A 44,662-nucleotide genomic window follows, 5' to 3' on the forward strand; every position below is an offset into this window, starting at 1 on the left:
CGGTCGCGTTGATGATGGTCCAGCGGCCGGTGCCTTTCTGCCCAGCCCGGTCCAGGATCACGTCGACCAGGTCCTTGCCGGTTTCGGGGTCTGTCTGGCGCAGCGCCACCGCGGTGATCTGGATCAAGTAGCTCTGCAGGTCACCTCCGTTCCATTCGTCGAACACGTCGGCCATCTGCGCGTTCGACAAGCCTGCGGCCTTGAACATCGCATAGGCCTCGCAGATCAGCTGCATGTCGCCGTATTCGATGCCGTTGTGCACCATCTTCACGTAATGTCCCGCGCCGTCCGGGCCCATGTGGCGGCAGCAGGCCTCGCCCTCGGCAATCGCGGCGATCTTCGTGTAAATCGGGGCGAGCGCCTTCCAGCCCTCGGCGGAACCGCCGGGCATGATCGACGGGCCTTTCAACGCGCCTTCCTCTCCGCCGCTGACGCCGACTCCGAAGAAGTGAATGCCCTTTTCCTTGAGGTATTTCTCGCGGCGCTGGGTGTCGGTCCAAAGGGAATTGCCGCCGTCGATGATGATGTCGCCCGGCTCCATCAGCGGAATGAGTTGCTCGATGACCGCATCGACCGGCGCACCGGCCTTGACCATGATCTGCGCCTTGCGCGGACGCTCCAGAGCGGCCACAAAGTCGGGCAGGCTCTTGGCGAAGACGAAATTTTTACCCGCGCCACGTCCAGCTTCAAACGCCTCGACCACGCTGGTCGTCCGGTTGAAAACAGCGACGGTAAAGCCGCGGCTCTCCATGTTGAGCACGAGGTTCTCGCCCATCACGGCGAGGCCAATCAGTCCGATGTCACACTTTTTCATAAATTAATTTCAGGTTGCGGTTTGCCGCGGGTTCGAGTTGGTAGGGGAGTGAAAAACTAGCGGGCGGCAAACCCTTATGGCAATCGACTTTTCAAAAATTATCGTGACTCGCGACCCTCTCGCGCCGCCCGCGCCCGTGTGGTCGTCCACCGCGGGGGCGATTCTGGATTTTTATGGCGTCGTTCGCGGTCTGGAGGGAGAAAATGCCATCGCCGGACTCGAGTATGAGTCGTATCTGGCGATGGCCGAGTCGCAGTTGCGCAAGATCGCGGAGGAAACGCTGATCCATTTTGCCCTGGAGGACGTCACGTTGATTCATCGTGTCGGCTTCGTGGCCGCAGGCGAGCCGTCGCTTTTTCTGCGGGTGACCGCCGGGCATCGCGAGGAGGCGTTTGCGGGGAGTCGTGAAATCATCGAGCGCCTGAAACGGGAGGTTCCCATTTGGAAAAATCCCATCCAGAGTCAGGCATTATGAATTGGGCCAATCGCCTCACAGTCGCCCGGTTTTTCCTCACCATCGCGTTCGTCATGGCGATGACTTCGGGCTGGACTTACACACATACCTTGGCGCTGGCGATTTTCGTGGTGGCGAGTGTGACCGATTATCTCGACGGCTGGGTGGCCCGGAAATATTCTATGCAAACTCCATTTGGCGCATTGATGGACCCGCTCGTGGACAAGATCATGACGGCGGCTGCGTTCATTTGCCTGATTCCGCTCGGAGCCATCCCGGCGTGGGTCGCGGTGGTGATCATCAGCCGCGAATTTGTCATCACCGGGCTGCGCCTGCTGGCGAGCAGTCAGGGACGAGTGTTGGTCGCCGAATCCATCGGGAAACATAAGACGGGCTGGCAGATTGCGACGATTATTTTCTTTCTGCTCGAATATTCTGTGGCCGAGCTTTTTCCCAAGCTGGCGCAGAACGCCAGCGCACTTCGTCTCGCAGAGATCGGTGAATCCATCTCCCTGATCGCCGCTGTGGGACTGACGATTTACTCAGGAATCAGCTATCTTTGGCGTCACCGCGCCATCATTCAAGTCGAGTGACGAGCGGTTAGAAGAACGACTGCTCGACAAAAATCTGATCGCCGGGTTTGACCGGAATGTCGAGCGCGGGATTACTGAGAATTTTCTTGGTATCGACGACCATTAATTCCTTGCCACGGCTCAGGCGGACTTTCCGCATATTGGCAAATTCCGTGGGTCCACCAGCGGCGTTGATGGCGGACATGAGGGTCAGATCGGGAGTGTAAGCGACGCGGCTGGGAGCTTTGACTTCCCCACCGACGTTCACGAAACGCCCGAGTCCCTGAGTGCTGATGGTGATAGTGGGATTAGTAAAAATCTCCGCAGCTTTGTAGGCCGACTCGATGGCATCGGCGGCCTGGGCAGCGGTTTTTCCTCCAACCGACACCTTGTTGATGTAAGCGAGGTTCACAGAGCCCTGGTTGTCCACCACATACGACGCCGTGATCTGAGAAATCTCTGAGGCTGGAACGCCACCAATTCGGATTTCAATTGTGTCACCGGAACGCAACGGTGCGTCTTGGGCGAGCAAGGCACTCGTTCCGAAGAACAAGGCGGCAAAGAAACATCTAACTGCGCTGGGGATTTTCATTAGTAATCTTCTCCGTCGTTGCCAGAGGAAACGCTGGCGGAAGCCTTGGCCCGGCCTTTTTTGCGGGGCTTGGTTTGCACGGAATAATAGTCGTTGTAACTGGTGTAATACTGGTAGCCCTGATCGTGGCGGACATCGACGTTGTTCAAGACGACGCCGAGCAGGTTGCCGCCGACGTTGAGGACGGATTGTTTCACGCGCAGCAGCATGGAGCGCGGGAAACGGCGGTGTTGCACAACGATGACGGTCAAATCAACTTCGCTGGCGAGCACCGAGGCATCGCTGACGCCGAGGATTGGCGGCGCGTCAAAAAGCACAATGTCGTAGCGGGTTTTCACGTCGGCGATCAAATCCGACATGCGCTGGGAGTTCAAAATGCCGACCGCATCCGACGGGAGGATGCCGGAGGGCATGATGTGCAAATTCTCGATGTTCGAGGGAATGATGACGTCCTCGAGTTGCAGGTCGGTCGTCAGATAATTGCTCAAGCCGACCGCATTGCTCGTTCCGAAGACAGTGTGCTGGGTCGGGCGGCGCAAATCGGCGTCCACGATCAGGACGTTGTAACCGCCCTGCGCACAGGTGACGGCGAGGTTGGCCAATGTGGTGGATTTGCCCTCACCCGGACCGCCGCTGACGAAGGTAATGGAGTTGTAATCGGCGCTTTTGCGGTTGAATTCAATGTTCGTGCGCAAGATGCGATAGGCCTCCGCGTCCGCCGAATCGGTCGCCTCGCGGTGGAGGAGTTTGATATTTTTCGGGATGACCGCCAGCACGGGCAGGCCGAGGAAACTCTCGACGTCGTCCAAGGTTTTCACACTGGTGTCGAGGTATTCGATGAAGAAGGCGAGTCCGATGCCAACCACCAGACCGACGACGACTCCGAGGAGAATGTTGAGTGGAATATTGGGTTTGCTCGGCGCGGTGGCAGGCTCGGCTTTGGCCCAAATCTTGGCTGGATTGCGAGGCATGCCTTTCTCGATGGTCTCCGTCTGGAGCTTGGTGGAGGCTGCCTTGAGGAGTTCCTTGGCGTTGATGTAACGATACTTCGCCTCGGCGTACTCAGACATCTTGACCTTGTTGGATTCAACATTGTTTTGGCTACCCCGGAGTTGAGTGCGCAGGGACTCTAGGTTGGCCTCGGCGGTTCGCAGGTTAGCAACCAAAGTGCTGCGGATGCTGGACATCTGCTTTTTGATTTGCTCGCTGAAAACGGTCATCTGCGAATCGAGCGCCTGAATCTCGGGATGCTTTTTGGCCAGTCCAGAACTGAGCAGGCGCTCGCGCTCGGCGACGGCCGCTTGATAGCTCTGAAGTCGGGCAGAAACAATGCTGTCGGGGATATTTAACTGAGCCAGACCGCGCATGAGGTCCTCATCGGTGAGTTTGTCGATGCCGTCGATCTGGTTGCGCAGAGTATCGACGGTGCTTTCCAACTTCGTGACGTCATTGGTAATTACACCCACCGTTGTGACGTCGATGCTTCCCGGATCAGCCATGGAATCCGGTGCGGTGTCGATGATATGGTTCTCACTCCGGAGCTTGGCCACAAGTTCGTGGGCTTCGTCCACTTTGCGTTGCTGCTTGTCCACTTCGTCCTGCAACTTGGCCAATGACTTGATCGTGACCGTGTTTAGCTCATCCACACGGCGGCGCTGATACACTTCGGCGATCTTATTAGCAATGTCCGACGCCTCCTTGGGCTTGCCGCTGCTGACGATGATTTGAATCAAACTCGTATTGCGGACTTCCTGCATGTTGAGCATGCCCTTCAGCATAAAATAGAGCCGCTCGCGGGGAATCGGATCATTCGGCGACCAGGCCTTGCCCAAGTCCATTTCATCAATGACGGGATAGAGAATTTCCTTCTGCTGAATGATTTGGAACTGGGTCGCGATGAACTTCGGATCAGAGCCGGCGTAAGAGGAAGGATCGCCTGGACGAAACACGTTCATGTTCGCCGTGTCAGGCTGAATCTCCATCATCACAGCCGATTGGTACTCCTTCGGCATGAAATAAGTCGTCACCGAAGCGGTGATGACGACCAATAAAAACGCTAGTAAAATGATGCCGGAACGAACCCGGATGACCCTCCAATAGTCGAGAAAATGGAGCTTGATTTCGCTGTTGTCAGACATACGCGCTAAACTAGCTTGCGTCCGCTGACACGCAAGAGGGGTTCCTTACTAAAAAGTGAGAGTGGCTCCCAAATAGATGCGATTGCGGTCGTATTCGCGGAGACTGAAATCGGAGTAAACTTTCGTGTAAGTGTAACCCGTTTGCAGCGAGAGGAGGCGGTTCACGGAGTAAATTAGACCCGCATTTAAGTCCAGCGTCTGCTCACTGTCACCAAAGGCCCCGCTGTAGTCGCTCGTCGTGTAAAAGACGCCGCCGTTCGCGCTAATGCGTGAGCTAACCCGCTGATTGATTGTCAGTCCAGTGCGATAGGTTTTGCGGGTGCTGCCGAATCCGAATTCCGATTCCTCGAATCCGTAGCGGTTCAGCCACTGAATGGAGGAGCGGTCGCCGTATTTATAGGTCAGCGTGCTTTCCACAAAGGGCGAGGTCTCGTCACCCACGTCATCCGAGCTGCGGAACTGGGCACCGGCACGAATGCTGGCGGTCAGGCGGCGGTTCAAAGTGAAATCCACACCGACCAAGGCATAATTGGAAGTCGAATCACGGTTGGCGGCGTCATAAGTCACGATGCCGAAACGATATTCGCCGACCAGCGAAATGGTGGGTTGAATGAGGTAGCGAAGCTGGAGGCTGTAGGTTTGCTCGATGCGATTGCTGATGTCGGCGATGGAGCTTTCATCATAATAGACGCCGCCCACGGTGTAACCATAGACGACGCTGAAACGCCGGGTGAATGTCTGCGCGAGGCTGAATCCGATGTTGCCGTAGAAATAATTGCCGCTCCGGCGATTCTGGCCAAAGCCAATTTGGAAATCAGGTTCTGCCTGGTAGGCGAGATACGTGGTGATGTCGAGGCGCAGCTTGGGGCTGAAGACGTGGCTGAAATCCACATTCAGCGTGATGTCCGGGTCGAAGGAGTCGTCGCGGTCATAATAATAGGAGCCGCCAGCGCTCAAAGCTGCCTCCAAGGACGTGCGTCCGTCGCTAAATTTCACATTGGCCCCGATCGAGCCACTGGTGAAGAAGCTGCCCTGCTTGTTGTCGTGGGTGGTATAAATATTATCGTCGTAGCCTTGGTTGAGCGAGAACGTGAAATGATAGGGACGTCTCTCGAAAATACCCGAACCGGCATCCTGAGTTGGGATGAATTTATCATCCATCCCGTTGCTGACTCCTGCGGAACTCACCGCGACAGCCGAGCGGACTTCCACATCGCTGCCTGTGCGAAAACTGCTGGGTTTGGGAGCGGCGGCCACATCTGCCGGGCGATCCGTCGGCGCTTCCGCGCGAAAAAGGGAGGGCTTGACCTCGGCCACCGCGGCGTTGATCGCGAGAGTCGCCAGACCGGCGAAAAGAGTTTTGGATCGAATCAGGTGTTTCATACGTTTTGGGAAGGTCGGGAAATGCGGGGGAATCAGCCAGTTGCTTTGGCAGGTGCTTATAGAAGCACTTTTCCATAAACACGATATCGGCCCATCTGGCTAGGGAAAAATGCGGGTTAGGCCACTTTCAGAAACGATCACCGGCCACCGCCCTTCGTCCCGGCAGTTCATTTGCGAAAAGAGCGATGTCTGCTAAACCTCCAAGCGATGATTACTTTTATCGAGGGACGCCTCGCCGAGGCTTTGCCAACGCAGGTGACGGTCAACGTCGGCGGCGTCGGTTATCTGGCGTTGATCCCGTTTTCGACCTTCGATAAACTCCCCGCCATTGGCAGCGCGGTCCATCTCCTCACGCAACTCATCGTTCGCGAGGACGCCCATCTTCTCTACGGCTTTTATTCCTCCGCCGAGCGCGATCTTTTCCGACTCCTCATCGCCCATGTTTCCGGGGTCGGGCCCAAGATCGCCCTGGCCGTGCTCAGCGGCATGAGCATCGCGGATTTTCAAAACGCCGTCGTCCGCTCCGACATCGACTCCATTTCCCGCATCAAAGGCATTGGGAAAAAAACTGCCGAGCGCATCGTGCTCGAACTCAAGGACAAGGTCGGAGTCGCCGCCACCTGGGAAGCATCCAGCGGGGCCAACGCCTCCCTCGACCAGCGCGCCAATGACGCCATTCTCGCCCTCATTTCTCTGGGTTATAAACAGGCCGAGGCCCAGAAGGCGGTTCAAGCTGCGAGCAAGCAAATCGGCGTCGACGCTGCGTCCGAGGATCTTCTGCGACTCGCCTTGAAATTGCTCGCCTGAGCCGCTGATAACACTGCAACTCCCATGGCCACGCTTGCGCAAATCCACGACGCCCTCCCGGCGGAAGGGCTGTTTGCGGGCAAGGAATGGCTCGTCTCGCCTGAGCCGTTTCCGCTCACCGACCACGATCACGAGGAACTCGACAAGCTAGGCTACCGGCTGACGCTTTTTAACAAGGCCGCGAACCTTCTCTACCAGCAAAGCGTGAAGGCCAAGCAACCCGCCTGGATCGCCGATTACCTCGACCGCGGCAAACCAACTGAGCTGATCGAACTTGCCCGCGGCCTGCGCAGCCAGTTGCCTGCGGTCATTCGCCCGGACATCATTCTCACGGAAACGGGCTGGACCATCGCCGAGCTCGACACCGTGCCCGGCGGCATCGGGCTCACCGGCTGGCTGAATCAAACCTACGCCAGCGCCGGTCACAACGTTCTCGGCGGCGCGAATGACATGATCGAGGGTTTTCGTTCCATTCTGCCGGACGGCGGCGAGATTCTCGTCTCCGAGGAATCCGCCACTTACCGGCCCGAAATGCAATGGCTGGCGAATCAGCTCAATGCCGCAGATACGAATGCAACTCCGCTCTGGACCGTTGGGTCGGCGGAAAATCCGACACCGGCCAGCGCGTATTACCGTTTCTTTGAGCTCTTCGATTTGCCGAATCTCCCCCATATCGATCTGACTCGAATGGCCATGACGCCTCCGCCGAAGCCGTTCATGGAGGAAAAATTGTGGTTCGCCCTCTTCTGGATGCGGCCCTTGCGCGAATTTTGGCGTCGCGAACTTTCGGAGCGTCATTTTCTGAAGCTCCAGCAAGTCATCCCTTACACTTGGATCATGGACCCGGAGCCGCTGCCGCATTTCGCGACTTTGCCCGGACTCGACATCCAGAATTGGGGCGAACTGAAAACGCTCAGCCAGAAACAGCGCGAATTTGTCTGCAAGATCAGCGGTTTCTCCGATCTCGCCTGGGGCAGCCGGGGCGTTTACGTGGCGCAGGATTTGCCGCAAAAAGAGTGGGCCGCCGTCGTGGACGAGGCGATCGAGTCGTTTCCGCATCATCCCTACATTCTCCAGCGCTTCCACAAGGGCCGGCAGGTGGCGCACCCGTATTTCGACCGCGACACGGGTGAGGAAAAAATCATGCACGGGCGCGTCCGGCTCTGCCCGTATTATTTTGTGAGCCACGACAAAGCCCAGCTCAGCGGCGCGCTCGCGACGATCGTTCCGGCGGATAAAAAAATCCTCCATGGCATGACGGACGCGATCCTTTGCCCGGCGGCCGTGACTTCGATCTGACTTTCCCGCTTGCCGCCCACCGCAACCCTCTTCACATTTCCCTGAACATGCCTGACGAAATTTCCAAAAACGACATCCGCGCCATGCTCGTGAAGAGCCTTATGCTGAAAATGCCGCCCGAGGATATTAGCGACGACACGCCGCTTTTCAGCATCGACGGACTCGGACTGGACTCGATCGACGCGCTGGAACTCGTAGTCAGCATGGAGAAAAGTTTCGGCGTCGGCGTGGCCAACAGCGGCATCGCCCAAGTGGCCTTGCGCGATGTGAATTCGCTCCACGAATACATCAACGCCGAGCGCGCGAAGAAGGCTGAATAAGCCGCGTTCCTAACAAGAATCTAACCTGGCCCAATTCGGGCCTGTTAACATCCATTTTGCGGATTGCTCAATCGCAAAAAGGCAACCACCGCGTCGCGATGCTGCGATTCATTAATGCAACGCCCCCTCAACGGGGCACCACATTAAACGCAACCCAAAAAACACCCTATGAAGTCATCATTCGTCAAAATCGCCTGCGCCACCGCTCTCCTCGGCAGCGCCGCATTCGCGCAAGTTTCCACCTCGGAAACTAACTCCACCACCACCAGTTCTGCTGGCGGAACGGTGAGTCAATCCACCACCACCACGACCGAAGGCTCCGGCACGATCACCTCGTTTGAGCCCGGCACCTCCATCGTTCTGAAAGAAAGCTCCGGCCCTCGCACCTATCGTTACGGCAAGACTGTGACCTACGTGACCAAGAGCGGCAAAGCCATTTCGGATGACGAAGTGAAAACCCGCATCCGCGTGGGCATTCCAGTCCATGTTAGCTACGCCCAGGAAGGCGACTCCTACGTCGTCAACCGCGTCGTCGTGGACGAGTAAAACCAATCATTTCTAACATTATGAAAAGACTCTTACTCGCCCTGCTTTCCGTGTCCGTGATCGCGCTCGCCAGCGGTTGCTCCACCAGTGCCACTGTCGGTAATCACGACCAGCACGGTGCCGGCATGTCGGCCAAAACCGAGGGCAGCAAAAAAGGCGTTCACGCAGCGGTTTACTAATAGCAGTCTAACTCCCATGAAAAGCCGCCGGTTCACCCCAGCGGCTTTTTTATTGCCCGCAGGTTAGACAGCGTCTTCCCCCGACAAGGAAGACGGCTGCATCAAGGTCGTGCTGAAGCCCTAAACTGCAGAACGATCAAAGCTTATTTCCGCAGGAGAAATAGCCCCGCAATCGCCAGGGCCACGCCGAGCAGACGTTGCCAGGAGGCGGGTTCGTGAAAGAACACCACCCCGGCAATCGCCATGATCGCGGCCCCGCCCGCCAGAATCACTGGCACGGCGGAAAGCGGCCCACCTTTTTGGAAAAGAAGAAAGAACGCCACCGTGCCCGCACCCACGCAGAGTCCCGTGAGACTCGAATAGAAAAACCCCTCGCTGCTCCATTTCTGCTGCCAATGTTTTGTGAAATAGAGATACGCGAGATAGAGCAAAATCGTTAGCGCCGCCACCGTCTCCACCACCAAACCGCCGAGCCCGTCGCCGATTCGCGCCGAAGCCAGCCGGGTAAAAATCTGATGCGCGCCATAGAGAACTGCCGCGACGACTGCATACCAAAACCAGGGTGCCATGGGTTGTTTTGTAGCGAAGATAACTCTGGAACTCAAATGCCGTCTCTTTGCAGATCGGCTGCCGCGGCCACGGTGGCCTCGGTGCCGGGCGGGTTTTCATACCAGCCGGGATCATCATAGCTGGTGAGGTTTTCGCGCACTTTCAAAATGGTGAACATTCCACCCATCGTGATGTAGTCATGCGGACCTTCGCCGCCAACCATGGGCAGGCTGTTGTTGGGAACGGCCATGCCCATGTCTCCCATATCGCCCATGCCGTCGCTGCCCATTGTCATGTAACCCGGAAGTAATTTCTGGCGCAGTTTTTTGTCGAAAGCACCGGTGTCTTCCACGCCGATGAGGTTCGGGTTGCCGTGGCCCATTTGATTCATGACATGGTGCGTCATGTGACAATGCATCGCCCAATCGCCGGGGTTGTTGGCCACAAATTCAATCGTGCGTGTCTGGCCCACAGCGACCAAAACCGTGGTGTCGGGATGTTGCGCCGACTCGGGCACATCGCCGCCGTCCGTCGCGGTGATCCGAAAATAATAACCATGCAAGTGGATTGGGTGATGATCCATCGCGCTCAAGTTTCCGAGGCGAATGCGGACGTGGTCGCCCTTCTTGACCACGAGCGGAGCGGTGCCGGGGAAGACGCGGGCGTTCATCGTCAGGACATTGAAATCGGTCATCTCATTCGGATCGGGCCGCGTGGTGCCGGGGACGATTTTCCATTCGCTGAGCATGATGGCGAAGTCGCGGTCGGGCCGTTTTTCTTCCTTCGGGTGAATGACAAACATCCCCATGAGGCCGAGGCCCATCTGGGTCATTTCGTCGTGATGCGAGTGATACATCAGGGTTCCATGCTGAATCAAATCGAACTCGTATCGAAAAGTTTCCTGCGGCTGGATCGCTTTCTGGCTGAGTCCGCCCACGCCATCCATTCCGCTCGGGACGAGCACGCCATGCCAGTGAACCGTGGTCGCGGCGGGCAGTTTGTTCGTTACATAAATGCGCACGCGATCTCCCTCGACCGCCTCGATGGTCGGCCCGTGCACCATGCCATTGTAGCCCCAGCAATCGGCGACCAAACCCGGCGCAAACTCCCGGCGCACCGGCTCGGCGATGAGGTGGAAAACCTTCACGCCATCGACCATTTTCCAGGGGAGTGACATTCCATTGGGCGTGATGACGGGGCGATACCGATCGTCCGTGTCGCTCTGGGGCGTCGCCATTTGGGAATGATCCATCGCTTCTGCGCCGAAGACGCGTTGAGCCACGGCGATGCCTCCGGCGAGGGCGGCGGCTCCAGAGAAAAAACGGCGGCGGGTGAGTCGTGTGTCAGTCATAAAATGTCAGTCTTTGGAATGGTCGGTGGTGAGAACATCGAGGCTGCCACCGAGAGCGGCTTCCAGTTTGCAGCGGGAAATCCAGTAATCGCGCAGGGTTTCGACGCTGCCGCGCTCGGCTTCCAATTCATCCTGCCGCGCGCGAATGAGTTCATAGAACCCCGTCAGCATGCCGTTGTATTCGAGTTGCGTGCCCTTCACGATTTCCTGTTGCTGCGGAAGCAATTCGTCGCGGTAAAACTCCGCCAGATCGCGGGCGGCGATCAAGCCATCGCGTGCCTCCCGCGCCTCGGAACGCACGTCGATGGCGCGACCTTGCAACGCCCATTGCGCTTGCTTGAATTCAGCGCGACGACGAGCCAGTTCGGGGAGTCCATTGTTAAAAATCGGCAACTCGACTTCGATATTCGGGCCGGCCATTTGAGTTCCATCGATATCGCGCTCGTAATCCACTCCCAGCCGAATGCTCGACGGGAACATCCGCGTCTTGCCTTGAATCCCAAGACTCGTCGCGGCAAGCGTGAGTTGAGCCCGGCCAATTTCCAGATCGGTGCGACGGGAAACGGCGACGCTTTCCACGTTTTGCAAAGGGATTTCGCGCTTCGGCAAAAGCGGGAGCTTGGCGGCTATTTTCCAATTCGTCGCGGTGCCCCAGAGTCCGAGCAGGCGATTCAGCGCCTCGCGTTTCTGGCTGATTTCCGCCCGGCTTTGGGCCACTGCGAGACGCGATTTGGAGTGGATCGCCTGTTGCTGCACGAGGCGCAGGCGGGTGATGTTGCCCGCTTCGCGCTGTTTTTTGGCGAATTCGGCGGAAGCTTCGTTGGATTCCACGACCAGTTCTTCGTGAGCGAGGAGTTGCATCGCCGCCTGCAATTCGTAAAACGCCGTTTTCGTTTCCGAGACGAGTTTCAATACATCGTCGGCGAGGGCGAGTTGGGCTCCGTTGTAAGCGAGCGTCGCCAGTTTTTTGCGGAGAGGATTGAGAAATAAATCGGCGATGTCCTGAGAATAGGAAAACTCCAGATTGGTGTTTTTGGCCCCGCGATCGGCCCAGCGGCTTTGCGCGGTGAGCGATGGATTTTTTAAGAGCCCGGCGGCGGCAATGTCGGATTGGGAAATGCCGAGGGCTTCGTATTTTCCCTGCAACCCGGCGTTGTTCAGCAAAGCGATCTGGGCGGCGCTGTCGGGCGTGAGGGTCTCCTGCAAAAGTGAGTGGACTTTCAGTGCGATCTGCCCGTTTTCGCGGCTGGATTTGACCCAGGTGATGCGCTGGGAAAGTTTCCCCTGCAACGCCTCATCCACGACGTCGACTGCCTGCACGGAAGACACCGCCAGCAGTGCGAGAACGATGCGTTTCACATGCCCTCCATCTTCATTTTGGAATGATCCACGGCTTCCTCCTTCGGCGCACTGGCGCGATGCTGAGTGAGATAAGGCTGGAGCGATGGCGCACTGGCGCTGGCGCTATCCGACTGGGCCGGATGCCCCGGCGGGAGCGGCGGCACGGGGATGTTGGTGGCACAGCCAGCGAGTAAGAGGCTGCTGAACAGGAGAGTTTTCATAGGCGAGGCGGGCGGTTAGGGAAGTGTGGCAGACTTTCGGAATTCGGGGTGACGAATCTGCCCCCCGGCGTCGGCGATATAGGCCGCGAGCCCCAGACAAACGAGGGCCGCGAGCAACGTCACGACCAGCAACGGCACGGCGCTGGAGGGAAACTTGCGAGGCAGAAACATCGCCAGCAAAGCGAAGGCCGGCGGCACGGCGAAATACCAGATCGTCTCGTCCGCCCGATCTATGTGGGTGTCGAGCCAGTCGGAGCCTGCGTCGTCGGCGATGCCACGGATGCTTTTGTAGGCGTTTTCTCCCGTTACATAGACGGGCCAGGCGGCGGCGGAGGTAAGGATGATCAGGCAGAGGGAAATGATTTGCGCGCCTCGATTGCGAGCGAGCAGAGCGAGGAATAATCCCAGGGCAGCCACGGCCAAACCGGCGATGGGCAGATGGTTGAGGAGAAGATGCAGGTGGGCGGGGTTTTGCAGGATGGCAGGCATAAAGTGAGTGGGATGGAACTCCGATCACCGGCACGGTGGGGGTCCGTGCCGGTGTGGAGTGGGGGGTTACTTCTTGGCCTTGGCGGCGTTGGCAGCCTCTGCGTCCTTCACCATTTTCACGTATTTGGCCGGATCTTTATCGAAGTCTTTCTTGCACATTTTGCAGCAGAGATAGACGTCGGTGCCGTTGCTGGTGACTTTGATGGGTTTGCCCATTTTGCCGCCGAGTTCATCGCCGGAAATAGGGCAGGTCTTCAATGGATACGACTCAGGGATGACCACTTTATCAGCGGCCTGGATGGGCGCGATGGCCGTCAGGAGAACCAGACTGGCTAGGGCGAGGATGTGTTGATGGATGTTCATAGTTTGCTTTCTTTTGTTTGTTTTGGTTTGGGTTTATTGGGTTTCCCGACGGAAAAATACACCGTCGAGAAGGAGAGGCTCAGGCGCACGGAGACAACCGCCGCGAGCCAAATGCGGGAAAACTGGCGGAAGCAAGCGTCGCAGAAAGGACGCGTTCCGGCAGTTACGCGAAAGCAGGAGGAGCGTTGCCGGGGTGGCAACGTTCGAGGACGAGACTGGTAAACTGGCACCCACCAGGCGGCGCATTGGCGAGAGGCAACGAGGCCACATTGGCAAACGCCGTCACCGTCACCGGCAGCAACGCCAGATAATCCATCGTGCCTGATTCGAGTGGCGCTTTGATCACCAAGCCGTCGGTCGCAGCCACGCTTTTGAAAATCTTGCAGCAAGTCAGATTGGAATGTTCCGAATCCGAGGGATCACCGTGTTCATGCGATTCATGCGCACAGCTCTCGCAGGTCTCTTCCGTGTGACTCGCCAGCGCCGCCACCATGCCGATGGCGCAATGGTTCGCCGCCACCATCCAGGCAGCCGCCATCACCAAAACGGTGACCCAGCGAAAGGAATTGGAAAAGCGCCACATGCCAGAGCTTTGGAGGCGCACGGGCGCAGAATGTTCAATTTTTTCAGCGGCGATGCTCATGGCCGGGGTCAGGTGACCCAAGGGCTGAGTTTTTCGCGGAGAAACTGGCGGGCGCGGTAGAGTTTGCCTTCGATGGCTTTGGCGGAGCAGCCGAGGATGCGGGCGATCTCCAAGCTGGGGAGTGCCTCGTAGGTTTGCAAGAGGGCGGCGGTGCGCTGGTCGTCGGGCAGAGCAGCAAAGGCGGCGGCGATGGCATGGTCGAGTTCGCGATGGCCGGCTTGCTGGTCGGGCGTGGGGCCGGGGCTGGAAAGTGTGTCCTCCAGAGCGGCGCCGGGGCTGGATTCGAGTTCCAGGGATATGGCGGGGTGGCGCAGTTTCCAGCGGGCCTGGTTGCGGCAAAGGCGGGTGGCGATGGTGTAGAGCCAGGTGGAAAAGCGGGCGCGGGTATCGTATTTCGCCCGGTGCTGGTAGATGCGGACAAAAGTTTCCTGGGCGAGATCGAGAGCGTCGGCTTCATTCTGGGTGTAGCGAAAAATGTGGCGGACGAGGGGTTGCTGCCAGCGGGCCATGAGGTCGTTGAGGGCGAGATCGTCGCCGTCGCGCAGTCGTTGCATGGCGTCGCTGTCGGCTGCGGCCAGCGCATCGGGCTCATTCATGGCGGCTGGAGGTCCAGCGATGGGGCATGCCGGGTTCGAGAATCTGCCTCTTCATCAGGCCAATGTAGCGATCGGCTTCACCGGGAGGCATAACGGCGGCGACGGCGTAGATGTGGGCGAGCATTTCTTGATGGCAGGTCGTCTGGAGCGCTGCGCTAGTCTGGAGGAGGGACGCCAGCTCCGGTGTCACCTCGCGCTGGGCAGCGATCTGACGGCTGATCTGGCTCTGGTTTTCAGAAATCTGCTGGCAATGAATAGCGCAAACCGGTGCGTAGGCGGCTTCGAGCTGGCCGATGCGTTGCGCCTGATTGTCATTGAGATGGAACTCGGATGTGAGCCAGGCCAGGGTGGGTTGGCTGGATTGGGAAAGCTCCCGGGCGGGGCGGATCATCGTCCTGTAACAAATGAAATAGGCGGACAGCCCAGCGACGATGGCCAGCAGAAGGATGCAGAGGAGACGTTTCATTTCCGGTCCATGCTGGCGAGATGCAGATAAGGGTCGATGGATTGCACATATTCCAGAGCCAGCTCGGCGCGGGTGCGATCCAACTGCGAAGCGGCGGAAAGCGATCCGATGCCAGCTCCGAGTAGCATCATGACCAATGTGGCCGCGGTGGCCAGGGGCCAGACAGGAAAATCGGGAGTGAGCCAGCGCATCCAAATGGAACTCCAATGGCTGGCGCGGGCGTTTTCCCGTTGCTGAATCCGAGCCCAGACATCGGCTTGGAACCGCTGGGGAATGGCTGGCTCGACTTTCCATTCCTGAAGGGTGTGGTCGAGAAGATCGGGAGTTTGCATGGGATGAAAATGGGGAAGAGGCAAAACCGGTCTGGCGTTTACCAAACCGGTCTTTGCCAGGGTAAGCTTTACTTTTTCTCGCAGGCGGTGCGGCAGGCTGGAGTGTCGGCGAGGGCTTTACTGCAGGCAACATTGGTGAAGCTGCCTTGTTTAGGAGTCGTGGTTACCGTCATGGTGGGGCAGTTGGGCTGCGTCTGGCTGACGGAATGGGTGTGTCCGGCGACGGGACGCTGAGCCGGCGTGTAGTCGTTGAAACCTGGGCGGGCTTGCAAGCCACTGAGGCTGAGGAGTCCGGCGAGGAGAGTGACGAGGGATATTGGAGTTTTCATGGGTTTTGTTTTTGTTTGTTGTTTTTGTTTGCGCAGGTGGTTTTGGAGCCTGCATCTCTTAACACCCCGCTGCGGACGAAAACCCTCGGAATTTTTTGAAGTTATTTTTCTCCAGAGATCCCGGTGACGCGTGCCATTTCGATGCGACTCGAATGAAAAGGACGCGGGGGCGGTTCCGTGCGAGGTTGGGGCCTTGCGGTTTACGGGATGAAGCGCCTCCATGCGGAGGGGGACGAAGTCTGGATTGCTCGCCTCCCTCCATGACTGCACCTCAAATCAACCGTGTCGCGTTCCTCGGCGATTACATGCCCCGGCAATGCGGCATCGCCACTTTTACCCGCGACATTTGCGAGGCGGTGGCGGCGAAATTTCCCAAGTGCGATTGTCTCGTCGGCGCGGTGAATGACCGGCCCGAGGGTTACGATTACCCGGCGCGCATCCGGTTTGAGATCGATGAAAAGGAGTTGGATTCGTATCGGCGCGCAGCGGATTTCCTAAACATCAACAACGTCGAAGTCGTCTCGGTGCAGCACGAGTTTGGCATTTATGGCGGCGCGGCGGGCAGCCATTTGCTGGCGTTTCTGCGCGATGTCCACATGCCGGTCGTGACGACGTTGCACACGGTCTTGCGCGAGCCCAGTCTCGAACAGCGCGCCGTCATGAAGCAGATCGACGAGCTTTCCAACCGCTTCATCGTCATGGCCGAGCGCGGGCGCGATCTCCTCGAGAACGTCTATGGCGTCGCTCCCGGCAAGATCGACCTCATTCCCCACGGCGTGCCCGATGTGCAATTCATCGACCCGGCGTTTCACAAGGATCAATTCGGAGTCGAGGGCAAGACCGTCCTCCTCACGTTCGGCCTGCTTTCGCCCAACAAAGGCATCGAGCACGTCATCGAGGCGCTGCCGGCGATTCTCGCACGTAATCCCAACGTCGTTTACATCGTGCTCGGAGCGACGCATCCGAATCTCGTGGCGCACGAGGGCGAGACCTACCGCCTGAAACTGGAGCGTCTCGCCAAGGATCGCGGCGTCGGCAGAAACGTCATCTTCTACAACCGCTTCGTCACCCACGAGGAACTCTCCGATTTCATTGGCGCGGCCGACATTTACATCACGCCCTATCTCAACGAAGCCCAGATCACCTCGGGCACGCTCGCCTACGCTTTCGGCGCGGGAAAAGCCATCGTTTCCACGCCCTACTGGCACGCGCAGGAGTTGCTGGCGGATGAAAAAGGCATCCTCGTTCCCTTTGCCAATCCCGCTGCCATCGCCGACGGCGTGAACCGGTTTCTGTCGGATGCCTCGCTGATGATCGCCACCCGCAAACGCGCCTGGAAGATGGGTCGCGAAATGATCTGGCCCGTCGTGGCGCGGCGTTACATGGAGAGTTTTCAAAAAGCCCGCGCCAGCCTGAGCGTGCCCGCGCGCAAGGCCTTTGCCGTGCGCACGCTGGAAAACCGCCCCTACGAATTGCCCAAGCTGAAGCTGGATCACCTCTTTCGGATGAGCGACAACACGGGCATCTTCCAGCACGCGATTTTCAACGTCCCGAACTATCGCGAGGGCTATTGCACCGACGATAATGCCCGCGCTTACATCCTGACTTTGCTCCTGCCGGAAATGACGACCCAGGTCGCCCAGCGCGACGTCGAGCAACTCGCCAGCACCTACATCGCCTTCCTCTGGGACGCCTTCGATCACCAGAGCTGCCGCTTCCGAAACTTCATGAGCCACCGGCGCGAATGGCTCGAGGATTACGGCTCCGAGGACAGTCACGCCCGTGCTCTCTGGGCCGCCGGCATGGCGCTCGGCCGCTCGAAAAACGACGGCCATCGCAATCTCTGCGCTCTGCTTTTTCAAAAAGGCCTCCCGATTGTCGAGACCTTCACCTCGCCCCGTGCCTGGGCCTTTTGCCTGATCGCGATGCACGAATATCTCCGCGCCTTTTCTGGCGACCGGACTGTGAATCAACTCCGCGACGTGCTCACGAAACGTCTCCAGGACCACTTCCATCACAATGCCGACGCGCAATGGCAGTGGTTCGAGTCCATGGCCACTTACGACAACGCCAAAATCTCCCACGCCATGATTCTGAGCGGCTACTGGACTTCCAATGGCGAGGTCTTTGAGACGGGTTTGAAATCGCTCCGCTGGCTGGTCGAATCGCAGACCGCCGAGTCGGGCCATTTCTCCCCCATCGGCTGCAACGGCTTCTGGAACAAAGGCGAGCCGCGCGCCCGCTTCGACCAGCAACCGCTCGAAGCCTACGCCACGGTTTCCGCCTGTCTGGAGGCTTACGGCCTGACCCACGACGTCTATTGGCAGCAGGCCGCGCGACTTTGCTTCGAGTGGTTTCTCGGCCGCAACGACCTTGGGCAGCCGCTCTACGACTCCAGCACCGGCGGCTGCCGCGACGCGCTCCATCAGGATCGCCTGAGCCAAAACCAAGGCGCCGAATCCAGCCTCGCCTTCTATCTTTCCCTTGCCGAAATGCGCCATGCCGAGACCGTCGCGCCCATTCAGCAGATAGCACTCTAACTCGTATGAAAATCCATCCCACCGGAGTCGAATTTCGCCCCGACAGCAGACGCGTCGTCGTCCGTTCCTTCATCTCCAGCGACCCGGTCAAAGTCGAAAACATCATCCGCCGCGCCCTGTCTCTCACCGAGGCCGAGATCGAGGCGCAACTCGCCCTCGTCCGCGCCGACTTTGGCGACCGCCACATCGATCTCGACAAAAGCTGGCTGCGCCACTTCGAAAAAGTTCGTCCGCTCGTTCCCGCCGAAGTCTGGCTTTCCGGCGACCGCCAGCTCTTCATCGGCGCGCTCTGCTCCGGCGAATACGCCCTCGAATCCGCCGCGCTTTTCAATCCCTCCATCGTCCCGCATCCGGATCAAACTCGACTGGAAACGGGCGACCTCCGCTTTATTCTCAGCCTTCGCGCCACGGGAGAGGGCCACATTTCCTCCATCGAGTTTCGCACCGGTGTCATCCATGCCGATCACTCGGTGACGATGGAAAAAACCACCCCGTTCGTCACGCTGCCGGAGTTGGATACGAATCCGATCTTTCACAAGGCCACCTTCCTCCACAAACTCACCGAACTCGGCCTCGAAAATGACTGGGCCGCCGCCGTCATGGGTCCCTTGGAGGACGCCTTTACCCTCCAGGAACTCGAGCGCCAGCAATCGCTCGCCAGTGAAACACAACCCGACTCCCGCGATGTCGCCCGCACCATGGAGATCATGCACTGGCTCGCGGAATCGAATTACTCGATCCATTTCAACCCGACGACCACCGTCTCGGAGCGCATCATTTTTCCCGTGTCCTCCAATGAGAGCAACGGCATCGAGGACGCCCGGTTTGTGCGCTTCGTGGACGACAAAGATGGCAGCGTGACCTATTTCGCCACCTACACCGCCTACAACGGTCGCGCCATTCTCCCGCAACTCATCGAGACGACGGATTTTCTGCACTTCCGCATTCGCACCTTGAATGGACGCGCTGCGCAGAACAAAGGCATGGCGCTTTTCCCCCGGCGCATCGGCGGACGCTACGCCATGCTCTCGCGCCAGGACGACGAAAACCTCTTCCTCATGCTCTCCGACAACCGCCATTTCTGGAGCGACCCCCAGCTTATCCAGTGCCCGACCCAGCCTTGGGAAATGGTAAAGATCGGCAACTGCGGCTCGCCCATCGAGACCGAGGAAGGCTGGATCGTCATCACCCACGGCGTCGGTCCGATGCGCAAATACTGCATCGGCGCGATCCTCCTCGATCTCGACGACCCCACGAAAGTCATTGGACGCCTCGCCCAGCCGCTGCTCAAACCGGAGGGCATCGAGCGCGAGGGCTACGTGCCCAACGTCGTTTACACCTGCGGCGCACTGGCCCACGGCGGACGCATCATTCTCCCCTACGGCTTCAGCGACAGCGGCGCGACGATTGTTAGTTTCCAGATCTGTGAATTGCTCGACCAGATGCTCCCGGCGGTTTAGCAACCCGACCCATCGGACAGGGACTTGCCTGACACATCCCGCCCGGCCAAACGGTGGGCACGGGCGTTATTCGGGAATCATGCACTCACCCACTGCCGATGTCTCAACAGTGAACGTCATCCACGAAGCCCGCTACCTGCGGGAAAAACTCGCCGCCAAACTCGTCCTCCTCCGCAAATGCCGCGATAACCTCGTGGAAACGACCGCCGCCACCTGCGAACTCGCCCAACTAGCCCGCCGAGTCACCGCTGCCCGCCCCGAGGTCGTGGCTCTGCGGCACGCGGCTGCATTGACCGTTGGGAACTAACAGAAAAGGCGGGCAGCCTTTGCAGACTGCCCGCCTTTCTGATTTGAATGAAACTCGACTCTGTCGCTTACGGCATGAGCACGGTGTCGATGACGTGGATGACTCCGTTGGATTGGATCACGTCGGCGATGGTCACTTTCGATTTGCCGCCTTTGGCGTCGGTCAGGATGACGTCTTTGTCATCGAGGCTGGCGGTGAGTTTTTCGCCATTGACGGTCTTGAGTGTGGCTTTGCCGTCTTCCTTTTTAATGAGGGCGACCAGCTCGGAGGCGGTGACTTTACCCGCGACGACGTGGTAGGTGAGAATGCCGGTGAGGGTCTTTTTGTTCTCGGGTTTTACGAGGGTATCGACCGTGCCGGCGGGCAGTTTGTCGAAGGCTTCATTGGTGGGCGCAAAGACGGTGAACGGCCCCTTGCTGGAGAGCGTGTCCACGAGTCCGGCGGCCTTCACCGCGGCGACGAGGGTGGTGTGGTCCTTGGAGTTGACGGCGTTTTCGACGATGTTTTTGGTTTCCAGCATCGGTGCGCCGCCGACCATGGGGTTTTCGGCAAACAACGTGGTGGTAACGAGGGCGGTGAGCGCCAGAGTGGCGAGGGTTTTCTTGATCATAATGGGTGTTTTCTAATGTGAGTCGCTCCCTCTCCGCGCCTGCTCAACGTTGAGCGGGTGGTATTTATTCGCGTGCGGGAACCACTAGCCCTTATCCGCCACTGGCCATCGGTTGGATGCGCGAGGCTTTCCGAAAAAAAGGAGCCCGCTTTTGTCTTTGTTTTTTTGGCTTGCCGCAGATCGGCGCGACTTCTACTTTCAACCCGTTCGCCGGAAAATGTCTTCGCTCGCAGGCGGCTGGCGAAGTTTTATTCACTCATCTCACATGTTAGAAAACAAACTCTCCATCACCATCACCGACGCGCAGATTGCCGCCGCCCGCAAGGGTCTTGCCGACCTCAAAGCCGCCCTGCCTTTCCTCCTCAGCCTCAGTGCCGCCGAGCGCAAAAGCCTTCCGCAGATCAGCAGTGGCAGCGAATATTTTGTGACCGACGGACTCAACGCCGCCGCCAGCAACCCCGAGTTTATGCCTCCTTATGTGGACCTCGCGGAACTCAATAAAGACGGCACCGCGTATGCGCAACTCGCCCCTCTCGCCGTCGAAGCCCGTCAAATCCTCGGTCTGCTCAACGACACCACCACCGCCCTCGGCAGCGAGGCTTATGTGGCCGTTCTTGCCTACTATGGCTCGGTGAAAAACGCCTCCAAACATGGCGTTGCTGGAGCCAAGCCGATCTACGACAAACTCAAGAAACGCTTCGAAAACAACGGCCCTGCCACGCCACCGGCCACTCCCTAAAGCCCACTGCTCCGGCTTCTATTTTGGAACGCGGCGATTCCACCGGATCGCCGCGTTTTTGCGTCCACCGCGTTCGGCCTGTCTCCGCTCGCGATCCTTCCGCCATCGCTCGCAGTCAGTTTTTCACCGCTTCTGGTCCCACTTTTTTCGCTCCGGTTCGCTCGGCCAGCGCTTCAGAGCCGACTTCCATCGCACTGGAGCCCTCGTTGACCGCTCCAGAGCGACACCGCACCGCTCACCTGCCTCCGGCGACCGCTTTCGGTCCTGTTTCGTCCGCTTGAGAGCGGTTCCGAAGTGGGGTAGGGCGGCTCGGAAGGAGGGATATTCCCCTCGTAAACGTTCTTTTATGAGATTCAGTCGCATTTATTGCTTGCTTCTTGAGATTCCGTCTCAATAGTGTGACCTCATGAAAAAACTCACCTTGTTTCTTACCTCACTCGCCGTCGGTCTGGGCGGCTTCACCACTCCCTCTCTCCACGCCGACGAACATCTCTTCGGCTGGGTGCGCGGAGCCGAAACCCTGCCCGCTGGCCACTTCGATGCGTATCAATTCGTCACTCTCCGCACCGGCAAAGTCTCCGGGCAATACCACGCCTGGGATTACGATACCGAAGTGGAATATGGCATCACCGATCAGTTTCAGGTCGGAGTGTCGGTCACGAACCACTACTTCAACCTCAAGAACGTCGAGGAGCTGGATAATGGAAAAAATCTCCTCTTTGGCGGCGTCGAAGCCAGCGCGAAGTATCGTTTGCTCAGCCCCTTCAAAGACGGCATCGGCCTGGCCTTGCGCATGGAGGGCGGCTATCTCGTGAAGGACGACGTCGGCGGCCTCGATCAAAAGGAATGGTTCATCAACCCTCAGATCATCCTCCATAAGAACTACCTCGACGACACGCTCATCTTCCATTTCAACACCGGAGTGCAATTCGCCTGGGGCAAAAAACCCGCCGAGGAATACGATCACGAACTCGCGCTGGAAGCAGGCGTCGGAGCGTCGTATCGGTTTGCCCCGAACTGGTTTGCCGGAGTGGAAACGCATTTCCGCTCGGAGTATCCGAAGTTCGACATGGGGAATTTTGAGCATTGCGTGCTCTTTGCCGGGCCGAGTATCCATTACGGGGCGAAAAACTGGTGGGCCACCCTCAGTTATAGCTACCAAGTCTTCGGCAACGAGGTCGATCAAGTGACCAATGGCAAAGCTTACGCCGAGGAAGCCCGCAACGAGACCCGTCTGAAAGTGGGCTTTAACTTCTAACTCCGCCCTCTTCATCGGGATGAAACTCAACACCTTTCTCATCACCCCCGTCGCGCTCATCGGCAGCGCGGTGGCGGGTCATGGCGAGATCTATCTCACCGTGGCGCAGGCGCAGCAGGCCATTTTCCCAGGAAAAACCTGCACCGCGGCCCCCATGACCCTCACGCCCGAGCAGCGCAAAGCCATTGAGGCCGCCTGCAAAGTGCGCGTGCGCCAGGCCGAAGTGCAGGCCTGGAAAGTGGCCGGCGGCGGGTGGTTTATCGTCGATGAAGTCATCGGAAAACACGAATTCATCACCTGGGCCTGCGGCATTCGGGCCGACGGCAGCGTGCAGGGCATCGAGATTATGGAATATCGCGAGACCTACGGCGGCGAGGTGCGCAACCCGAAATGGCGCGCCCAATTCACCGGAAAAACCGTCGCCAGTCCGATCAAACTGGACTCCGATATCCAGAACATCAGCGGAGCCACGCTCTCCTCGAATCACATCACCGAGGGCGTCCGCCGGTTGCTCGCCACCAGCCATGTCGCCCTGCGTTGAACATCGCCGGGCCCGTCCGCTGCTCGGGACCTTCGTCGAGATCAACGCTCGCGGAACCTGCGCCGAAGAGGCGGTCGAGGCCGCATTTGCCGAGATCGAAAAGGTCCATCGGCTGATGAGTTTTCACGATCCGGCGAGTGATGTTTCCCATTTCAATGCCACTCCCGTGGGAAAAAAAATCCGCCTACATCCCTGGACCCATCGGGTCTTGCGCCTCGCCGCGCAGCTTTCGGAGGACAGCGGGGGCGTCTTCGACATCACCGTGGCACCCGCATTGGCCGCGCTGGGTTTTCTCCCCCCGACTCCCCGGCACTCCGGGTCGTGGCGCGATCTGCACCTCCATTCCGATGGAACTGGAATGAAAACGCAACCGCTCACCATCGACCTGGGTGGCATTGCCAAGGGATTCGCCGTGGACGTGGCCGTGCGAAAATTGATGCGTTTCCCCGGTATCGCAGCCGGCCTGGTCAATGCCGGCGGCGATTTGCGAGCCTTCGGTAACGAGCCGTGGCCGGTCGCCATTCGCCACGCCAGCGACCCCGGACAGCGGGCGGCCATAATTCAACTTCAGAACGCCGCCGTGGCCACCAGCGCCGGTTATTATCGAAGCCGCCAGCACGATGGCACTCGGATCACGGCCCTCATTCACGGCATTTCGCGCCAGCCACTTTCCGCCGACGGCAGCGTCTCCGTGATCGCCCCCACAGCCGCCGTCGCCGACGCCCTCACGAAAGTCATCGCCCTGGGTGCATCGCCCAGGATTCTGCGAAAATATCGCGCCCAATCCTACGTGCAGAATCGATTGGCAGTGGCATGAGAGGCGGCTCCTTTAGACTCAGTCGGCGGCATCGAATCGCGCTTTACAGCGTGTTTATCGTCCTCCTGCTCACCGGAATTTTTTGGGCCGGGTTGCATCGTTATGGACAGGTCGAAGGGGAATTTGGCCCCGCTCCTCACCCGGCCGAGCCCTGGATCTTGCGAGCCCACGGCGCGGCGGCCTTTGCCATGCTCGTTCTACTGGGCACGCTCCTCCCGATTCACGTCAAACGCTCCTGGAAAGCCGGCAAAAACCAATTCACCGGCAGCGTCATGCTGACGTTTAATTTCCTGCTCGTTCTCACTGGCTACGGCCTCTATTACGCTGGCAATGAACGCCTGCGCGGCCTCACGAGCTGGCTGCATTGGTGGCTCGGCCTCACGTTTCCCGTGGCGCTGGTCTGGCATATTTACGCGGGCCGCCTCAGCCGCAAACGCCTCCGCGAAACCATCTGATGCAACACGCTCAGGGTGCCGCCGCCAAGTATCGGTTTGACCGTTGGGCCGGGCGATTCGATGATGACCGTCTATGATCGAAAAACCTCTCGTGCCGAAGGAAGGCTGGTATGTGCTACACCTCTTTTACCGCGTCGAGCACGGCCAATGGGAACTGCTCACACCCGAGGAAAAAATTCGCGCCAAGACCGATCTTTCCGAGCTCGTGCAGGAGGCGCGCTCGCTGCCGCAGACGCAGTTGCTAACCTTCAGCATGATCTCGCCGAAAGCCGACCTCGGCTTCATGCTTCTAACCAACGATCTCATCGCCGCAAACGCGCTGGAAAAAAAGCTCTCGCTCTCTCTCGGTGAGGAGATTCTAACTCCGGTTTTTTCCTTTCTCTCGATGACGGAGCGGAGCGAATACACGATGTCCGACGCGGAATACGGCGCATCCGTAACAGAGGAAAAAGGCCATGCCGCCGGATCTCCCGAACACACAGCCGCGATGACCGATTTCACCCAGCGGATGGAGAAATACGCGAAGGACCGGTTGAATCCTAACATGCCCGACTGGCCGGTGTTTTGCTTCTACCCCATGAGCAAACGGCGCGATGCGACTAACAATTGGTATGCGCTCGATTTCGAGGCACGCAAGAAGCTCATGGCGGGTCATGCAAAGGTCGGCCGCACCTATGCGGGACGCGTGCGACAGCTCATCACGGGCTCGACCGGGCTCGACGATGCAGAGTGGGGCGTGACGTTGTTTGCGCACGATTTGTTTGAGATCAAGGCGATCGTTTACGAGATGCGTTTCGATGAAGTGAGCGCGAAGTATGCGGAGTTTGGCGACTTCTTCATCGGTCTGCAAATGCCGCTGAACGAACTCTTTCACCAGCTACGAGTCTAACTCCTATGGACGCGAAGCTCGTTAAGTTAGAGGCGTATCTAGCGGCGCGGGCTCCGATGTTAGTCGCGTTTTCCGGTGGTGTGGATAGCTCATTTCTTCTGGCGGTCGCGCAGCGGGTGTTAGGTAACAATGTGACTGCGATCATCGCCGATTCGCCCAGTCTGCCGCGTGTTTCACTCGGCAAAGCCAAAAAGTTAGCAGCGGAGTTAGGTGCGAATCTGCAAGTGCTGAAAACGACCGAGCTAACACAGGAAGACTACGCCACGAATCCAGTGAATCGGTGCTACTTCTGCAAGGCTGAACTCTTCAAAAGCATGGACGCCTACGCCGCCGCCAATGGCTTTCGTTTTCTAGCTTATGGAGAAAACCTGGACGACGCCGGACACGTTCGACCCGGAGTCGTGGCGGCTCGGGAATTTTCCGTCTGCGCCCCGCTGAAAGAATGCGGTCTAACCAAGCTGGAGATCCGCCAGTTCTCTCGAGAAATCGGCTTGCCCACAGCGGACGACGCGGCACAACCGTGCCTCAGCTCCCGCATTCCCCACGGCGTGCGGGTGACTTCCAGTGCATTGCAAAAGATCGAGCTGGCCGAGGAGTATGTTAGAAGTCTCGGCTTCCAGATCTTCCGGGTGCGCCATCTTTCCGACGAGTCGGCCAAAGTCCAGATCGCCCCTTCGGAGATGAGTCGAGTTCCATCGTTATCTGCGGCGTTGTTAGGCGGCGTTCGCGCGGTCGGCTATCGCGAGGTGGAGATCGATCCGCTGGGCTACCGTTCGCCCACCTAACTGTGAGCCCGCCCGGACTCGCGGAATATTTCCGCCAGCACAACCAGCGCGCCGTGCTTCTAGCCATCGGCTGCCTCGTTGGCAGCGTGGCGAGTTGGATCGTTATTTACGGCATCGTGCTCTGGATGGAATTGATGGTTCTAACCACGATCCGAGGAGTCGATGCGCCTAGCACGCTCTCGGTTCGCAATCATTTTCTGATTGTCGCCGCCGTGCTGTTTTCCGTGACCTGGCTGGTGAAAAAATGGGAGCGGCAACACGAAAAATTTCATCTCGGACGCGCCCTGCTGAGTCTGCTTTCCATTCCCGTGCGGCTCACCTCGGGCGTGTGGCAAAACTTTTTTGCCCAAGTCCATCCGACTGTTAGCGAACTTGACAGCCTCTGGCGCGTGCTGGAGACGTTGCGTGTGGAAAAGAAGATCGCGCAGACGAATCTCCCGGTCCTGCTAACCTCTGATAGCAATCCAAGTCGGATCACTTATTTGCTAGCCATCGGCGGCTTGATCGACACCGACAACTACGGCGGCGTTTACTATCATCATCTGCGAAATCAAGAAGCGGAACGGCTGGTGCGCCGCTGGTCGCGTTCGCTGCTGCTGGAAGACTAGCTATTTCTTCCCGGCGATCATCCGATAGCCGAGCAGGAGAATGATCGCGCCGACGACCGAGGCGATGAATCCGGTGGGTTCGCCCTCGGCATACCAGCCCATGGCGCGGCCCGCATAACCCGCGATCATGGAGCCGGCGATGCCGATGAGCATGGTGATAATGCAGCCGCCTGGATCGCGTCCGGGAGTGAGGAATTTGGCAACGGCCCCGATGATGAGGCCGATGAAAAGCATGTAGAGAAATCCGTGGTTCATACACCATGAACGGACTAACGACAGTGCGCGGATGTATTAGTTCCGCGAGTGGACCACGCGGCGGGTCGTAAGGATGGAGAAGCGCGACGATTGGACAATGATCGGACTCGGACGTCCGCTGCGACCGCTCGTGGGCATCCCGATTTTCACTGCGCCGGCCTCCATCATTTTCAAAATGTAGAACTGCGCCTGGATGATCGAGACCTGCATCTTCACGGCGAGTAGCTGCGCGTCGGCGCCGATCTCGAGCAACTCATGGGCACGCGCAAAAAAGGAGGCAACGATCGGGTCATCAAACTGGCAGTCGCTCTGGTTGAGGATGACCATTTTCGACGGCAGAATGAAATCCGACTGCCGCCAGGCGATCTCGTCGGCCATGGTGACCACGGCCAGGTTTGCGCCGTCGATGGAGAGGCGGACGCGCTGGTTGATGATTTCGGCGGGCAACGGCTCGAAATGAAATTTTCCCCGCGCCGCCGCCGTGATGGCGACGAGTTTTTCGAGGATCACCGCCTCGTCCGTCACGCAGACGCCGAGGACGAAGAAGCCGCAGATAAACGACGGCATGAGGTAAATCTCCACGCTGGAGACGGGCCCGATATCACTGAAAGTCAGCCGACCATGCTGGTTGCGCAGCGTGGTCAGCAAATCTGGGAGTGGAAGTTCGGTATTACCGCCGATGATGGGCATGATGGTTATATTTAGAGCAGCTTCCGTTCCCAAACTGCTGCGCGAAAACAACTTGCCGCTGCCAGCGTTTCTCCATTTCCTCGGACGAGACACCGCCTGGTTTCGGAAAAATCGAACGCACGGCGGGTCAGACTGTCTCTCTATCCACGAATTTATGCCCAGCGCCACCGACGAAATCACCCGCCAAGTCCAGGAACACAGCCATTGGATTGCTCCCCTTCAAAAAGAAATCGGCCGCGTCGTGGTCGGTCAGAAATATCTCATCGACCGGCTCCTCATCGGCCTGTTGACCAACGGCCACGTGCTGCTCGAAGGCGTGCCCGGCCTGGCCAAGACGCTGACTGTGAAAACGCTGGCGTCCACCATTCGCACGGGGTTTCAGCGGCTGCAGTTTACCCCGGATTTGCTGCCCGCAGATTTGATTGGAACTCAAATCTACAACCCGCGTGACGGGGCGTTTACGACGAAACACGGGCCGATTTTCTCGAATCTGATCCTCGCTGACGAAATCAATCGCGCTCCTGCGAAAGTCCAGAGCGCGCTCCTCGAAGCGATGCAGGAACGCCAGGTGACCATCGGTGAGACGACTTACAAACTGCCCGATCCATTTCTCGTCCTCGCCACCCAGAACCCGCTCGAACAGGAGGGCACATATCAGCTTCCCGAGGCGCAGCTCGACCGTTTCATGCTCAAACTTTCCGTTGGCTACCCCACCAAAGCCGAGGAACGCCGCATCCTCGACCTCATGGGAACGTCCGCTCCGAAACTCGACGTTCAAGCCATCACCGAGCCGTCTGACATCATCAAGGCCCGCGAAATCGTCAACGAAATCTACGTCGATGATCGCGTGAAAGATTACATCGTCGATGTCGTCTGGGCCACGCGCCAACCCGCGACTTACAAACTCGCGCTCGACGGTATGATCCGCTACGGCGCCAGCCCGCGCGCCACGATTGCACTCACACTCGCCGCGAAGGCGAACGCGTTTCTCAACGGCCGCGGCTTCGTCACGCCGCAGGACATCAAAACCATTGGCACCGATGTCCTGCGTCACCGCGTCGGCATCAGCTACGAGGCCGAGGCCGAGGAAATGACCTCGGAAATGATCGTCCAGAAAGTCTTCGAGGGTCTGCCCGTTCCCTGATTTCTCCCAAAAGTGGAAAGCACGAAATCGATCTTAAGCCGGATTCGCAAGCTGGAACTCCGCACGCGGCGGCTGGTGAACGAGAGTTTCGCCGGCTCGTATCATTCCGTTTTCAAGGGACGCGGGATGAATTTCGACGAGGTGCGGCAGTATCAGGCCGGCGACGAAATCCGCTCCATCGATTGGAATGTGACTGCGCGCACCGGCGAGCCGTACATCAAGAAATTCACCGAGGAACGTGAGCTCACCGTCATGCTCGTGGTCGATGTCAGCGCATCGGGCGTCTTCGGCAGCGTGGAAAATTCCAAGCGCGATCTCTCGGCGGAAGTCGCTTCCGTGCTGGCCTTTAGCGCGATCCGCAACAACGACAAAGTCGGCTTGCTCCTCTTCAGCGAAGGCGTGGAACTCTTCATTCCGCCGAAAAAAGGCCGCACCCACACGCTGCGTTTGATCCGGGAAATCCTCTTCTTCGAGCCGAAACAACGCGGGACCGATCCGCGAGTCGCGCTGAATTACCTCAACCGCGTGCTGACCCGGCGGGCCGTCGTTTTTCTGCTCTCGGATTTTCAAACGGAGTCCTTCGAGCGCGAACTTTCCGTCACCAGCCAGCGGCACGATCTCATCGCGCTGGCTGTGGTCGATCCGCGCGAGGAGGAATTACCCGACATCGGACGCGTCACGCTGGAGGACGCCGAAACGGGCGAACAAATCGAGGTTAACACGTCGGATCGTCGGGTGCGCGAGGCGTTCCATTCGAATGCAACTCAAGTCTGGCGCGACTGGCAGGACATTTTTCGCGGGAAGAAAATCGACTCAATCCGCCTGCGCACGGACAAAGATTATTTGCCCGCGCTGCGGCAGTTTTTCAAAACCCGCGAACGGAGGGCCGGCTTCCGATGAAATGGTCGCCTTTTCCAGGGAGCGCACGCGTCTCGCGTGTTCCCTTTTGCGTCTCGCGAAAGGGCCGGTTCTCGCCATCGGACGAGACGTCCGCAGGAACACGCGGGACGCGTGCGCTCCCGGGGATTTTTCTCGCCCAGGCCACGCTGCCGCCGGAGTTCAAGCCGTTTGCGGGGCGCTACGACATCCCGTTTCTCCCGCTCTGGGCGGTGATCGTGCTGACGGTTTTGGCGACTTTGATCGTGGTCGCACTCGTTTGGTGGCTGCGGAAACGCTGGAAACACGCCCACACGCCGCCTCCGCCGCCACGTCAGGCCGCACTCGATTCGCTCAACGCGCTCCAGCCACACATCGACACCGATGCGCCGTCGGAGTTTACCGTGGAAGTCGCCTCGGTGCTGCGCCGGTTCGTGGTGGGTCAATATGGAATCCCGGCCACGCGGCAGACGTCGCAGGAATTCCTCCAATCGCTTGCGCAATCGGCCACTTTCAGCGAGTCGGATCAGACTCTGCTGAAGTCGTTTCTTGATAAAAGCGACCTCATTGAATTTGCCAAACTCCAGGCCACCAGCGCGGATAATCGCGAACTATGGGACAAGGCGCGGCAGTTCGTCCAGGGAGGTCAAACGCCGTGAAACCACTGGAACTCGGCTCTGGGCTGGCCATCATCCAGCCGCTCTTTTTGCTACTCTTGCTCCTCATCCCCGTGCTCGCCTGGTTGCGTGGGAAACGTGGCGGCTCGGCGGCAGTCATTTACTCGTCCACAAACCTCGTTCGCACGCTCGGGCAAATGCGCAAGTCGCGCGCCGGAGCCTTTCTCGCGACTTTGACCGCACTCGGACTCGCCTCATTGATCATCGCGCTGGCCCGTCCGCAATGGGGCACCTCGCGCACGGAAACACAGGCGAGTGGCATCGACATCATGCTCGCCATCGACGTTTCGCGCTCGATGTTGTCGGAGGATTTCACTATCGGCTTCAAGCGCGCCAACCGCTTGGAGGCCGTGAAGCAAGTCACGCAAAAGTTCATCACCGGACGCCCCAACGACCGCATCGGGCTCGTCGCGTTTTCGGGCAGGCCCTATCTCGTGAGCCCTCCCACACTCGACCACGACTGGCTCATCCAGAACCTCGACCGCGTCCGCATCGGTATGGTCGAAGACGGCACCGCCATCGGATCGGCCATCGCTTCGACCGCGAGCCGATTCAAAAACAAGGACGCCAAAAGCAAGCTCATCGTCCTCCTCACCGACGGCGACAACAACGCGGGCCGCGTTTCGCCCATCACCGCCGCCGAGGCCGCCGGCACGCTCGGGATCAAGATTTACACCATCGGCGCAGGGACGAACGGGATCGTCCCGTTTCCCTTGCGCGACGGATTTGGGAACATCACCTACGCCAACGTGATGATGAAATTTGAAGAGGAGGGCCTCAAAAAAATCGCCGAGATCAGCAAGGGCGCCTACTTCCGCGCCGCCGACACGAAGTCGCTCAACGACGTTTTTGACAAGATCGACAAGCTGGAAAAGACGACCATCGAGACGAAGTTGTATCGCAATTACCGGGACCTGTTTCCGTGGTTTTTAGGGGCGGGTTTCATTCTAATCGCAGTGCCTTTCTTATTAGAGCAAACGATCTGGAGGCGCTCGCCATGATCGGGAAGATGAACCTTGAAGCCGCGAAACGGCAGATTTCCCCTCGAGTTGCACTTGGGAACGCACTTGTCTGGGTAGCTGTGCTGCCGGAACGCGCAGAAGTCTTTGGGCCGTTGGGTTTAAATCGAGCTGCCACTGAAGTGCCAGCAGGCGGTGCAACTGCCGGGACAAGCCCGTTCCCAAGTGCAACTTGGGAACGAGGAGGCACCATCACCGAGAGCCCGGTCGGCATGGGGAAGTCCTCTGCAATGCATTGGAACTCGAATGAAAGGCTTGCGGCATGAATTTTCCCGTCACATTTGCCACGCCGCTCTGGTTTTTTGCGTTGCTGCTCCTGCCGCTGCTCGCGGTGTTCTATTTTCTGGCCGAGAAACGCTCCGAGAAACGGCTGGCGCAACTGATTGCTCCCAAACTCCGCCCGGTGCTGCTCCAGGGCATCTCGCGGGGGAAACGGCTCGCGCGGTTTGCCCTCACTCTGCTCAGTCTGGCGGCGTTGATCGTAGCGCTGGCTCGTCCGCAAGCCGGTTTTGAAACGCAGGAGGTGAAGCGCAAAGGCCGCGATGTCGTGGTGGCGATCGACACGTCGCGCTCCATGCTGGCCGACGATGTGACTCCCAATCGACTCTCCCGCGCGAAACTGGCGGTGCAGGATTTATTGCGAATACTCGAGGGCGACCGGGTGGCGCTGGTGGCGTTTGCCGGGACGGCGTTTTTGCAGGCACCGCTGACGATTGATTACAGCGCGGTGCAGGATTCGCTGGAGGAAATCGACACGACGATCATCCCCAAGGGCGGCACGAATCTAGCCGCAGCGATCCAGGTGAGCCTGCAAGCGTTTGGCAAGGCGGAGGGGGCAAACAAGGCGCTGGTGTTGTTTACCGATGGCGAGGAGTTGGACGCGGATGCGCTGAAAGCTGCCGCCCTGGCGAAGGCGGCGGGCGTGCGGATTTTTACGGTCGGCGTGGGGTCGAGTGCGGGGACGATGATTCCGATCCAGGAGAACGGCACGAGCACGTTTGTGCGCGATGACTCGGGGCAATTTGTGAAGACGAAGCTGGATGAAAGTCGCCTGAAGGAGATCGCGGCTGCGGCGGACGGCTTCTATGTTCACCTCGAAAACGGGTCGAATGCGGTGCAGACGCTATTGAACGACGGCATCCAAAAGCTGGAGCAGCGCGAGGGGAGCCAGTTTAGCTCGCGGCGGCCGATTGAACGCTATCAATGGCCGCTGGGTCTAGCCATTGTGTTGTTTGTGCTGGCCCAAAGTCTGAGTGATCGCAAGGTGTCGCGACGTGCCGCCGGAGTGGCATGCGCATGGCTGGCGCTGCTGCCGATGGAGAGAGCGCAGGCGGTGGAGTTTCAGTTCTTTGACCGCGATAAACGGGCGTTTAACGAGGGCTGGGAGGCTTATAAAAAGGAGAAGCCCGAGGACGCGCTGAAATCGTTTGGCAAGGCGGCCACGAGCCCGGACCGGGATGTGCGCAAAAAGGCGGAATACAACGCGGCAAATTCGTTGTTTCTAATCGGCAAAGACAAGCTGGAGAAGAATCGCACGGAGGCCATCGCGGACTGGAAGGAGGCGATATCGCATTACAATGAGGCGCTGAAGATTGACTCGAAATACGACGACGCCAAGACGAATCGTGACCTCGTGGACAAGCTGCTCAAGGAGGACGAAAAGAAAAAAGAGGAGCAGCAAAAGCGCGACGAGAAGGACAAGAAAGATCAGCAGGACCAGCAGCAGGATCAGGCCAAGAATGATCAGAAACAGGACGGCAAAGATTCCAAGGATCAGCAGAAGAAGGACGCCGACCAGAAACAAAACCAAGGCCAGCCCAAGGACGATAAAAACGGCAAGAACGGACAGAACAAACCCGATCAAGTGCCGCAATCGGGCGATCCGAAGCAGCAGAAAAAGGACGGTGAAAAGCCCGACAAAGCCGACGCGATGCCCACCCCCGGCGAGAAAAAAGAAGGCGAGTTAAAGGCGAATCAGGGCGATGAAAAAAAGGATGAGCCGAAGGAAGGTCAGATCGGCGAGGCCGAAAAACCCGAGCAAGAGCAGGATGGCAAAATGAGCCAGCAACAAGCCCGCGCCCTCATCGAAGCGATGCAAGGCGAGGAGGAACGCGTGAATTTGCGCGAGCAAGCCAGAGAGGCTCCCGTGGCGAAAGATTGGTAATTTCAATGAACAGCGCAACGAACCACATTTCCCCGGCAGCGCACGCGTCTCGCGTGCTCTTTGAGGTGTCTCGCCTCAAAGCTCTTCCATACCATCGGACGAGACGTTCGCTGGAACACGCGAACCGGCAGATCGCCTCGCCAATATTTACCCACCGAGGCAAACGCGTGCGCTCCCGGATCGCCTTCCTGCTCGTGGCGCTTCTCCTATTCATCCCGTTCGTCCACGCCGAGAACGCCAGCGTCACGGCCAACGTCTCCTCCACCTCGACCACTGCGGACGAGCCGATCCGGCTCACGATCACCGTCACCGGCGCACGCAACGCCAACATTCCAGCCCACATCGAGGCCGACGGGCTCGACATTAATCTCCAGGGAAAAAGCCAGCGCTTCGAACTCAGCAGCGGCTTCGGCGCAACCATGTCCACCGTCCTGACCTATCTCGTGACCCCGCAGAAAGCCGGGAAATTCACCATTCCAGAGATCACATTGGAGACCGGCGGCCAGAGTTACACCACGAAACCCATCGTGATCACCGTCGAAAAAGGCGCGGGCGGCAATTCCGCCAACTCGTCCAACGCAGACGACGACGGCTCGACCACGCCGAAGATTTTCGCCGAATTGCTTCTGCCCAAGGACACGGCCTACGTCGGCGAGATCGTCCCGGTCGAGGTGCGGTTTTACTTCGACAGCTCGATTACGTTCCAACTCAACCCTCCAGGACAATCGCCGCAGATCGACGGCGAGGGATTTTCCAAACTCCGCTTCCCGCAGGCGCGGCTCGAGCAGAAGACGATCAAGGGCCACGACTTTCGCGTGCTCATTTACCAGACCAGTCTCGTCGCGGCGAAATCGGGCGACCTCACCGTCGGTCCGTCTTCGCTCAACTTCGTCGTCGGCATGCCGCAGAAACGCCGCCAGCGCAGTCCGTTCGACGATCCATTTGGCGGCGATCCCTTTGCCAATTTCTTCGGAAACCAGCGCGTCGAACGCGAAATGACCCTCAGTTCCGACCCGAAAACGCTCCACATCAAGACGCTCCCGTCGCCGCGTCCAGCCGGGTTTGCGGGCGCTGTCGGGCAATTCACCATGACCGCCTCGGCCAAGCCCACGACGGTGAAAATCGGCGACCCGATTACTTACAACTCCGTCATTTCCGGTCGCGGTAACTTTGATCTCGTCACCGCGCCGACCCTCGCAAGCACCGACGGCTGGCGCACGTATCCGCCGACCGGCAAGCTCGTGCCGACCGATGAAATGGGCGTTTCCGGCGACAAAAGTTTCGACATGGCGATCATCCCCGAGCGCAAGGCAGCGCAGTTGCCGGAAACGAGTTTCGTTTATTTCGACCCGGCGCAGGAGAAATATATCACGCTGAAATCGCCGCCCATTTCCGTGCAAGTCGAGGGCCAGGCCATCGTCGCCGCGACGCCAGTTCCATCGAAATCTGCCGCACAATCGACTCCAACTCCCCTCGCTTCGACTGCGGAATCCGATTTGCCTCCGGTGAAAACGGCGCTCGCCACCGAGATCGGGAGTTTCATTCCCCTCTGGCAGACGCGCACTTTCTGGATCTGGCAAAGCCTGCCGCTGCTCCTGCTCGGCGCGCTGGTCTGGCCGAAGATCGCCGCCGCCCTCGCGCCGGACACCACCGAGGCCACGCGCCTGCGGTTGACCAAGGAAAAAACCGCCCTCGCCACGCCATTGCGCTCGGCTGATCCCGTAGTTTTCTTCCCCGCCGCCGCGCGCCAACTCGAGATCACCGCCGCACTCGCCGGGCTGCCCCATGCGAGTTCCAGTGAAATCCTCCAGTCGCTCGGGTTTGCCAACGACGAGGCGGAGACAGTCCGGGAGATTTTTGCCCGCCGCGACGAGCTGGCTTACGGCGGAGGGCGCGGCGGCAAAGAACTCACGACCGAGTCCCTGCGCCGTTTTCAAAACGTCCTTTCCAAATGAACCTGCTCCGCCTCTGCCTCGTGCTCCTGATGGGAATGCAACTCGCCTCGGCGATCACCGCCGACACTTTCGCGACCGCCAATGAAGCCTACAACAAACGCGATTTCGGCTCGGCGATCCAGACTTACGAAACCCTCGTGCGCCGAGGCGAATATCGGCCCGAGATTTTTTACAACCTCGGTCTCGCCTACGAAAAATCCGCCAACCCGGCGCACGCCATTCTCAGCTACGAACGCGCCCTGCTGCTCGCGCCCGGGTTCGCCGACGCGCAGCTCCGGCTCGATAGCCTGAGCGGAGTTCCATCGCATTGGTGGGAACGCCTGCCGCGCCTGGGGAGCCGTCTCAGCGTGATTGCGATCGCAGTCGCCTCGTGGATTTTTCTGCTCTCGCTCGTGGCTCAATGGCGCGTGCTCGGCGGGACGCGTCACCTCTGGAGCATGACCGCGATTCTCAGTCTGCTGGCGCTCGTCATCGCTGCGACGAGCTTCTATCTGCGCGACTGGCCGCTCGCCTCGCCGGACCGGGCGATCGTCTTGAAAAATGAGAAACTACGCTCAAATTTCACCGCCAGCAGCCCGTCGATTCTCGCGCTCCGACCGGGGCAGGCGGTCGAGATCACAAGCGTCAACGGCCCGTGGACTGAATGCCGGCTGCCCGACCAAACCCTCGGCTGGATTGCCAGCGAATCCCTCGAGCGCGTCGTCCCGAGAACGTAAATTTCCCCCGCGTCCGCTGGCGACTCGGTTTGCGTTTACTGGCTGGAAAGCGCCTCTGCCCGCCGGGTTCAATCCTTCTCAATTTTCCCTCGATGATCCCGCAACTCCCTTGGAAAACCTCGCTCGTCGCGCTTTGCAGCGTGCTCGCATGGGCGTTCCCCGCTGAGGCCAAGGATACGCCTCTGCCCGCCTGGGTGGCAAAGGTGCATCCGCCGAAACCGGGCGCGTTTCCACTGCCGGTGGCCACCGAGTTGCATTACACTGGCGGCTGGTCGGGACTGGTCGCGGGGCACGTGACGATTCTTTTTTCCCACGATGACAAGCTGCAAACGCTCCACATGACCGGCGGCACAAGCGGCGTGGCGCGCAAGATGTATCCGCTCGACGCCGAGGCCACGGAACAGTGCGATGTGGAGACTTTGTTACCGGTGAAAAACCAGATTTCGGAAACGTATTCCGACGAAAAACGCCAGACGACGCTGCAATTTACCACGGATCGCGTCTCCCGGATTCGCACAACGAAGCCCGCGCGGAGCGACGACGGCAAGCCGAAAATCCTCCGGCTGCCGAACGTATTTGACCTGCAAAGTTCGCTCCTGCTCCTCCGCAGCCAGCCGCTTCAGACCGGCGATAAAATCATTTTCCTGAGCTACGCAACGGCCTCGCCTTACGTCGCGCAAGTCACAGTGCTGGAAAAGGAAAAAATCACCGTCCGCGCGGGCACTTTTCCGGCAATCAAGCTTCATCTCGACCTCGCCGGAATGGACAAGCACCTCGCCTTGAAGCCTTACTCCAAAGCCCGGAACGTCACCGCGTGGATTAGCGACGACGCCGACCGCAATTTCCTGAAATTCAGCGCCGACCTGCTCATCGGCTCGGTCTTTGTGGAGCTGGACAAGTGAGGCCAGCGGTGAGGTTTCGTTTCCTTGTTTACTGCGAGATAGGGCTCGGCAGGTAATTCGGAAACGGCTGACGGCGGGTAGATTTTGTCCTACGGGATTGACGGTTGGCTGAATGGTTCGCCGACAAGTTCCGACGGTAACGACGCGTGGAGCGACGGATAACCGATATATTCCGCCGGTATTTGAAGTGGGGAGGTTCGGTCCCGGAGGAATTCCGACGGTATTGAGACTGTGACCAGCAGTTCGCCGACAAGTTCCGCCGGTATCACGAGTTGGGTCGTTAGGTAACGGACAAATCCCGACGGGATCGGCCTTGTTCCTCACGGGAAGAGTGGTTATTCCATTCGTATGGAACTCGAATCTACCGCAGCCGCCGCCCAACCCGCCTCAGTGGCCTTAAATGAATTGAAGACGATGGCTGCGCTCGCCAATGACATTCGCTGGCAAGCGATGAAGATGATGTCCGACGGTTCCACCCTCACAATCACCGATCTGGCACAGGTGATGAACATGGGGACCGACGGCGTGGGCAAACACCTGATCGTCCTGCGCAATGCCGGCGTGGCCGAGTTTGCCTACGGAGAAGACGCCCGGTTTAATGTCTATTCGATTCCCAAACGGTTTCTGCGCGAACCGGGTGTCGTCGATTTCGGATTTTGCACTTTGCGGTTTCCTACTCCCAAAAAGCCTGAATGAAGCTCCACGAAATTTCGAGTTTGGGATAATGGATTTCATCGCCTGAGAGTGGGATTGCACCGCGTGATCTTCGAATATGAAATGATCGAGGATGCGCGAACCATCACCTGCGTCTTCGCCGGACCTCGCAAATGGATCTACGAAGTTTTCCAAAGCAGGCTGCTGGAATAAATAAGCATATCTCCGGTCACAGAGCGTGAATTGTTGTTACGCCTTGCCCGCAAATTGCGGGACGAAGACTTGCCACTAAGCCTATTTCGAATAGACTTTCAGTGATGATAAAGCTCAACGCGGCAATCAAATTCGACGGCACATGGTTTGTGTCGCGTTGTCTCGATTTGCCGGTGACCTCACAAGGAACAACAGCGGAGGAAGCCAGGATGAACCTCGCTGAAGCCATCGAGCTCTACATCGAGACTTGGGGTTCGGATGAATTGGAAACCTCGGTCGGCGAGCCTCAGCTAGCCACGGTGGAAGTCACTGTATGAGCCGTTTGCCAGATGTTTCTGGCGCGGAACTCGTTAAAGCTCTCGGAAGGCAGGTTTCATCATCCTTCGGCAAACGTGAAGTCACCTATCTCTGGAATAAACGGATTCCACTGGCCACGGGCGAACGGTCATTCCCATGCATCGCGAAATCGCGCGCGAACTTTGCACGACATCCTCGAACAAACGGGATTAACACCTAAAGATTTGCGCACTCTCCTCTGAGTGGCAATTACTGCCAAATGGATAGGAAAACACAAATCATCCACTCTTTACTAGGGACAGCTCTCGGCGACTCATTAGGGCTACCTTCGGAGGGAATGAGCCCTGCGCGCATCAGCAAGAGATGGAAATCTCCATTGGAGCAGAGATTTCTCTTCGGACATGGGATGCTAAGTGATGATACAGAGCATACAATTTTTTCCTCGCAGGCATTGCTATCATGCGGAGGTGATCCGAAGGCTTTTCAAAAGAGGCTGGCAGGGAAATTGAGATGGTGGTTCGCGGGTCTTCCCGCAGGAATTGGCCTAGCTACAGCAAAAGCTATTATTAAGCTGTGGATTGGGTTTCCTCCCGGTCGCAACGGTGTCTATTCCGCAGGCAACGGACCAATGATGAGAGCGCCGATCCTTGGGGTGTATTTCGCCTATGACAGCCAGTTGCGTATGGCATTTGTAGAGGCTTCCACGCTTTTAACGCATACCGATTGCAAAGCGGTGGAAGCGGCGATGATGGCTGCGGATTGTGCCGCGTTCGCCGCCGGTGGAGAGTTGCGGGCGGATGTAATTCTAGCACGCATGAAAGAGATAGGGGTGTCACAGGAATGGGATCATCCAATGAAACAAATCCGAAAGGCTCTCGCAGAAGGATCGGAAGCGCGGCCGTTTGCAAATGGCATGGGATTTTCCAAAGGAGTCTCCGGTTATGCGGTTCATACGATGACGATGGTCCTGTTTATCTGGCTGCGGCATCGCGGAGATTTTAGTATAATTATCAGCGAGGCTATTGCATGCGGCGGAGATACCGACAGCGTGGCCGCGATCGCAGGAGGAATTGCGGGAGCAGAAGCGGCGGCCTTCAATCCGAACTGGCTGAACAAGCTTTCTGACAGACCTTACACTGTGGACTACATCACTCGCCTCGGTGCTGCCTTGGAAGGGTCTGAAGGTGGCAATGCACCTGCCGTTGCCAACTACCTCATCCTTCCCCGTAACCTCCTCTTTTTCGTCGTTGTGTTGTTTCACGGTTTTCGCAGAATTTTTCCACCTTACTAACCATGCATCCGAAGCCCAAGCGGTTTGACATAGCTCTGCTTATCCTGTCTTCATTAGCACTGTTGTTAGTATCGTGGTTCCGGTGGGTTCCCATCGACTTCACAGAAACGTGCGGTTTTGTGACGGGTGCAGTTTGCGTCTGGCTGGTCACGCGTCAAAACATCTGGAACTGGCCGATCGGTCTCGCGAATAATCTCTTTTTCGGGTTTGTCTTCTGGCGGACGAGGCTGTTCGCGGACATGGGATTGCAGGGCGTCTACCTATTCCTCGGGATTTGGGGCTGGTGGCAGTGGTTGCACGGCGGGAGGAATCATTCGCGTCTCAAAGTTACCCGCGCGACCCGGAATGAATGGATCGGTATCGCGGTGTTCTTGATATTCGGAACGTGGGGATTGCGGGAATTATTGACAGCTATCAATGGAGCCGCGCCGTTTTTGGACTCTCTAACCACCACGCTCTGCCTGGCCGCGCAATATTTGCTTTGCTTGAAACGAATCGAAAACTGGTGGCTTTGGATCGCGGCGGATCTCATCTATGTGCCATTGTATTTCCAAAAACACCTACCCCTCACGGCGGTGCTTTACGCAGGCTTCATCGTGCTGTGCGTGATCGGGCTTTACCGTTGGAAAAAGGAACTACACATTTCTCCGCCATGAATCCGCAAAAGGAATTCGGCCTCGGCGTGGTGATCGGAAAATTCCTGCCGCCTCATCTTGGGCACCATTTTCTCATAGATACCGCACTTTTGCGATGTGCGGTGGTGGTCGTCATTGTATGTGAAAAACCTAGCGATCCGGTTCCTGGAAATCTCCGGCAGGAATGGCTTCAGGAAATGCATCCCGCTGCCGATATCCGTCTGATCGATGACCGCTACGACGAAAACGACTCGCGTGTCTGGGCTGCAAATACAATCCGCTGGCTGGGCCGTGCGCCGGATGTGGTTTTCACTTCCGAGCAATACGGTGATGCCTACGCCGCGCACATGAACTGCCGCCATGTCATGGTCGATCACGCGCGCCAGACAGTGCCGTGCAGTGGAACGATGGTTAGGAATAATCCGTTAGATCAGTGGGAGCATCTGTCATCGCCGGTCCGTGGCTGGTATGCGAAACGGATCGTGGTGCTCGGCGCGGAATCCACTGGCACGACAACTCTCGCTCAAGCATTGGCGGAACATTTCAAAACAACTTGGGTCGCCGAATACGGACGCGAATACAGTTTTGAAAAACAAGTGCGGGGCGAGACGGAATGGAAGACGGATGAATTTCATGAAATCGCACAAGAGCAAACATGCAGGGAAAATCTAGCGGCCCGGGAAGCAAACCGCTTCCTTTTCTGCGACACGAACGCCTTTGCCACAACTTTATGGCACCGTCGCTACATGGGCTTCCATTCGCCTTTACTGGAAGAGTTTGCACGACATGGACGGGTCGATTTGTATATTCTCACTGGCGATGAAATCCCTTTCGTCCAAGACGGTCTGCGTGATGGAGAATTCATTCGACATGAAATGCATTGTTGGTTCGAGGATGCCCTTTCCCGGCAGTGCGCACCATTTGAAATAGTGAGAGGATCAGTGGAAGAGCGGCTCCGTCAAACAATCGAAACCTGCCGCCGTTTATTCCAAGGTGAGGGAATAGTGACAGGTGTTTCCAATGCATTTTGGGGCGGGAAAGGTTAGTGCGAAGTCGGGTGTCGGAGTAGATGCTGGTGTGGGATTGTGCAGTGGGTAAGAATGTTTCCCAGTGTTTGACGGGGAGGTTGGCCGAACCAACAGCGCGGAATATGAGTTGCACACGCTGGTGGCCGAGAAGGCGGAATTGCTGGAGACGGTGATTGGCAAGCAGGTCACGTAAATCGAAGCCGAGATTGCTCGGATGAAAGACGAGGAGGCGAAGCTGGAGCGGGAGATTGGGGAGTTGAGCGGGTAGGGACACTGATACCGATTGCCGGGGAAGGGAAATTTTATATCGTGCAGGTATGTTGCGCGTTGAAGCCTCCATCAATGAAACGGGTGAGGCTTCAATAGGGGAATGGGCGCATCTTGCGCATTCGCTGGCTGGATTACATCGGGAACTGGCGGACTTCCATGCCTTTGGGGCGAAGACGGCGGTGACGGAAACGAGTGGCGGTGTGCCGGTTTATACGAATGAGTTTTGGACGTCGAAGCAGCGGGCGGCCCATGCGCTGCACGAGATTTCGTATCGGGCGTGTTTTAAGCCGCAGTTGCCGCGTTTTTTTATCGAGCGGCTGACGCAGCCGGGTGAGTTGGTCTATGATCCGTTTTTGGGGCGGGGGACAACGGTGCTGGAGGCTGCTTTGCTGGGCAGAAGGGCTGCGGGGAATGATGTGAATCCGCTCAGTCGCATTTTGGCGGAGCCACGGCTGCGTCCTCCGTCATTGGAGGCGATCCGCGAGCGGCTGGCGGCGGTGGATTGGTCGGCCCAGTCGGAGGAGGAGCCGGGGACGGAGGACTTGCTGGTTTTCTATCATCCGGGGACGTTGCAAGAGCTGATGGCGCTGCGGATTCACCTGCAAAAGCGAGTCGAGTTGCAGTCGAATGACGCGGTGGACGACTGGATTCGCATGGTGGCGACGAATCGGCTGACGGGACATTCAGCGGGATTTTTTTCGATCTATACGCTGCCGCCGAATCAGGCGGTGAGCGCGGCACGCCAGCGGAAAATCAATGCGAATCGCAGTCAAACGCCGCCGCGTCGGGATGTGGCCGCGATCATTTTGAAGAAATCCGCGTCGCTGCTGCGCAATGGAGGCGTGCCCGAAAGAACGTCGGGACGTTTTTTCACCGGATCGGCGATGGCGCAGAGTCCACTGGAAGTCGGCTCGGTGTCGTTGGTCGTCACGTCGCCGCCATTTCTCAATATGGTGGATTACGCCGGGGATAACTGGCTGCGCTGCTGGTTTAATGGGATCGATCCGGGGCAACTGGCGCTGACGCAGAGTCGATTGAAAGTCGATTGGAGCGCTGAGATGACGCTCTGTTTCCGGGAACTCGCCCGTGTGGTCCGTCCGGGCGGGGCCATCGCCTTCGAGGTTGGGGAAATTGATCGGAGTCGCATTCAAATGGAGGATTTGGTCATCCCCGCCGCCGCTGCAGCCGGGCTCCACCCGCATCTGGTGCTGGTGAATGCCCAGGAGTTTACCAAGACGGCGAATTGCTGGGGCGTGAGCAATCAGACGAAAGGGACCAATACCAATCGCGTCGTGCTTCTCGGGAAGACCTAATCGCAATGGAGTACTAGCACTTTTGCGGGGATTTCCCTGGGAAAACCCACGCGAAAAAATATTTCAGAAATGCACTTGCGAGGCCTTTTAGGTGTGGCATTATCTGGGCCTCACAAATCGCTGGTTGACCCGGCGAGGAGCGGTGAAAAAGATTTTCAAAAGAAGTTTTTGACACCGTGTGAGAGACGATTAAAGTCGTCATCCCGCAGCGAGCCGGGAGTCACGAAAGTGGCGCTGCTAGCTAATCGCTGGTTAATCCCGGCGAGGAGCGGTGAAAAAGATTTTCAAAAGAAGTTTTTGACACCTTCCAAACAACGATTAAGGTAACTGCCCGACAAGCTCGGGACGCTGCAAAAAGCAGCGACGTTCTTTAACTTTGGGACTTCAAATTGCACTCAATTTTGTCCCGGCCTAAAATGGCAAGCGTGGGTGGAATTGCTGCAAAGCAACTCTTCCAAACAATTGAAATTTAGTCCGGTGCTAAGGTTGAGTTTTTTTGTCGCCTGATGTCTCGTGAAAGCGAGAGCTAAAGAACTTGGATATTTGATAATTTGATTCTGAAATTTTCCTGATGCGGAAATTCAGAACGGTCAATAAACAGCAAAAATTGAATTGTGCGTTATACGTCACATTCTTTGATAATAAATATTTAGAGTCTGTCTGAAGAGGCAGGCTCGACCGAACAAACCCAAGTTATTCGTCAGCGGGTAACTTGGTTATTAATCAGGTCAGAAAATTTGTTGAGATTAGCGTCTCAACGCAAACTTTTTTCGGAGAGTTTGATTCTGGCTCAGAACGAACGCTGGCGGCGTGGATAAGACATGCAAGTCGAACGGGTTTAGTTTTGTAGTAATACAAAATTAGGCTAGTGGCGCACGGGTGAGTAACACGTGAGTAATCTGCCGAGAAGTGGGGGATAGCTTGCCGAAAGGCAAATTAATACCGCATGTGATAGCAATATTAAAGTCGGGGTAACCTGACGCTTCTTGATGAGCTCGCGGCCTATCAGCTTGTTGGCGGGGTAACGGCCCACCAAGGCTATGACGGGTAGCTGGTCTGAGAGGACGACCAGTCACACTGGAACTGAGACACGGTCCAGACACCTACGGGTGGCAGCAGTCGAGAATTTTTCTCAATAGGGGAAACCCTGAAGGAGCGACGCCGCGTGGAGGATGAAGGCTTTCGGGTCGTAAACTCCTGTCATTAGGGAACAATTGTCAGCGATTAACTGTCGCGGACTTGATAGTACCTGAAGAGGAAGGGACGGCTAACTCTGTGCCAGCAGCCGCGGTAATACAGAGGTCCCAAGCGTTGTTCGGATTCATTGGGCGTAAAGGGTGCGTAGGTGGTAGACTAAGTCGGATGTGAAATCCCAGGGCTCAACCCTGGAACTGCATTCGATACTGGCCTGCTCGAGGACTGGAGAGGAGATTGGAATTCATGGTGTAGCAGTGAAATGCGTAGATATCATGAGGAAGACCAGTGGCGAAGGCGGATCTCTGGACAGTTCCTGACACTGAGGCACGAAGGCTAGGGGAGCAAACGGGATTAGATACCCCGGTAGTCCTAGCAGTAAACGGTGCACGCTTGGTATGGGAGGATTCGACCCCTTCCGTGCCGGAGCTAACGCGTTAAGCGTGCCGCCTGGGGAGTACGGTCGCAAGATTAAAACTCAAAGAAATTGACGGGGGCCCGCACAAGCGGTGGAGTATGTGGCTTAATTCGATGCAACGCGAAGAACCTTACCTGGCCTTGACATGTATCTCTAAG

General features: G+C 57.9%; 49 protein-coding genes, 1 rRNA gene and 1 pseudogene. 33 read left to right on the forward strand and 18 right to left on the reverse strand.

From position 1 onward, the window contains the following. On the reverse strand, positions 1-814 hold an 814-nt coding region (gene gndA, locus ABIT76_14690), incomplete at its 3' end, for an NADP-dependent phosphogluconate dehydrogenase (protein ID MEO7934396.1). Between the two features lie 103 nt (positions 815-917). Here gndA and ABIT76_14695 point away from each other — a divergent pair. Together ABIT76_14695 and pgsA are read left to right on the forward strand one after the other, a co-directional pair. After that, a complete protein-coding gene (locus ABIT76_14695; protein ID MEO7934397.1) occupies positions 918-1,289 on the forward strand; it encodes a molybdenum cofactor biosynthesis protein MoaE in 372 nt (123 codons plus the stop codon). Then, the gene (gene pgsA, locus ABIT76_14700) at positions 1,286-1,861 is read left to right on the forward strand and encodes a CDP-diacylglycerol--glycerol-3-phosphate 3-phosphatidyltransferase (GenBank protein ID MEO7934398.1); all 576 of its coding nucleotides are present in this window, start codon (positions 1,286-1,288) and stop codon (positions 1,859-1,861) included. Before ABIT76_14695 ends, pgsA begins: the two co-directional genes overlap by 4 nt. Positions 1,862-1,868: 7 nt before the next feature. On the opposite strand, the gene ABIT76_14705 is transcribed toward pgsA, so the two are convergent. The 3 genes from ABIT76_14705 to ABIT76_14715 are packed head-to-tail and all read right to left on the reverse strand — an operon-like array spanning position 1,869 to position 5,953. Next, positions 1,869-2,432, reverse strand: a complete 564-nt coding sequence (locus ABIT76_14705; GenBank protein ID MEO7934399.1) for a polysaccharide biosynthesis/export family protein — start codon at positions 2,430-2,432, stop codon at positions 1,869-1,871. Beyond that, a complete protein-coding gene (locus ABIT76_14710) occupies positions 2,432-4,570 on the reverse strand; it encodes a polysaccharide biosynthesis tyrosine autokinase (protein MEO7934400.1) in 2,139 nt (712 codons plus the stop codon). The genes ABIT76_14705 and ABIT76_14710 overlap by 1 nt, the downstream gene beginning before the upstream one ends. Before the next feature lie 48 nt (positions 4,571-4,618). Continuing rightward, the gene (locus ABIT76_14715; protein ID MEO7934401.1) at positions 4,619-5,953 is read right to left on the reverse strand and encodes an outer membrane beta-barrel protein; all 1,335 of its coding nucleotides are present in this window, start codon (positions 5,951-5,953) and stop codon (positions 4,619-4,621) included. A 207-nt stretch (positions 5,954-6,160) separates the two neighbouring features. On the opposite strand from ABIT76_14715, the gene ruvA reads away from it, so the two are divergent. The 5 genes from ruvA to ABIT76_14740 all read left to right on the forward strand — a co-directional run bounded on the left by ruvA (position 6,161) and on the right by ABIT76_14740 (position 9,104). Further along, positions 6,161-6,760 carry a Holliday junction branch migration protein RuvA gene (ruvA, locus tag ABIT76_14720; protein ID MEO7934402.1) on the forward strand — a complete coding sequence of 200 codons (600 nt, stop codon included), beginning with the start codon at positions 6,161-6,163 and terminating at the stop codon, positions 6,758-6,760. Positions 6,761-6,784: 24 nt separating this feature from the next. Next, positions 6,785-8,059, forward strand: coding sequence for a hypothetical protein (locus ABIT76_14725; protein ID MEO7934403.1), 1,275 nt, complete (start codon positions 6,785-6,787; stop codon positions 8,057-8,059). A 47-nt stretch (positions 8,060-8,106) separates the two neighbouring features. Continuing rightward, the gene (locus tag ABIT76_14730; GenBank protein ID MEO7934404.1) at positions 8,107-8,379 is read left to right on the forward strand and encodes a phosphopantetheine-binding protein; all 273 of its coding nucleotides are present in this window, start codon (positions 8,107-8,109) and stop codon (positions 8,377-8,379) included. A gap of 168 nt (positions 8,380-8,547) precedes the next feature. After that, complete coding sequence (locus tag ABIT76_14735) at positions 8,548-8,925, forward strand: hypothetical protein (protein ID MEO7934405.1); 378 nt, start codon at positions 8,548-8,550, stop codon at positions 8,923-8,925. A 20-nt stretch (positions 8,926-8,945) separates the two neighbouring features. Beyond that, positions 8,946-9,104 (forward strand): hypothetical protein, encoded by a 159-nt coding sequence (locus ABIT76_14740; GenBank protein MEO7934406.1) that lies wholly within the window; start codon positions 8,946-8,948, stop codon positions 9,102-9,104. Between the two features lie 143 nt (positions 9,105-9,247). On the opposite strand, the gene ABIT76_14745 is transcribed toward ABIT76_14740, so the two are convergent. The 11 genes from ABIT76_14745 to ABIT76_14795 form a co-directional block, all read right to left on the reverse strand. Next, positions 9,248-9,673, reverse strand: a complete 426-nt coding sequence (locus ABIT76_14745) for an EamA family transporter (GenBank protein MEO7934407.1) — start codon at positions 9,671-9,673, stop codon at positions 9,248-9,250. A gap of 32 nt (positions 9,674-9,705) precedes the next feature. Continuing rightward, positions 9,706-11,004 carry a copper oxidase gene (locus ABIT76_14750; protein MEO7934408.1) on the reverse strand — a complete coding sequence of 433 codons (1,299 nt, stop codon included), beginning with the start codon at positions 11,002-11,004 and terminating at the stop codon, positions 9,706-9,708. A 6-nt stretch (positions 11,005-11,010) separates the two neighbouring features. Continuing rightward, positions 11,011-12,363 carry a TolC family protein gene (locus ABIT76_14755; GenBank protein MEO7934409.1) on the reverse strand — a complete coding sequence of 451 codons (1,353 nt, stop codon included), beginning with the start codon at positions 12,361-12,363 and terminating at the stop codon, positions 11,011-11,013. Beyond that, entirely contained in the window at positions 12,360-12,566 is a 207-nt protein-coding gene (locus ABIT76_14760) for a hypothetical protein (GenBank protein ID MEO7934410.1), read from the reverse strand. Before ABIT76_14760 ends, ABIT76_14755 begins: the two co-directional genes overlap by 4 nt. Before the next feature lie 15 nt (positions 12,567-12,581). Further along, a complete protein-coding gene (locus tag ABIT76_14765) occupies positions 12,582-13,055 on the reverse strand; it encodes a hypothetical protein (protein MEO7934411.1) in 474 nt (157 codons plus the stop codon). Between the two features lie 66 nt (positions 13,056-13,121). Further along, positions 13,122-13,418, reverse strand: coding sequence for a hypothetical protein (locus ABIT76_14770; GenBank protein ID MEO7934412.1), 297 nt, complete (start codon positions 13,416-13,418; stop codon positions 13,122-13,124). 163 nt (positions 13,419-13,581) lie between these two features. Further along, positions 13,582-14,061 carry a hypothetical protein gene (locus ABIT76_14775; protein MEO7934413.1) on the reverse strand — a complete coding sequence of 160 codons (480 nt, stop codon included), beginning with the start codon at positions 14,059-14,061 and terminating at the stop codon, positions 13,582-13,584. A gap of 8 nt (positions 14,062-14,069) precedes the next feature. Next, positions 14,070-14,657 (reverse strand): RNA polymerase sigma factor, encoded by a 588-nt coding sequence (locus ABIT76_14780; protein MEO7934414.1) that lies wholly within the window; start codon positions 14,655-14,657, stop codon positions 14,070-14,072. After that, the gene (locus ABIT76_14785) at positions 14,650-15,123 is read right to left on the reverse strand and encodes a hypothetical protein (GenBank protein MEO7934415.1); all 474 of its coding nucleotides are present in this window, start codon (positions 15,121-15,123) and stop codon (positions 14,650-14,652) included. The genes ABIT76_14780 and ABIT76_14785 overlap by 8 nt, the downstream gene beginning before the upstream one ends. Further along, the gene (locus ABIT76_14790; GenBank protein ID MEO7934416.1) at positions 15,120-15,455 is read right to left on the reverse strand and encodes a hypothetical protein; all 336 of its coding nucleotides are present in this window, start codon (positions 15,453-15,455) and stop codon (positions 15,120-15,122) included. Before ABIT76_14790 ends, ABIT76_14785 begins: the two co-directional genes overlap by 4 nt. A gap of 68 nt (positions 15,456-15,523) precedes the next feature. Further along, complete coding sequence (locus ABIT76_14795; protein MEO7934417.1) at positions 15,524-15,784, reverse strand: hypothetical protein; 261 nt, start codon at positions 15,782-15,784, stop codon at positions 15,524-15,526. Between the two features lie 260 nt (positions 15,785-16,044). Between ABIT76_14795 and ABIT76_14800 the strand changes: the two genes are divergently transcribed. The 3 genes from ABIT76_14800 (at position 16,045) to ABIT76_14810 (ending at position 20,091) form a co-directional block, all read left to right on the forward strand. After that, the gene (locus ABIT76_14800; GenBank protein MEO7934418.1) at positions 16,045-18,324 is read left to right on the forward strand and encodes a glycosyltransferase family 4 protein; all 2,280 of its coding nucleotides are present in this window, start codon (positions 16,045-16,047) and stop codon (positions 18,322-18,324) included. Between the two features lie 5 nt (positions 18,325-18,329). Beyond that, a complete protein-coding gene (locus ABIT76_14805; GenBank protein MEO7934419.1) occupies positions 18,330-19,784 on the forward strand; it encodes a glycoside hydrolase family 130 protein in 1,455 nt (484 codons plus the stop codon). A gap of 79 nt (positions 19,785-19,863) precedes the next feature. After that, the gene (locus ABIT76_14810) at positions 19,864-20,091 is read left to right on the forward strand and encodes a hypothetical protein (GenBank protein MEO7934420.1); all 228 of its coding nucleotides are present in this window, start codon (positions 19,864-19,866) and stop codon (positions 20,089-20,091) included. A gap of 67 nt (positions 20,092-20,158) precedes the next feature. Here ABIT76_14810 and ABIT76_14815 read toward each other — a convergent pair. Then, positions 20,159-20,635 (reverse strand): annotated as a pseudogene (locus ABIT76_14815) (fasciclin domain-containing protein). Between the two features lie 331 nt (positions 20,636-20,966). On the opposite strand from ABIT76_14815, the gene ABIT76_14820 reads away from it, so the two are divergent. From ABIT76_14820 to ABIT76_14855, 8 genes are all read left to right on the forward strand, one after another. Further along, complete coding sequence (locus ABIT76_14820; protein ID MEO7934421.1) at positions 20,967-21,440, forward strand: hypothetical protein; 474 nt, start codon at positions 20,967-20,969, stop codon at positions 21,438-21,440. Positions 21,441-21,846: 406 nt separating this feature from the next. After that, entirely contained in the window at positions 21,847-22,698 is an 852-nt protein-coding gene (locus tag ABIT76_14825; protein ID MEO7934422.1) for a DUF6662 family protein, read from the forward strand. Between the two features lie 19 nt (positions 22,699-22,717). Next, positions 22,718-23,239: an FMN-binding protein gene (locus tag ABIT76_14830; protein MEO7934423.1), complete on the forward strand. Its 522-nt coding sequence runs from the start codon at positions 22,718-22,720 to the stop codon at positions 23,237-23,239. Next, a complete protein-coding gene (locus ABIT76_14835; GenBank protein ID MEO7934424.1) occupies positions 23,223-24,056 on the forward strand; it encodes an FAD:protein FMN transferase in 834 nt (277 codons plus the stop codon). The genes ABIT76_14830 and ABIT76_14835 overlap by 17 nt, the downstream gene beginning before the upstream one ends. Positions 24,057-24,106: 50 nt before the next feature. After that, the gene (locus tag ABIT76_14840; protein MEO7934425.1) at positions 24,107-24,511 is read left to right on the forward strand and encodes a DUF4405 domain-containing protein; all 405 of its coding nucleotides are present in this window, start codon (positions 24,107-24,109) and stop codon (positions 24,509-24,511) included. A 73-nt stretch (positions 24,512-24,584) separates the two neighbouring features. Continuing rightward, the gene (hemQ, locus tag ABIT76_14845) at positions 24,585-25,400 is read left to right on the forward strand and encodes a hydrogen peroxide-dependent heme synthase (protein ID MEO7934426.1); all 816 of its coding nucleotides are present in this window, start codon (positions 24,585-24,587) and stop codon (positions 25,398-25,400) included. Positions 25,401-25,405: 5 nt separating this feature from the next. After that, on the forward strand, positions 25,406-26,185 hold the full coding sequence (gene larE / locus ABIT76_14850) for an ATP-dependent sacrificial sulfur transferase LarE (protein ID MEO7934427.1): 780 nt from the start codon (positions 25,406-25,408) through the stop codon (positions 26,183-26,185). 2 nt (positions 26,186-26,187) lie between these two features. After that, positions 26,188-26,793 (forward strand): hypothetical protein, encoded by a 606-nt coding sequence (locus ABIT76_14855; protein ID MEO7934428.1) that lies wholly within the window; start codon positions 26,188-26,190, stop codon positions 26,791-26,793. Here ABIT76_14855 and ABIT76_14860 read toward each other — a convergent pair whose 3' ends face one another. Together ABIT76_14860 and ABIT76_14865 are read right to left on the reverse strand one after the other, a co-directional pair. Then, a complete protein-coding gene (locus ABIT76_14860) occupies positions 26,794-27,048 on the reverse strand; it encodes a GlsB/YeaQ/YmgE family stress response membrane protein (protein ID MEO7934429.1) in 255 nt (84 codons plus the stop codon). It lies immediately after the preceding gene. A 36-nt stretch (positions 27,049-27,084) separates the two neighbouring features. Next, positions 27,085-27,738 carry a hypothetical protein gene (locus ABIT76_14865; protein ID MEO7934430.1) on the reverse strand — a complete coding sequence of 218 codons (654 nt, stop codon included), beginning with the start codon at positions 27,736-27,738 and terminating at the stop codon, positions 27,085-27,087. 154 nt (positions 27,739-27,892) lie between these two features. On the opposite strand from ABIT76_14865, the gene ABIT76_14870 reads away from it, so the two are divergent. The 15 genes from ABIT76_14870 to ABIT76_14940 form a co-directional block, all read left to right on the forward strand. Continuing rightward, positions 27,893-28,882, forward strand: a complete 990-nt coding sequence (locus tag ABIT76_14870; GenBank protein ID MEO7934431.1) for a MoxR family ATPase — start codon at positions 27,893-27,895, stop codon at positions 28,880-28,882. 12 nt (positions 28,883-28,894) lie between these two features. Next, complete coding sequence (locus ABIT76_14875; GenBank protein MEO7934432.1) at positions 28,895-29,782, forward strand: DUF58 domain-containing protein; 888 nt, start codon at positions 28,895-28,897, stop codon at positions 29,780-29,782. Further along, entirely contained in the window at positions 29,779-30,417 is a 639-nt protein-coding gene (locus ABIT76_14880; protein MEO7934433.1) for a DUF4381 family protein, read from the forward strand. The genes ABIT76_14875 and ABIT76_14880 overlap by 4 nt, the downstream gene beginning before the upstream one ends. Next, on the forward strand, positions 30,414-31,436 hold the full coding sequence (locus tag ABIT76_14885) for a VWA domain-containing protein (protein MEO7934434.1): 1,023 nt from the start codon (positions 30,414-30,416) through the stop codon (positions 31,434-31,436). The genes ABIT76_14880 and ABIT76_14885 overlap by 4 nt, the downstream gene beginning before the upstream one ends. Before the next feature lie 280 nt (positions 31,437-31,716). Further along, a complete protein-coding gene (locus tag ABIT76_14890) occupies positions 31,717-33,618 on the forward strand; it encodes a VWA domain-containing protein (protein MEO7934435.1) in 1,902 nt (633 codons plus the stop codon). Positions 33,619-33,623: 5 nt separating this feature from the next. Beyond that, positions 33,624-35,573: a BatD family protein gene (locus ABIT76_14895; protein ID MEO7934436.1), complete on the forward strand. Its 1,950-nt coding sequence runs from the start codon at positions 33,624-33,626 to the stop codon at positions 35,571-35,573. Next, a complete protein-coding gene (locus tag ABIT76_14900) occupies positions 35,570-36,289 on the forward strand; it encodes a tetratricopeptide repeat protein (protein ID MEO7934437.1) in 720 nt (239 codons plus the stop codon). The genes ABIT76_14895 and ABIT76_14900 overlap by 4 nt, the downstream gene beginning before the upstream one ends. A gap of 92 nt (positions 36,290-36,381) precedes the next feature. Beyond that, complete coding sequence (locus tag ABIT76_14905; protein ID MEO7934438.1) at positions 36,382-37,191, forward strand: DUF3108 domain-containing protein; 810 nt, start codon at positions 36,382-36,384, stop codon at positions 37,189-37,191. Between the two features lie 348 nt (positions 37,192-37,539). After that, a complete protein-coding gene (locus ABIT76_14910; protein MEO7934439.1) occupies positions 37,540-37,887 on the forward strand; it encodes a hypothetical protein in 348 nt (115 codons plus the stop codon). 275 nt (positions 37,888-38,162) lie between these two features. Beyond that, positions 38,163-38,375 (forward strand): type II toxin-antitoxin system HicB family antitoxin, encoded by a 213-nt coding sequence (locus ABIT76_14915; protein ID MEO7934440.1) that lies wholly within the window; start codon positions 38,163-38,165, stop codon positions 38,373-38,375. A gap of 239 nt (positions 38,376-38,614) precedes the next feature. Further along, positions 38,615-39,646 (forward strand): ADP-ribosylglycohydrolase family protein, encoded by a 1,032-nt coding sequence (locus ABIT76_14920; GenBank protein MEO7934441.1) that lies wholly within the window; start codon positions 38,615-38,617, stop codon positions 39,644-39,646. A 2-nt stretch (positions 39,647-39,648) separates the two neighbouring features. Then, positions 39,649-40,302, forward strand: a complete 654-nt coding sequence (gene pnuC, locus ABIT76_14925; protein MEO7934442.1) for a nicotinamide riboside transporter PnuC — start codon at positions 39,649-39,651, stop codon at positions 40,300-40,302. Continuing rightward, a complete protein-coding gene (locus tag ABIT76_14930) occupies positions 40,299-41,327 on the forward strand; it encodes an AAA family ATPase (protein MEO7934443.1) in 1,029 nt (342 codons plus the stop codon). The genes pnuC and ABIT76_14930 overlap by 4 nt, the downstream gene beginning before the upstream one ends. A 299-nt stretch (positions 41,328-41,626) precedes the next feature. Continuing rightward, positions 41,627-42,892, forward strand: coding sequence for a DNA methyltransferase (locus ABIT76_14935; protein ID MEO7934444.1), 1,266 nt, complete (start codon positions 41,627-41,629; stop codon positions 42,890-42,892). A gap of 767 nt (positions 42,893-43,659) precedes the next feature. Beyond that, positions 43,660-44,662: ribosomal RNA gene (locus ABIT76_14940) — 16S ribosomal RNA — on the forward strand; the annotation flags it as partial.

It is taken from the genome of Chthoniobacterales bacterium (genome assembly GCA_039930045.1).
Lineage (GTDB): Bacteria > Verrucomicrobiota > Verrucomicrobiia > Chthoniobacterales > DASVRZ01 > DASVRZ01.

Bases quoted from the DNA above. Each gene is read 5' to 3' on its own strand.
- pgsA (MEO7934398.1), top strand. From the start codon at position 1,286: ATGAATTGGGCCAATCGCCTCACAGTCGCCCGGTTTTTCCTCACCATC.
- ABIT76_14705 (MEO7934399.1), bottom strand. From the start codon at position 2,432: ATGAAAATCCCCAGCGCAGTTAGATGTTTCTTTGCCGCCTTGTTCTTC.
- ABIT76_14710 (MEO7934400.1), bottom strand. From the start codon at position 4,570: ATGTCTGACAACAGCGAAATCAAGCTCCATTTTCTCGACTATTGGAGG.
- ABIT76_14715 (MEO7934401.1), bottom strand. From the start codon at position 5,953: ATGAAACACCTGATTCGATCCAAAACTCTTTTCGCCGGTCTGGCGACT.
- ruvA (MEO7934402.1), top strand. From the start codon at position 6,161: ATGATTACTTTTATCGAGGGACGCCTCGCCGAGGCTTTGCCAACGCAG.
- ABIT76_14725 (MEO7934403.1), top strand. From the start codon at position 6,785: ATGGCCACGCTTGCGCAAATCCACGACGCCCTCCCGGCGGAAGGGCTG.
- ABIT76_14730 (MEO7934404.1), top strand. From the start codon at position 8,107: ATGCCTGACGAAATTTCCAAAAACGACATCCGCGCCATGCTCGTGAAG.
- ABIT76_14735 (MEO7934405.1), top strand. From the start codon at position 8,548: ATGAAGTCATCATTCGTCAAAATCGCCTGCGCCACCGCTCTCCTCGGC.
- ABIT76_14740 (MEO7934406.1), top strand. From the start codon at position 8,946: ATGAAAAGACTCTTACTCGCCCTGCTTTCCGTGTCCGTGATCGCGCTC.
- ABIT76_14745 (MEO7934407.1), bottom strand. From the start codon at position 9,673: ATGGCACCCTGGTTTTGGTATGCAGTCGTCGCGGCAGTTCTCTATGGC.
- ABIT76_14750 (MEO7934408.1), bottom strand. From the start codon at position 11,004: ATGACTGACACACGACTCACCCGCCGCCGTTTTTTCTCTGGAGCCGCC.
- ABIT76_14760 (MEO7934410.1), bottom strand. From the start codon at position 12,566: ATGAAAACTCTCCTGTTCAGCAGCCTCTTACTCGCTGGCTGTGCCACC.
- ABIT76_14765 (MEO7934411.1), bottom strand. From the start codon at position 13,055: ATGCCTGCCATCCTGCAAAACCCCGCCCACCTGCATCTTCTCCTCAAC.
- ABIT76_14770 (MEO7934412.1), bottom strand. From the start codon at position 13,418: ATGAACATCCATCAACACATCCTCGCCCTAGCCAGTCTGGTTCTCCTG.
- ABIT76_14775 (MEO7934413.1), bottom strand. From the start codon at position 14,061: ATGAGCATCGCCGCTGAAAAAATTGAACATTCTGCGCCCGTGCGCCTC.
- ABIT76_14780 (MEO7934414.1), bottom strand. From the start codon at position 14,657: ATGAATGAGCCCGATGCGCTGGCCGCAGCCGACAGCGACGCCATGCAA.
- ABIT76_14785 (MEO7934415.1), bottom strand. From the start codon at position 15,123: ATGAAACGTCTCCTCTGCATCCTTCTGCTGGCCATCGTCGCTGGGCTG.
- ABIT76_14790 (MEO7934416.1), bottom strand. From the start codon at position 15,455: ATGCAAACTCCCGATCTTCTCGACCACACCCTTCAGGAATGGAAAGTC.
- ABIT76_14795 (MEO7934417.1), bottom strand. From the start codon at position 15,784: ATGAAAACTCCAATATCCCTCGTCACTCTCCTCGCCGGACTCCTCAGC.
- ABIT76_14800 (MEO7934418.1), top strand. From the start codon at position 16,045: ATGACTGCACCTCAAATCAACCGTGTCGCGTTCCTCGGCGATTACATG.
- ABIT76_14805 (MEO7934419.1), top strand. From the start codon at position 18,330: ATGAAAATCCATCCCACCGGAGTCGAATTTCGCCCCGACAGCAGACGC.
- ABIT76_14810 (MEO7934420.1), top strand. From the start codon at position 19,864: ATGCACTCACCCACTGCCGATGTCTCAACAGTGAACGTCATCCACGAA.
- ABIT76_14820 (MEO7934421.1), top strand. From the start codon at position 20,967: ATGTTAGAAAACAAACTCTCCATCACCATCACCGACGCGCAGATTGCC.
- ABIT76_14825 (MEO7934422.1), top strand. From the start codon at position 21,847: ATGAAAAAACTCACCTTGTTTCTTACCTCACTCGCCGTCGGTCTGGGC.
- ABIT76_14830 (MEO7934423.1), top strand. From the start codon at position 22,718: ATGAAACTCAACACCTTTCTCATCACCCCCGTCGCGCTCATCGGCAGC.
- ABIT76_14835 (MEO7934424.1), top strand. From the start codon at position 23,223: ATGTCGCCCTGCGTTGAACATCGCCGGGCCCGTCCGCTGCTCGGGACC.
- hemQ (MEO7934426.1), top strand. From the start codon at position 24,585: ATGATCGAAAAACCTCTCGTGCCGAAGGAAGGCTGGTATGTGCTACAC.
- larE (MEO7934427.1), top strand. From the start codon at position 25,406: ATGGACGCGAAGCTCGTTAAGTTAGAGGCGTATCTAGCGGCGCGGGCT.
- ABIT76_14860 (MEO7934429.1), bottom strand. From the start codon at position 27,048: ATGAACCACGGATTTCTCTACATGCTTTTCATCGGCCTCATCATCGGG.
- ABIT76_14865 (MEO7934430.1), bottom strand. From the start codon at position 27,738: ATGCCCATCATCGGCGGTAATACCGAACTTCCACTCCCAGATTTGCTG.
- ABIT76_14870 (MEO7934431.1), top strand. From the start codon at position 27,893: ATGCCCAGCGCCACCGACGAAATCACCCGCCAAGTCCAGGAACACAGC.
- ABIT76_14880 (MEO7934433.1), top strand. From the start codon at position 29,779: ATGAAATGGTCGCCTTTTCCAGGGAGCGCACGCGTCTCGCGTGTTCCC.
- ABIT76_14890 (MEO7934435.1), top strand. From the start codon at position 31,717: ATGAATTTTCCCGTCACATTTGCCACGCCGCTCTGGTTTTTTGCGTTG.
- ABIT76_14895 (MEO7934436.1), top strand. From the start codon at position 33,624: ATGAACAGCGCAACGAACCACATTTCCCCGGCAGCGCACGCGTCTCGC.
- ABIT76_14900 (MEO7934437.1), top strand. From the start codon at position 35,570: ATGAACCTGCTCCGCCTCTGCCTCGTGCTCCTGATGGGAATGCAACTC.
- ABIT76_14905 (MEO7934438.1), top strand. From the start codon at position 36,382: ATGATCCCGCAACTCCCTTGGAAAACCTCGCTCGTCGCGCTTTGCAGC.
- ABIT76_14910 (MEO7934439.1), top strand. From the start codon at position 37,540: ATGGAACTCGAATCTACCGCAGCCGCCGCCCAACCCGCCTCAGTGGCC.
- ABIT76_14915 (MEO7934440.1), top strand. From the start codon at position 38,163: ATGATAAAGCTCAACGCGGCAATCAAATTCGACGGCACATGGTTTGTG.
- ABIT76_14920 (MEO7934441.1), top strand. From the start codon at position 38,615: ATGGATAGGAAAACACAAATCATCCACTCTTTACTAGGGACAGCTCTC.
- pnuC (MEO7934442.1), top strand. From the start codon at position 39,649: ATGCATCCGAAGCCCAAGCGGTTTGACATAGCTCTGCTTATCCTGTCT.
- ABIT76_14930 (MEO7934443.1), top strand. From the start codon at position 40,299: ATGAATCCGCAAAAGGAATTCGGCCTCGGCGTGGTGATCGGAAAATTC.
- ABIT76_14935 (MEO7934444.1), top strand. From the start codon at position 41,627: ATGTTGCGCGTTGAAGCCTCCATCAATGAAACGGGTGAGGCTTCAATA.